51 protein-coding genes and 1 pseudogene (2 of these 52 only partly in view) are annotated in these 57,277 nt (G+C 70.9%); 24 read left to right on the top strand and 28 right to left on the bottom strand.

Going from position 1 to position 57,277, the window contains the following annotated elements; translation table 11 throughout:
- A protein-coding gene (locus V5E28_RS08125; RefSeq protein WP_336205785.1) for an LCP family protein crosses the window boundary here: on the bottom strand, positions 1–966 show its 5' portion. 450 nt of this gene lie to the left of the window's left edge; only the first 966 of its 1,416 coding nucleotides appear in the window; its start codon is at positions 964–966; its stop codon lies beyond the left edge, outside the window.
- 276 nt (positions 967–1,242) lie between these two features.
- On the opposite strand from V5E28_RS08125, the gene V5E28_RS08130 reads away from it, so the two are divergent.
- From V5E28_RS08130 to V5E28_RS08145, 4 genes are all read left to right on the top strand, one after another.
- Positions 1,243–1,959, top strand: coding sequence for a hypothetical protein (locus V5E28_RS08130; protein ID WP_336205786.1), 717 nt, complete (start codon positions 1,243–1,245; stop codon positions 1,957–1,959).
- A 60-nt stretch (positions 1,960–2,019) separates the two neighbouring features.
- Positions 2,020–3,183: a thiolase family protein gene (locus V5E28_RS08135; RefSeq protein ID WP_336205873.1), complete on the top strand. Its 1,164-nt coding sequence runs from the start codon at positions 2,020–2,022 to the stop codon at positions 3,181–3,183.
- Positions 3,180–5,273, top strand: coding sequence for a 3-hydroxyacyl-CoA dehydrogenase NAD-binding domain-containing protein (locus V5E28_RS08140; protein ID WP_336205787.1), 2,094 nt, complete (start codon positions 3,180–3,182; stop codon positions 5,271–5,273). Before V5E28_RS08135 ends, V5E28_RS08140 begins: the two co-directional genes overlap by 4 nt.
- A gap of 92 nt (positions 5,274–5,365) precedes the next feature.
- Positions 5,366–5,761, top strand: coding sequence for an SSI family serine proteinase inhibitor (locus V5E28_RS08145; protein WP_336205788.1), 396 nt, complete (start codon positions 5,366–5,368; stop codon positions 5,759–5,761).
- A 33-nt stretch (positions 5,762–5,794) separates the two neighbouring features.
- Here the strand turns inward: V5E28_RS08145 and V5E28_RS08150 are convergent, their stop codons facing one another.
- Both V5E28_RS08150 and dxs read right to left on the bottom strand, forming a co-directional pair.
- Positions 5,795–7,270, bottom strand: a complete 1,476-nt coding sequence (locus V5E28_RS08150) for an amino acid permease (RefSeq protein WP_336205789.1) — start codon at positions 7,268–7,270, stop codon at positions 5,795–5,797.
- 43 nt (positions 7,271–7,313) lie between these two features.
- Positions 7,314–9,194, bottom strand: coding sequence for a 1-deoxy-D-xylulose-5-phosphate synthase (dxs, locus tag V5E28_RS08155; RefSeq protein ID WP_336205874.1), 1,881 nt, complete (start codon positions 9,192–9,194; stop codon positions 7,314–7,316).
- Between the two features lie 147 nt (positions 9,195–9,341).
- Here dxs and V5E28_RS08160 point away from each other — a divergent pair, with 147 nt between their 5' ends.
- Positions 9,342–10,178: a neutral zinc metallopeptidase gene (locus V5E28_RS08160; RefSeq protein WP_336205790.1), complete on the top strand. Its 837-nt coding sequence runs from the start codon at positions 9,342–9,344 to the stop codon at positions 10,176–10,178.
- 177 nt (positions 10,179–10,355) lie between these two features.
- Positions 10,356–11,093, top strand: coding sequence for a neutral zinc metallopeptidase (locus V5E28_RS08165; RefSeq protein ID WP_336205791.1), 738 nt, complete (start codon positions 10,356–10,358; stop codon positions 11,091–11,093).
- A 6-nt stretch (positions 11,094–11,099) separates the two neighbouring features.
- On the opposite strand, the gene V5E28_RS08170 is transcribed toward V5E28_RS08165, so the two are convergent.
- The 4 genes from V5E28_RS08170 to V5E28_RS08185 form a co-directional block, all read right to left on the bottom strand.
- Entirely contained in the window at positions 11,100–12,305 is a 1,206-nt protein-coding gene (locus tag V5E28_RS08170) for an ROK family transcriptional regulator (RefSeq protein WP_336205792.1), read from the bottom strand.
- A 35-nt stretch (positions 12,306–12,340) separates the two neighbouring features.
- Positions 12,341–13,603, bottom strand: a complete 1,263-nt coding sequence (locus V5E28_RS08175; RefSeq protein WP_336205793.1) for a sugar ABC transporter permease — start codon at positions 13,601–13,603, stop codon at positions 12,341–12,343.
- Positions 13,600–14,355 (bottom strand): ATP-binding cassette domain-containing protein, encoded by a 756-nt coding sequence (locus tag V5E28_RS08180; RefSeq protein WP_336205794.1) that lies wholly within the window; start codon positions 14,353–14,355, stop codon positions 13,600–13,602. The genes V5E28_RS08175 and V5E28_RS08180 overlap by 4 nt, the downstream gene beginning before the upstream one ends.
- Before the next feature lie 64 nt (positions 14,356–14,419).
- Positions 14,420–15,532 (bottom strand): sugar ABC transporter substrate-binding protein, encoded by a 1,113-nt coding sequence (locus V5E28_RS08185; protein WP_336205795.1) that lies wholly within the window; start codon positions 15,530–15,532, stop codon positions 14,420–14,422.
- 342 nt (positions 15,533–15,874) lie between these two features.
- On the opposite strand from V5E28_RS08185, the gene V5E28_RS08190 reads away from it, so the two are divergent.
- Entirely contained in the window at positions 15,875–16,252 is a 378-nt protein-coding gene (locus tag V5E28_RS08190) for a hypothetical protein (protein WP_336205796.1), read from the top strand.
- 481 nt (positions 16,253–16,733) lie between these two features.
- On the opposite strand, the gene V5E28_RS08195 is transcribed toward V5E28_RS08190, so the two are convergent.
- Positions 16,734–17,423, bottom strand: coding sequence for a DUF899 domain-containing protein (locus V5E28_RS08195; RefSeq protein WP_336205797.1), 690 nt, complete (start codon positions 17,421–17,423; stop codon positions 16,734–16,736).
- A gap of 744 nt (positions 17,424–18,167) precedes the next feature.
- On the opposite strand from V5E28_RS08195, the gene V5E28_RS08200 reads away from it, so the two are divergent.
- The 4 genes and pseudogenes from V5E28_RS08200 to V5E28_RS49475 all read left to right on the top strand — a co-directional run.
- Positions 18,168–18,566: a DUF6069 family protein gene (locus V5E28_RS08200; RefSeq protein ID WP_336205798.1), complete on the top strand. Its 399-nt coding sequence runs from the start codon at positions 18,168–18,170 to the stop codon at positions 18,564–18,566.
- 19 nt (positions 18,567–18,585) lie between these two features.
- Positions 18,586–18,942 carry a YciI family protein gene (locus tag V5E28_RS08205; RefSeq protein ID WP_336205799.1) on the top strand — a complete coding sequence of 119 codons (357 nt, stop codon included), beginning with the start codon at positions 18,586–18,588 and terminating at the stop codon, positions 18,940–18,942.
- Positions 18,943–18,948: 6 nt separating this feature from the next.
- Positions 18,949–20,649: a sigma-70 family RNA polymerase sigma factor gene (locus tag V5E28_RS08210; protein ID WP_336205800.1), complete on the top strand. Its 1,701-nt coding sequence runs from the start codon at positions 18,949–18,951 to the stop codon at positions 20,647–20,649.
- A gap of 303 nt (positions 20,650–20,952) precedes the next feature.
- Positions 20,953–21,162, top strand: a pseudogene (locus V5E28_RS49475) (hypothetical protein); the annotation flags it as partial.
- A gap of 161 nt (positions 21,163–21,323) precedes the next feature.
- On the opposite strand, the gene V5E28_RS08215 reads toward V5E28_RS49475, so the two are convergent.
- Positions 21,324–22,022 carry a response regulator transcription factor gene (locus tag V5E28_RS08215; RefSeq protein ID WP_336205801.1) on the bottom strand — a complete coding sequence of 233 codons (699 nt, stop codon included), beginning with the start codon at positions 22,020–22,022 and terminating at the stop codon, positions 21,324–21,326.
- Positions 22,019–23,221, bottom strand: coding sequence for a sensor histidine kinase (locus V5E28_RS08220; RefSeq protein ID WP_336205802.1), 1,203 nt, complete (start codon positions 23,219–23,221; stop codon positions 22,019–22,021). The genes V5E28_RS08215 and V5E28_RS08220 overlap by 4 nt, the downstream gene beginning before the upstream one ends.
- A 322-nt stretch (positions 23,222–23,543) precedes the next feature.
- Here V5E28_RS08220 and V5E28_RS08225 point away from each other — a divergent pair, with 322 nt between their 5' ends.
- On the top strand, positions 23,544–24,254 hold the full coding sequence (locus V5E28_RS08225; RefSeq protein WP_336205803.1) for a hypothetical protein: 711 nt from the start codon (positions 23,544–23,546) through the stop codon (positions 24,252–24,254).
- A gap of 356 nt (positions 24,255–24,610) precedes the next feature.
- Entirely contained in the window at positions 24,611–25,780 is a 1,170-nt protein-coding gene (locus tag V5E28_RS08230; protein WP_336205804.1) for a DUF5685 family protein, read from the top strand.
- Between the two features lie 13 nt (positions 25,781–25,793).
- On the opposite strand, the gene V5E28_RS08235 is transcribed toward V5E28_RS08230, so the two are convergent.
- Positions 25,794–26,483: a sulfite exporter TauE/SafE family protein gene (locus V5E28_RS08235; RefSeq protein ID WP_336205805.1), complete on the bottom strand. Its 690-nt coding sequence runs from the start codon at positions 26,481–26,483 to the stop codon at positions 25,794–25,796.
- Positions 26,484–26,558: 75 nt separating this feature from the next.
- On the opposite strand from V5E28_RS08235, the gene V5E28_RS08240 reads away from it, so the two are divergent.
- Entirely contained in the window at positions 26,559–27,362 is an 804-nt protein-coding gene (locus V5E28_RS08240; RefSeq protein WP_336205806.1) for a neutral zinc metallopeptidase, read from the top strand.
- A gap of 195 nt (positions 27,363–27,557) precedes the next feature.
- Here the strand turns inward: V5E28_RS08240 and acnA are convergent, their stop codons facing one another.
- The gene (gene acnA, locus V5E28_RS08245) at positions 27,558–30,332 is read right to left on the bottom strand and encodes an aconitate hydratase AcnA (RefSeq protein WP_442945790.1); all 2,775 of its coding nucleotides are present in this window, start codon (positions 30,330–30,332) and stop codon (positions 27,558–27,560) included.
- Between the two features lie 135 nt (positions 30,333–30,467).
- Positions 30,468–31,196: a metal-dependent hydrolase gene (locus V5E28_RS08250; protein WP_336205808.1), complete on the bottom strand. Its 729-nt coding sequence runs from the start codon at positions 31,194–31,196 to the stop codon at positions 30,468–30,470.
- A gap of 243 nt (positions 31,197–31,439) precedes the next feature.
- On the opposite strand from V5E28_RS08250, the gene V5E28_RS08255 reads away from it, so the two are divergent.
- Together V5E28_RS08255 and V5E28_RS08260 are read left to right on the top strand one after the other, a co-directional pair.
- Positions 31,440–32,144 carry a PadR family transcriptional regulator gene (locus V5E28_RS08255; RefSeq protein ID WP_336205809.1) on the top strand — a complete coding sequence of 235 codons (705 nt, stop codon included), beginning with the start codon at positions 31,440–31,442 and terminating at the stop codon, positions 32,142–32,144.
- A 56-nt stretch (positions 32,145–32,200) separates the two neighbouring features.
- Complete coding sequence (locus V5E28_RS08260) at positions 32,201–32,704, top strand: DUF1707 SHOCT-like domain-containing protein (RefSeq protein WP_336205810.1); 504 nt, start codon at positions 32,201–32,203, stop codon at positions 32,702–32,704.
- 31 nt (positions 32,705–32,735) lie between these two features.
- Here the strand turns inward: V5E28_RS08260 and V5E28_RS08265 are convergent, their stop codons facing one another.
- From V5E28_RS08265 to V5E28_RS08285, 5 genes are all read right to left on the bottom strand, one after another.
- Positions 32,736–32,858, bottom strand: a complete 123-nt coding sequence (locus V5E28_RS08265; protein WP_336205811.1) for a hypothetical protein — start codon at positions 32,856–32,858, stop codon at positions 32,736–32,738.
- Positions 32,859–33,092: 234 nt separating this feature from the next.
- Positions 33,093–34,493 carry a sugar porter family MFS transporter gene (locus tag V5E28_RS08270; protein ID WP_336205812.1) on the bottom strand — a complete coding sequence of 467 codons (1,401 nt, stop codon included), beginning with the start codon at positions 34,491–34,493 and terminating at the stop codon, positions 33,093–33,095.
- Between the two features lie 179 nt (positions 34,494–34,672).
- Positions 34,673–37,132, bottom strand: coding sequence for a polynucleotide kinase-phosphatase (locus tag V5E28_RS08275; protein ID WP_336205813.1), 2,460 nt, complete (start codon positions 37,130–37,132; stop codon positions 34,673–34,675).
- Positions 37,125–38,648, bottom strand: coding sequence for a 3' terminal RNA ribose 2'-O-methyltransferase Hen1 (locus V5E28_RS08280; protein ID WP_336205814.1), 1,524 nt, complete (start codon positions 38,646–38,648; stop codon positions 37,125–37,127). The genes V5E28_RS08275 and V5E28_RS08280 overlap by 8 nt, the downstream gene beginning before the upstream one ends.
- A gap of 48 nt (positions 38,649–38,696) precedes the next feature.
- Positions 38,697–39,611, bottom strand: a complete 915-nt coding sequence (locus V5E28_RS08285) for an LLM class F420-dependent oxidoreductase (protein WP_336205815.1) — start codon at positions 39,609–39,611, stop codon at positions 38,697–38,699.
- Between the two features lie 120 nt (positions 39,612–39,731).
- Here V5E28_RS08285 and V5E28_RS08290 point away from each other — a divergent pair, with 120 nt between their 5' ends.
- The 4 genes from V5E28_RS08290 to V5E28_RS08305 are packed head-to-tail and all read left to right on the top strand — an operon-like array spanning position 39,732 to position 43,604.
- On the top strand, positions 39,732–40,748 hold the full coding sequence (locus V5E28_RS08290) for a hypothetical protein (protein ID WP_336205816.1): 1,017 nt from the start codon (positions 39,732–39,734) through the stop codon (positions 40,746–40,748).
- A gap of 53 nt (positions 40,749–40,801) precedes the next feature.
- A complete protein-coding gene (locus V5E28_RS08295; RefSeq protein WP_336205817.1) occupies positions 40,802–41,917 on the top strand; it encodes a sensor histidine kinase in 1,116 nt (371 codons plus the stop codon).
- On the top strand, positions 41,914–43,008 hold the full coding sequence (locus V5E28_RS08300; protein ID WP_336205819.1) for a sensor histidine kinase: 1,095 nt from the start codon (positions 41,914–41,916) through the stop codon (positions 43,006–43,008). Before V5E28_RS08295 ends, V5E28_RS08300 begins: the two co-directional genes overlap by 4 nt.
- A complete protein-coding gene (locus V5E28_RS08305) occupies positions 43,005–43,604 on the top strand; it encodes a response regulator transcription factor (RefSeq protein ID WP_336205820.1) in 600 nt (199 codons plus the stop codon). The genes V5E28_RS08300 and V5E28_RS08305 overlap by 4 nt, the downstream gene beginning before the upstream one ends.
- On the opposite strand, the gene V5E28_RS08310 is transcribed toward V5E28_RS08305, so the two are convergent.
- Positions 43,601–44,851: a class I SAM-dependent RNA methyltransferase gene (locus tag V5E28_RS08310; RefSeq protein ID WP_336205821.1), complete on the bottom strand. Its 1,251-nt coding sequence runs from the start codon at positions 44,849–44,851 to the stop codon at positions 43,601–43,603. The genes V5E28_RS08305 and V5E28_RS08310 overlap by 4 nt on opposite strands.
- 63 nt (positions 44,852–44,914) lie before the next feature.
- Between V5E28_RS08310 and V5E28_RS08315 the strand changes: the two genes are divergently transcribed.
- Positions 44,915–46,552, top strand: coding sequence for an alpha/beta hydrolase (locus V5E28_RS08315; protein WP_336205822.1), 1,638 nt, complete (start codon positions 44,915–44,917; stop codon positions 46,550–46,552).
- Here the strand turns inward: V5E28_RS08315 and V5E28_RS08320 are convergent.
- On the bottom strand, positions 46,539–48,578 hold the full coding sequence (locus V5E28_RS08320) for an APC family permease (RefSeq protein ID WP_336205823.1): 2,040 nt from the start codon (positions 48,576–48,578) through the stop codon (positions 46,539–46,541). The two genes, V5E28_RS08315 and V5E28_RS08320, sit on opposite strands and share 14 nt — an antisense overlap.
- Before the next feature lie 103 nt (positions 48,579–48,681).
- Between V5E28_RS08320 and V5E28_RS08325 the strand changes: the two genes are divergently transcribed.
- Together V5E28_RS08325 and V5E28_RS08330 are read left to right on the top strand one after the other, a co-directional pair.
- A complete protein-coding gene (locus tag V5E28_RS08325; protein WP_336205824.1) occupies positions 48,682–49,347 on the top strand; it encodes a potassium channel family protein in 666 nt (221 codons plus the stop codon).
- Positions 49,347–50,006 carry a potassium channel family protein gene (locus tag V5E28_RS08330; protein WP_336205825.1) on the top strand — a complete coding sequence of 220 codons (660 nt, stop codon included), beginning with the start codon at positions 49,347–49,349 and terminating at the stop codon, positions 50,004–50,006. The genes V5E28_RS08325 and V5E28_RS08330 overlap by 1 nt, the downstream gene beginning before the upstream one ends.
- A gap of 52 nt (positions 50,007–50,058) precedes the next feature.
- Here V5E28_RS08330 and V5E28_RS08335 read toward each other — a convergent pair whose 3' ends face one another.
- The 7 genes from V5E28_RS08335 to valS all read right to left on the bottom strand — a co-directional run bounded on the left by V5E28_RS08335 (position 50,059) and on the right by valS (position 56,590).
- Positions 50,059–50,730: a DUF3159 domain-containing protein gene (locus V5E28_RS08335; RefSeq protein WP_336205826.1), complete on the bottom strand. Its 672-nt coding sequence runs from the start codon at positions 50,728–50,730 to the stop codon at positions 50,059–50,061.
- A 4-nt stretch (positions 50,731–50,734) separates the two neighbouring features.
- On the bottom strand, positions 50,735–51,121 hold the full coding sequence (locus V5E28_RS08340) for an OB-fold nucleic acid binding domain-containing protein (protein WP_336205827.1): 387 nt from the start codon (positions 51,119–51,121) through the stop codon (positions 50,735–50,737).
- Positions 51,122–51,150: 29 nt separating this feature from the next.
- A complete protein-coding gene (locus V5E28_RS08345) occupies positions 51,151–51,792 on the bottom strand; it encodes a DUF3710 domain-containing protein (RefSeq protein ID WP_336205828.1) in 642 nt (213 codons plus the stop codon).
- Between the two features lie 11 nt (positions 51,793–51,803).
- Positions 51,804–52,244 carry a dUTP diphosphatase gene (dut, locus tag V5E28_RS08350; protein WP_336205829.1) on the bottom strand — a complete coding sequence of 147 codons (441 nt, stop codon included), beginning with the start codon at positions 52,242–52,244 and terminating at the stop codon, positions 51,804–51,806.
- Positions 52,241–52,795, bottom strand: coding sequence for a PaaI family thioesterase (locus V5E28_RS08355; protein WP_336205830.1), 555 nt, complete (start codon positions 52,793–52,795; stop codon positions 52,241–52,243). Before V5E28_RS08355 ends, dut begins: the two co-directional genes overlap by 4 nt.
- 11 nt (positions 52,796–52,806) lie before the next feature.
- Positions 52,807–53,988 (bottom strand): AI-2E family transporter, encoded by a 1,182-nt coding sequence (locus tag V5E28_RS08360; RefSeq protein WP_336205831.1) that lies wholly within the window; start codon positions 53,986–53,988, stop codon positions 52,807–52,809.
- A 94-nt stretch (positions 53,989–54,082) separates the two neighbouring features.
- Positions 54,083–56,590 carry a valine--tRNA ligase gene (gene valS, locus V5E28_RS08365; protein ID WP_336205832.1) on the bottom strand — a complete coding sequence of 836 codons (2,508 nt, stop codon included), beginning with the start codon at positions 56,588–56,590 and terminating at the stop codon, positions 54,083–54,085.
- A 79-nt stretch (positions 56,591–56,669) separates the two neighbouring features.
- Here valS and V5E28_RS08370 point away from each other — a divergent pair, with 79 nt between their 5' ends.
- The gene (locus tag V5E28_RS08370) at positions 56,670–56,954 is read left to right on the top strand and encodes a DUF4235 domain-containing protein (RefSeq protein WP_336205833.1); all 285 of its coding nucleotides are present in this window, start codon (positions 56,670–56,672) and stop codon (positions 56,952–56,954) included.
- Here the strand turns inward: V5E28_RS08370 and V5E28_RS08375 are convergent.
- On the bottom strand, positions 56,887–57,277 hold the final stretch of the coding sequence (locus tag V5E28_RS08375; RefSeq protein ID WP_336205834.1) for an alpha,alpha-trehalose-phosphate synthase (UDP-forming). Its footprint extends 1,043 nt past the window's final position; the window shows 391 of its 1,434 coding nt (coding positions 1,044–1,434); its start codon lies beyond the right edge, outside the window; it ends in the stop codon at positions 56,887–56,889. The genes V5E28_RS08370 and V5E28_RS08375 overlap by 68 nt on opposite strands.

Here is a 57,277-nt window from a genome sequence, read left to right on the forward strand (position 1 = left end):
CGCGGCGGAGGGGCCGGCGGTGACGGTGACCTCGACGTCGTCGCGGACCCGGGCGAAGAAGTCGCTCGCCGCCGGCTGCCTGAACTGGACCCGGTTCTTGTCGGCCGGGTAGGGCTCGGTGGGGACGGTGATGCCCTTGAGCTCCTTGGCGGTCAGGCCGCTGACGCTGTCGGCGATCTCCAGCATCCGGAGGAGCGTGAGCTCCGGGTCGGCGGTAACGGCCCCGGCGGCGGCCCGCAGGAACCCGTCGAGCTTCCCGGGGTCGGTGAGCAGGCCGCCGTCGGTGACCTTCTCCAGCACCTTGGTGAGGAAGACCTGCTGGCGCTCGATGCGGCCGAGGTCGCTGCCGTCGCCGAGCGCGTAGCGGGTGCGGACGTAGCCGAGCGCCTGCTCGCCGGAGACGACGTGCTTGCCCGGGCCGAGCACGAACTTGGCCTTGGGGTCGTTGACGGCCTTCGGCAGGCAGATCTGGATGCCGCCGATCGCGTCGACGATGCCCTTGAAGCCGGTGAAGTCGACCTTCACGTAGTGGTTGATGTGGATGTCGGTGATCGCTTCCAGCGTCTTGATCGTGCACGTGACGCCGCCGTCGTTGAAGGCGGAGTTGATCTGGCCCAGCCCGGCGGGCTTGGTGCCGCCGCCCGGCAGCGCGCAGGAGGGGATCATGACCATGGAGTCGCGCGGAAAGCTGATCATCGTCGCCTTGTCCCGGTCAGGGGAGATGTGCAGCAGCATGATCGTGTCGGTGCGCTCGCCCAGCCCCTGCGACAGCGCGCCGTACTTCTTGTTGTCGCCCTCGCGGGAATCGGACCCGATGAGCAGGACGTTGAGGGCGCCGGTCTCGGGCGGGCGGTCCTCGCCGAGGTCGCCGGGCGCCTCGCGCCTGATGTTGCCGTCCAGGCTGCGGGCGTAGCCGTAGGCGGACAGCGTGACCACCACCAGCACGGCGGTCACGATCACGCTCACCCAGCCGAGCGGGGTCAGCCGCCGTGCCGGCGGGCGGCGCCTGCTCGACCGGTGGCCGGCCTCGGCTGCCGGAGCGCCACGAGAATCCTGAACGTCGATACCCCGGTATCCGCCCACGCAGTGCCCTTCACGCAAATGATCAGGTCGCGCAGCATACTCAGAAATCGGCCACTCCATAAAATGGTGGCCGATGCCATGGCATGGCGGATCTAGGGCTCCATCCAAACTCGGCGAATCCGGGGCGTCACAGACCGTGGTGACGCCATCATGACAGTCATGATCTCATCCCCTCCCGGCGCGCAGGAGGTGACCGGGCTGCGGGCGCGGGCCAGGGCCGCGCGGCGGACCGCCTGCCTCGCGCTGACCTGCTCGGTCGCGCTGCTCTGCGCCGCCCAACTGCTCGCCGAGCGGGCGCGGACCGCCCAGGAGACGCTGCCGCTCGCGGTGCTGGCTCTGGCGGTCTTCCTCGGCGCGCTGCCCACGCTGGCGATCACCCAGGCGCTCTGGGGCGCGCGGGCGCGCGCCGCCCGCCGTCGGGAGCAGGAGCTGTACGCGGCCCCGCCCGCCTCGCCGCCGCGCGTGCTGAGCAGGCTGGCGATGGCCGGCGGGTGGGTGGTGCTCGTGCTGCTCGGCGCCGCGCTGCCGCGCCTGTTCGGCGACTCCGGTCAGCACGCCGTCGCGGCAGTGCTGACCAGCGGTGTCGAGATGCTGGCGCTGACCGGTTCGGTGGCGGTGGTGTGCCTGTCCCTCTGGTGGGCAAGGGACTCGGCGGGGATGCCGGCGCGTGCCAGCCGATCGGGAGGGTCACCTGGCGATCCATGGGATCCCGGCCCGGGCGCGCGCCGGCGAGGGGGCGCGGTGCTCTGGACGGGCGCGGTTGTGGCCGTCGCCGCCCTGCTGGGAGCCCGCGCCCACCTCTGGACTCCGGCCACGGCCGTGGTCTACGCACTGCTCGCCGCGACCTTCGTCTGCGGGCTGGTTACTGACGAGTAGCATGTGCACGGAAGCCATCCAGCAACGAGGAGCGAATCCGTGCCTTCCTCTCGTGACGTCGTGTTCGTCGACGGCGTGCGCACGCCTTTCGGCAGGTCAGGGCCGAAGGGACTCTACGCGGAGACCCGCGCCGACGACCTGGTCGTCCGCGTCATCCGCGAGCTCATCCGGCGTAACCCCAACCTTCCGCCCGAGCGCGTGGACGAGGTCGCGATCGCCGCGACCACCCAGATCGGCGACCAGGGCCTCACCATCGGCCGCTCGGCCGCGGTGCTGGCCGGGCTGCCCAAGTCCGTGCCCGGCTACGCGATCGACCGCATGTGCGCCGGCGCGATGACCGCGGTCACCACCGTCGCCGGCGGCATCGCGTTCGGCGCCTACGACGTGGCCATCGCGGGCGGCGTCGAGCACATGGGCCGCCATCCCATGGGCGAGGGCGTCGACCCCAACCCGCGGTTCCTGTCGGAGAAGCTGGTCGACCCGAGCGCCCTCGTCATGGGCATGACGGCGGAGAACCTGCACGACCGCTATCCGTCGATCACCAAGGAGCGCGCGGACGCCTACGCGGCACTGTCGCAGGAGAAGGTGGCCAAGGCCTACGCCGACGGCAAGATCCAGCCCGACCTGGTGCCGACGGCGATCAGGACGGCCGAGAAGGGCTGGGGCCTCGCGGTCCAGGACGAGGCCCCGCGTCCCGGCACCACGGTGGAGACGCTGGGCGGCCTGAAGACCCCGTTCCGGCCGCACGGCAACGTCACCGCGGGCAACTCCTCCGGCATCAACGACGGCGCCACCGGCTGCCTCGTCGCCGCCGCCGACGTGGCCGGCGAGCTCGGCCTGACGCCGAAGATGCGGCTCGTCTCCTACGCGTTCGCGGGCGTGGATCCCGAGGTCATGGGCGTCGGCCCGATCCCGTCAACCGAGCGGGCGCTGCGCCTGGCCGGGCTGTCCATCTCCGACATCGGCCTGTTCGAGATCAACGAGGCGTTCGCGGTGCAGGTGCTGGCCTTCCTGGAGCACTTCGGCATCGCCGACGACGACCCGCGGGTCAACCCCTACGGCGGCGCGATCGCCTTCGGCCACCCGCTGGCCTCCTCGGGCGTGCGGCTGATGACGCAGCTGGCCCGGCAGTTCGGCGAGCGCCCCGACGTGCGCTACGGCATCACCACCATGTGCGTCGGCATGGGCATGGGCGGCACCGTGATCTGGGAGAACCTGGCATGAGCAACCTCGACACCTGGCGCTCGCTGCTGACCGAGCGCGGCACCGACGAAGTGGTCACCAAGGCCCTGGTCCGCGACGTGGAGCTGCCGGGCGGCGCGGGCACGATGGCGCTCATCACGCTCGACAACGGTTTCGACCACACCAAGCCCAACACCTTCGGCCCGCACGGCCTGTTCGCGCTGAACGGCGCCCTGTCGGAGATCGCCGAGCGCACCGACCTGGCGGCGGTCGGCGTCACCGGCAAGCCGTTCATCTTCGGCGTCGGCGCCGACCTGGGCGGCGCGGCGAGCCTGGCCTCGCGCGAGGAGGCGCTGGCGATCGGCGCGCTGGGCCATCACGTGTTCCGCCGGCTGGGCGAGCTCCCGGTGCCGTCGTTCGCGTTCGTCAACGGCGCGGCCATGGGCGGCGGCCTGGAGATCGCGCTGCACTGCGCCTACCGCACGATCTCCTCGGGCGTCCCGGCGGTCGCGCTGCCCGAGTGCTTCCTCGGCCTGGTGCCGGGCTGGGGCGGCACCCAGCTCCTGCCGCGCCTGGTCGGCCCGGCGAACGCAATCAAGATCGCCATCGAGAACCCGCTTTCCCAGAACCGCATGCTGAGGGGCACCCAGGCCTTCGAGCTGGGCGTCGCCGACGCGATGTTCGAGCCGGCCGACTTCCTGGAGGAGTCGCTGCGCTGGGCCGCCCGCGTGCTGAAGGGCGAGCAGGCGGTCTCCCGCCCCGACCACACCGCCGCCGACTGGGACAAGGCGGTCAACGACGCGCGCTTCCTGGTGGACATGAAGCTGCACGGCGCCTCCCCCGCCCCCTACCGGGCGCTCGACCTCATCGCGCTGGCCCGTACGGCCTCCCGCGACGAGGGCTTCGCCGCCGAGGACGAGGCGCTCGCCGACCTGCTGATGGGCGACGAGCTGCGGGCCGGGCTCTACTCCTTCGACCTGGTGCAGCGCAGGGCCAAGCGTCCGGCGGGCGCGCCCGACAGGTCGCTGGCCCGCAAGGTGACCAAGGTCGGCGTCGTCGGTGCGGGCCTGATGGCCTCGCAGATGGCGCTGCTGTTCGCGCGCCGCCTGGAGGTCCCGGTCGTGCTGACCGACCTCGACCAGGCCAGGCTCGACAAGGGCGTCGGGTACGCCCACGCCGAGATCGGCAAGCTGCTGGCCAGGGGACGCGTCTCCGCGGACCAGGCCAATCGGCTCAAGGCGCTGGTCACCGGCTCGCTGACCAAGGACGCGTTCGCCGACGCCGACTTCGTGATCGAGGCCGTGTTCGAGGACATGGCGGTCAAGAAGCAGGTGTTCAGCGAGGTGGAGGCGGTGGTGACGGACACCTGCGTGCTGGCCACCAACACCTCCTCGCTCTCGCTGACCGAGATGGGCTCGCAGCTCGCGCACCCGGAGCGGCTGGTCGGCTTCCACTTCTTCAACCCGGTCGCGGTGATGCCGCTGCTGGAGATCGTCAAGGGCGCCGCGACGGACGACGCCACGCTGGCCACCGCGTTCGCCGTGGGCAGGACGCTGAAGAAGTCGTCGGTGCTGGTCAAGGACGCTCCCGCGTTCGTGGTCAACCGGCTGCTGACCCGCTTCATGGGCGAGGTGATCACCGCCGCGGACGAGGGCACGCCGCTGGAGGTGGCCGAGCACTCGCTGGACGAGCTCGGGCTGCCGATGACGCCCTTCGCGCTGCTGCAGCTCGTCGGCCCGGCCGTCGGCCTGCACGTGGCCGAGACGCTGCACGAGGCATTCCCCGGCAGGTTCGGCGTCTCAGGCAACCTCGCCAAGCTGGTCGCCTCCGGCAAGCCGGGCGTGTACCTGCCGGACTTCTCCCTCGACCCGGAGGCCGTGGCGCTCTTCGCGGGCGGCTCCTCGGCCTCCACGGCCGAGCAGGTGCGCCGGCGGGTGCTGGAGGCGCTGGCCGAGGAGATCCACCTCATGCTCGACGAGGGCGTCGTCGCGGCGGCGCAGGACATCGACCTGTGCATGATCCTCGGTGCCGGATGGCCGTTCCACCTCGGCGGGATCACCCCCTACCTGGACAGGGGCGGCTACTCGGGGTCACGCTTCCTGCCGCCGGGGGTGGCCTCGCTCCCGGCTTGACCTGCTCTTGAGGAGGCCCGCCTGGCGGGCCTCCTCAAGCGCCGTCACTCTCCGTCGTAGCGTGTGATGCCGTGCCACGGAGGGAGATGGTCATGATGAAGGTGGTCGCCGCGATCACGCTGTGCGGAGCCTTTCTGGTGACGGCTGCCGCGTCACCGGCGCTCGCCGAACGCGCGCCCAGGTCGACCCTGAGGATCGTGGTCGCGACGAAGGACGGTCCGACGAAGGCGGCCACGCTCATCTGTGGCCGCGACGCCCGCCAGGGAGGCGACCACCCGTCCCCGCGCGCGGCCTGCCGCCTGCTGCGTCAGGTCGACGGCGATCCGGCCAGGCTCAACGTGGTGCCCGACCCGGTGTGCACCCGGGAGCTGCGCCCGCACGCGGTGGTCGTGGCGGGCATGTGGCGGGGCAGGCCGGTCTCCTTCGGCCACGTCTACGGCAACGCCTGCCTGGTGAACGCCGCGGGCGGGGCGGTTTTCGCCCTCTGAGGGGGGTGGGCGCGCGTACGTGCCCACCCCCTGTCACGGCTTGACCGAGGTGGACCGGTAGCCGGCGATCGTGCTGTGGCGGTAGCCGTAGAAGAAGTACAGCACCGCGCCGATGAGCATCCAGATCACGAACCTCAGCCACGTCTCGACCGGCAGGTTGAGCATCAGGTAGAGGCAGGCCAGGACCGACACGACGGGCAGCACGGGCACCAGCGGCGCCTTGAACGCCCGGTGCAGGTCGGGGCGGGTGCGGCGGAGGATGATCACGCCGGCCGAGACCACCACGAACGCGAAGAGCGTGCCGATGTTCACCAGCTCGGCCAGGGCGCTCAGCGAGATGAGCCCGGCCAGCGCGGCCGAGACCGCGCCGACGATCGCGGTGAGGACGACCGGCGTGCCCGTCCTCTGGTTGACCTTGGCCAGCGGGCGCGGCAGGAGCCCGTCGCGGCACATGGCGAACAGCACCCGGGTCTGCCCGAGCATGAGGATCATCACCACGGTCGTCAGGCCGGCGATCGCGCCGATGCTGATCAGGGCGGCCGCCCAGTTCTGGCCGACCGAGGTGAACGCGTCGGCGAGCGGGGCGCTCGAACTCAGCTCGGTGTACTTCTGCATGCCGACCACGACCAGCGAGACCGCGACGTACAGGATCGTGCAGATCACCAGGGAGCCGATGATGCCGCGGGGCATGTCGCGCTGCGGCTCGATGGTCTCCTCCGCCGCGGTGGCGACGATGTCGAAGCCGATGAAGGCGAAGAACACGATCGCGGCGGCGGAGAAGATGCCCAGCACGCCGAACGCCACCGGGGTGATGCCGAACAGCACCTGGATGAGCGGCGCCGTGAGCCCCTCGTCCGACGGCAGGGGGGTCGACGGGGGGATGAACGGGGCGTAGTTGGCCGCGTTGATGAAGAACAGCCCCGCCACGATGACCAGCAGGATGACCGTGACCTTGATCGCGACGATGACCAGGTTGACCCGGGAGGAGATCTTGATGCCCGCGATCAGGATCGCGGTGAGGATCAGCACGATGATCATCGCGGGCAGGTTCACCACGGGGTCGTCGCCCGCCATCCACGCGGGCAGGTTGATGCCGATCGAGTTCAGCAGCGAGGCGAAGTAGCCGGACCAGCCGACCGCGACCACGGCGGCGGCCAGTGCCATCTCCAGCATCAGGTCCCAGCCGATGATCCAGGCGGGGAACTCGCCCAGCGTGGCGAAGGCGAAGGTGTAGGCGGAGCCCGCCACCGGGATGGTGGAGGCGAACTCCGCGTAGCACAGCGCCGCCAGCCCGCAGACGATCGCGGCCACGACGAAGGAGAGCGCCACGGCGGGACCGGCCAGCTCCTTGGCCACCTGCCCGGTGAGCACGAAGATGCCGGTGCCCACGATCACGCCGATGCCGAAGACGGTCAGGTCGACCGCCGTCAGGCGTTTGCGCAGCTGGTGCTCGGGGGCCTCGGTGTCGTGCATCGACTGCTCGACACTCTTGGTGCGAAAGATGTCCACCCTTTACGGCATGCCCGCGTCAGGGGTGATCATGCACCGTTTCCTACGGCCGGCTCACCACCTGGGAACTGCGCCTGGCGACCGCCTCGGTGATCTGGCGGGACAGGCCCTGGCCGGTGAGCCCGATCCGGCCGAGGATCACGGCGCGCTTGGCGTGGTCGAGGAACTCCTGCGGGATGCCGTAGGAGCGCACGGGCACGTCCACGTCGGCGTCGCGGAGCAGCCGGGAGACCGCGTCGCCGACCGCGCCGACCCGCCCGTTGTCCTCGACGACGGCGACCAGCTTGTGCGTCCTGGCGGCGTCGGCCAGCGCCTCGTCGAGCGGCTTGACCCAGCGGGGGTCGACCACCGTCGTCGAGATGCCCTGGGCGTCGAGCAGGACGGCGGCCTCCATGCAGACCTGCGCCATCGGGCCCACGCCGACCAGGAGCACGTCGGGCTCCTCGGTGCCGGGCTCCCGCAGCACGTCCATCTCGCCCAGCCTGCCGACCGCCTCGACGGCCTCGGCGACCGGGCCCTTGGGGAAGCGCAGCACGGTCGGCCCGTCGGAGACGGCCACCGCCTCGCCGAGCAGCTCGGTCAGGCGGTCCCCGTCACGCGGCACGGCGACCCTCAGGCCGGGCACCAGCTGCAGGATCGACAGGTCCCACATGCCGTTGTGGCTGGCGCCGTCGTCGCCGGTGACGCCCGCCCGGTCGAGCACCACGGTGACGGGCAGCCGGTGCAGCGCCACGTCCATGAGGAGCTGGTCGAAGGCGCGGTTGAGGAAGGTGGCGTAGACCGCCACGACCGGGTGCATGCCGCCGAGCGCCAGGCCGGCGGCGCTGGTCAGCGCGTGCTGCTCGGCGATGCCGACGTCGTAGATGCGCTCGGGGTAGGCCTCGGCGAAGGCGTTGAGCCCGGTCGGGTGGAGCATCGCCGCGGTGATCGCGACCAGGTCCTCGCGCTCCTTGCCGAGGCGGACGAGCTCCTCGCTGAACACGTTGGTCCAGATGCGGCCCTTGGGCTTCTCGGCGCCGGTGGCGCGGTCGAAGGCGCCGGGCGAGTGGAACTGGTCCTCGTCGTGGTTCTCGGCCGGGCTGTAGCCGCGGCCCTTCTGCGTGAGGGCGTGCACGATGACCGGGCCGCGGAAGTCGCGCGCCTTGCGCAGCGCCGCCTCCATGGCCTGCTCGTCGTGGCCGTCGATCGGGCCGACGTACTTCATGCCGAGGTCCTCGAACATGGCCTGCGGGGCGATGACGTCCTTGACACCCTTCTTGAGGCCGTGCAGGGCGTCGTAGAGGACGGGAACGTTCCCTAGCTTGCCCTTGACGTACTCGAGCATGTCCTCGTAGCGGCGGTCGACCCGCAGCGACGACAGGTGCGAGGCGAGGCCGCCGATCGTCGGCGAGTAGGAGCGGCCGTTGTCGTTGACCACGATGACGATCCGCAGGTCCTTGGCCGCGGCGATGTTGTTGAGCGCCTCCCAGGCCATGCCGCCGGTCAGCGCGCCGTCGCCGATCACCGCGACGACCGTGCGGTCGGTCTCGCCGCGCAGCTTGAAGGCCTTGGCCAGGCCGTCGGCGTAGGACAGCGCGGTCGAGGCGTGGGAGTTCTCCACCAGGTCGTGCTCGGACTCGGCCTGGCTCGGGTAGCCCGACAGGCCGCCCTCCTGCTTGAGCGCCTCGAAGCCCGCGGCCCGGCCGGTGAGCAGTTTGTGGACATACGCCTGGTGACCGGTGTCCCACACGACGGGGTCGCGCGGCGAGTCGAAGACGCGGTGCACCGCGATGGTCAGCTCGACCACGCCGAGGTTGGGCCCGAGGTGTCCCCCGAACCTGGCGCACGAGTCGACGAGCAGGTCGCGGACCTCACCCGCCAGCCGCGGCAGCTCCTCGACAGCGAGCCGTTTGACGTCTTGCGGTCCCTTTACCGAGCCCAGCAACCCGCTCACGGATCCGGCTCCCCTCTGCTCTTGTTCGCCGACGGGTCGAGTCTAGTTCGCGGACGCCACACTGACCCCATCGAGTGAAATCCGCCCACATTTGTCAGATCTTGACCTAGTCTCTACTTCACTATGAACACTCTCCCCATGAAGAAACTGACGTCTCTCCTGGCAGCCGGCGTGGTGCTCTCGCTGGCGGGTGTGGGAACGGCAGCGGCAGAGGCGAAGCCCGCCAAAGCCGAGCAGCAGGTCCAGTCGCAGGCACAGCAGCAGGTCGCTCCCCCGCGCGGCAAGGCGGCGGCGACGGCCAACCCGCTGTACAGGACCGGGCGGCTGGCGAACGCCAACTGCACGCCGGGAAGCCTGCCCAAGGGCAGCACGTCCGCGTACAAGCGCTTCCTCACGCGGGTGACCTACTGCCTGAACAAGTCCTGGGCCTCCCAGTTCCGCAAGGCCGGGCTCTCCTTCAGCAAGCCCAGGCTGCGGATCATCACCAAGAAGGTCAACACCCCCTGCGGTCGCTGGAGCTCGGGCGCCGACGGCGTCTACTGCTCCGCCAACCGGACGATGTACATGCTGATCACCAAGACCAACCTGCGTAACCCGTTCCCGCTGGGCATCACCCGCCTGATGGCCCACGAGTACGGCCACCACGTGCAGCAGGTGTCCGGCATCTGGAACTACTACTGGGGCGCCAGGGCCCGCGCGAGCCGGTCCACCCAGCTCCTGCTCTCGCGCCGGTCCGAGCTGCAGGCCGAGTGCTTCTCCGCGGTCTTCATGAACACGGTGCGCGACACCCTTCCGGTGACCTCGGAGGAGTGGAACTACACCGTGGACTGGTTCCGCAAGAACGGCCACAAGGCGTGGGCGCAGAACGACCACGGCAAGGGCCCCACGCAGGCCTTCTGGATGAGCCGCGGCTTCAACTCCGGCTCGGTCGGCTCCTGCAACACCTGGGCCGCCTCCTCCCGTCACGTCGCCTAGAACCTGTCCGCCCGTACCCGTCCGCTGAGCGCGGCCGCGCCACCCCGGCGCGGCCGCGTCCTGCTTCCCGGCTGCGACACCTGTCCGCATCGAAGCCAAGATTGCCCAAACAAACGACCATAAATTGGTCTAAGATCCGCGATCGTGCGTATTCCCCTTATAGCAGCGTCTATCTGCATGGTTGCGGGTCTGGCTCTATCTGGTACGGCTAGCGCCGAGACGAAGTCCGCGACCACGGGGCTGCCCGCCGTACTGACCAAGAACAAGATCTACCGGTCGGGCACCCCCTCCCCCCAGACGTGCGCGATACCCGAGATCCGCGCCGGCAGCGTCGCGTCCGTGAAGGTGTTCCACCGGGCGATGGCCAGATGCGCCAACCGCTTCTGGGCCACCCGGTTCAGGGCCGCCGGCCTGCGCTACAGCCCGCCGAAGCTCGCGATCACGACGGGCAGCGGCTCGGTCTGCGGCAGGATCACCACGAACGGCGCCCAGTACTGCCCCGTGCAGCGCACCATCGCCATCCGCATCATGAAGCGGGACCTGCGCGACCCGTTCAAGATGAACATCGCGCACTCCGTCGCCCACGAGTGGGGCCACCACGTGCAGGAGCTCACCGGCATCCTGGACGCGCAGAACACCCTCTACTGGCGCTCGGGCGGCAGCGCGCGCACCACGCTGAGCCACCGCCTGGAGATGCAGGCCGAATGCTTCGCCGGCGTCTTCTACCGGGCCACGCTCGACTCGGTCGACCCCGGGATCACCTGGGACCAGTGGATCGACGCGGTCCACCAGGCGGGCGAGAGCAAGATCCACGGCAAGCCGCGCAACCTCGCCTACTGGCAGGACCGCGGCTTCGACGGCGCCTCGGCCCGCTACTGCAACACCTGGACCGCCCCCAGGGGCAGGGTCGCCTAGCGGCGCCTACGTGCCGGCTCTGGCCAGCACCTCGAGCGGATCGGCGAGCACATGGGCGAAGGCCAGCTCGGCCGCGCCCACGAGCGTCGCGTCGTCGGCCAGAGCCGAGGTGCGCAGCCGCAGCTTCTCCCGCTGGGGCGCCATGGCGTGCATCGTCAGGCGGCTGCGCACCTGGGCCGCCGAGCCGAGGTAGATGTCCCTCAGGATGCCCCCGAAGATCACCATCTCCGGGTTGAAGATGTTGACCAGGTTGGCGACGCCCAGGCCGAGCCAGTCGCCGACCCTCTTGAGCGCCTTCTGCGCCACGATGTCACCCCGGTCGGCGGCCTCGACCACGGCCCGCACCGCGTCCCGGCCGTGCTGGTCGGCGCGGAACCCGCCCGCGGCCTCCAGCAGCGCCCGCTCCCCCACCTCGGCCTCCAGGCAGCCGTGCGAACCGCAGCCGCAGGCCCTGCCGCCCGGGTTGACCACCATGTGGCCCACCTCGCCGCCGTAGCCGTCGTGGCCGCCGAGCAGGTGGCCGCCCGCGATGATGCCGCCGCCGATGCCGACGTCGCCGTGCAGGTAGATGAGATCCTTGACGCCCGCGCCCACCCCCCGGCTGTGCTCGGCCAGCGCGGCCAGGTTGGCGTCGTTGCCCACGCTCACCGGCAGGCCGAGGCCGAGCCTGCGGCCCAGCTCCTCGCCGAACGGCTCGTCCTCCGTCAGCAGGTTGGGGCCGAACCTGATCACGCCGTCGCCCTTGCGCACCCCGCCGGAGACGGCCGCCGCGGCGCCCACGCAGACGGTGTCGTCCCTCGTCTTGCGGCGCATCTGCCGGGCGAACCCGGCCAGCGCGCCGGCCAGCTCGCCCAGCTGGAACGGGCCGCGCTGGCGCGCCATCTCCCGGCGGTCCAGGATGACGCCGCCCAGCCCGACCCGGGCCACCGCGAGCCGGTCCGGCCCCACGTCGAACGCGAAGACGTACACCCGCGACGACTCCGGGCGCACCACGAGTGAGGGCCGCCCGGCGCGGCCGGTCTCGCGCGGCAGCTCCTCGCGCACCAGCCCGGCCGCGGTGAGGTCCGAGGTGAGCGCCATGATGGTGCTGCGGTTCAGGCCCATCCTCGAGGTGAGCTCGGCGCGGGAGATCGGCCCGCCCAGGTGGACATGGCGCAACAGCGCGCCGAGGTTGTGGCGCCTGATGTCCTCCTGTGAGGGGCCGGCACGCATCGTCTGGTGTTCCTTATACGGGTGGAAGTCGCTGATCACCTTAGACCAGCGGCGGCCGCCCGTTTGCGCGCCAGCGCGTCCACACCCGCGGCGAGCAGCAGCACGCTCCCGGTGACCAGATACTTCACGCTCGCGCCGTACCCCATCAGGCCCATGCCGTTCTCGATCACCGCCACGACGGCGCCGCCGAGGATGGCGTCGAGCACCCGTCCCTTGCCGCCGAACAGGCTCGTGCCGCCGATGACGGCCGCGCCGACCGCGTACAGCAGCACCGAGCTGCCGCCCGTGTTCGGGTCGACCGAGCTCGCCCTGGACGCCGCGATGATGCCGCCGACCGCCGCCATCGAGGAGCAGATGACGAACGCGCTGACCTTGATCCTGTCGACGGCGATGCCGGCCCTGCGGGCCGCCTCGGCGTTGCCGCCGACCGCGTAGATGTGGCGCCCGAACGCGGTACGGCGCAGCACGAACGTCCACACCACGAGCAGCGCCAGGATCACCGGGATCACGATCGGCACCCCGGTCAGCGAGGTGATCAGGGCGTTGCGGCTGCGCTCCAGGTTGAGCACGTACACCGCGAGGCCGGCGATGACCGCCAGCGTGCCCACCCGGGCCGCGATCAGCGACATCGGGTCGGCGACCAGCCCGCGCTTGGCCCGGCCCCTGGCCCGCAGGAGCTGCACCGCCGCGTAGATCGCCACGCCCCCCGCGTACAGCGCCCAGCCGAGCCACGGCGGCAGGTTCCTGGTCGCGATCGCGACGACCACGTTGTCCCTGATCGAGATGTTCGTGCCCTCGTCCACCAGCAGCAGGACCAGCCCCTGGAAGGCGAGGAAGGCCGCCAGCGTGACCACGAACGACGGGATGCCGACCTTGGCCACCAGCGCGCCGAGCACGGTGCCGATGAGCACGCCGGTGAGTATCGCGGCCAGCACGCAGACGTACCACGGCAGGCCCATGTTGGTGAGCGTCACCGCGAGCACCGCGGCGCACACGCCGCTGGCGAACCCGGCGGACAGGTCGATCTCGCCGAGCAGCAGCACGAACACCAGGCCCATCGCGATCACCGTGACCGCGGCGCCCTGCGTGAAGAGGTTGGCGAAGTTGATCGCGGTGAGGAACGAGGGCCGGGCGATGGCGAAGACCGTGCAGAGCACGACCAGGCCGAGCACGGCGGGCAGCGCGCCCATGTCGCCACCGCGCACCCGCTCGACGTAGGCGCGCACGCTGCGCCCGATCGACGGCGCCTGCGTCGCGGCGACGATCGCCTCGCCGGGAAGTTCTTTGACCTTGTTCATTGCACGATCCCCAGGTCTCCGCTACGGCCGGATGTGATCAGTTCGACGACCTGCGCGTGAGTCACGTCGGCCGTCCTGACCTGGGCGGCCATTCTTCCGAGGTAGAGCGCCGCGATCCGGTCGGAGACGGCGAAAACGTCGTTCATGTTGTGCGAGATGAGCACCACGGCGAGGCCCTTGTCGGCCAGCCTGCGCACCAGTTCGAGCACCTGGGCGGTCTGGGCGACGCCGAGCGCGGCGGTCGGCTCGTCGAGGATGACGACCTTGCTGTTCCACAGCACGGCCTTGGCGATGGCGACCGTCTGCCGCTGCCCGCCGGACAGGCTGGAGACCTGCTGCCTGATCGACTTCACGGTCCGCACGGACAGGCCGCTGAGCGTCTGCTCGGCCATCTCCTCCATCGAGGCCTCGTCGAGCACCAGGCCCCTGCGGCGTTCCCGGCCGAGGAACATGTTCTGGACGATGTCCAGGTTGTCGCAGAGCGCCAGGTCCTGGTAGACGATCTCGATGCCGAGCACGCCCGCGTCGCGGGGGCCGTGCACCTGGACCGGACGCCCGTCGAAGAGCATCTCGCCCGAATCGATGGGATAAATACCGCCGACGCACTTGACCAGCGTCGACTTGCCGGCGCCGTTGTCGCCGACCAGCGCGGTCACCTCGCCCGCGTACGCGGAGAAGGCGACGTCGTGCAGGACCTGCACGGGGCCGAAGCTCTTGTCGATCCCGCGCACTTCGAGCAGGGGGGTCGTCATGGGTCTCCCTCGGGACGGATACGGCCCGCGCCCGGAGCGCGGACCGCACCCTGTGCCGGTTGTTCTACTGGATTCCTGCTTCCGTGCACTTGTCGGCGAAGTCGCCGGTGCACAGCTCTTCCTTGGTGACGTAACCGTCCGCGACCACGTCCTTGACGTTGTCGAAGTAGATGGCCTGCGGGTCCAGCAGCTCCGCCGGGACGTCCTGACCCGTCTCGGAGTCCTTGACGCTGCCACTGGCGGCGGGCTTCTCACCCTTGGCCAGCGCGACCGCGAGCTTGGCGGCGGCGTCGGCCTCCTTCTTGACCGCCTTGTAGACGGTCATGCACTGGTCGCCCGCCAGGATGTTCTGCAGGCCCTGCACCGTGGCGTCCTGCCCGGTGACCGGCACCTTGCCGTTGAGGTTGTTCTTCTTCAGCACGGTGATGGCGGCGTTGCCGAGGCCGTCGTTGGCGGCCAGCACGCCGGCGATCTTCGGCTCGCTGGTGAGCATCTGCTCGAAGAGCGTGCCCGCCTGGGTGTTGTCCCAGTCGGGAACGGACTGCTCCGGCCCCTTGACGTAGGAGCCGTCGTCGAACTTGGGCTTGAGCACGCCGTCGTAGCCGGCCTTGAACAGCGTCGCGTTGTTGTCCGTCGGCGAGCCGTTGAGGTAGGCGACGATCGGCTTTTCGGCCTTCTTGTCGCCCAGGCACTTGCTCAGGCCCTCACCCTGCAGGGTGCCGACCTTGGTGTTGTCGAAGCTGACGTAGTAGGCGGCGCCGCCGCCCAGCGTGAGCCGGTCGTAGTCGATGGTGGCCACGCCCTGGGACTTGGCCTTGTCGATGACGGTCTTGCCGGTGCCGCTGTCCAGGTTGACGATCATCAGCACGGTCGCGCCGTTGGTGATCATCTGGTCGGCGATGGTCTGGAACGCGGTCTTGTCGTTCTGCGCGTTCTGGATGTCGGACTCCACACCCGCGGCCTTGAAGGCCTCTTCCAGGAACTTGCGGTCCGCCGTCTCCCAGCGGGCCGACGACTTGCTGTCGGGCAGGATGACGCCGATCTTGCCGACCTTCTGGGAAGCGGCAGGGGCCGAGGAGGTCGTGGTGGTGGTCTGGCCGCCGTCGCCCCCGCAGGCGGTTAGACCAAGAGCGAGCGCGGCCGCCGAGGCGGTCAGGCTGAGGATCCCCTTGCGCATATGCAGGGTCCTTTCTTCCGGAGGGGCCCGGATGAATGTTGTTTGCGGCAACGTATTCCGGTACCGCCTGCTTTGGAAGACCCTCCGCAGGGGGAGTTTGTTGTTCCGGGTAACAATCCAGAAACGCCCCCTCAACCTCCCCGACACCATGGCTGATGAGGCTGTGAGCGTTAGATGGCCCCTGAGCGCGACAGATGGCCCATTTGGGAGCGGTAGTTGGCCCACGTGTCCGCCAGGCAAGGAAGCCCCCGCCGCACCCCGCCGTGCAGGGCCTTGGAGGGTCGTTTCCCAGGAAGCCCATCGGGACACCTGTTGCCACCGAAACCCCGGTAGCGTCAGGCCATGCCCGCCTTTGCGATCGCAGGCCTGATCCTGCTCGCCATACTCGCCGTCGGCCAGATCGCCCTTGCCGCCGGAGCACCCCTGGGCCGCTTCGCCTGGGGCGGCCAGCACGACGTGCTGCCTCGAAACCTGCGGATCGGGAGCGTGGTCGCGGTCCCGATCTACGCTGTGTTCGCGCTGTTCCTGCTGAGCAAAGCCGGCCTGGTGTCGATCATCGGCGAGCCGCTGTTGACGATCGGCATGTGGGTGATCGTGGTTTACCTGGTGCTGAATTCCGTGCTGAACCTGTTGTCGCGCAGCAAGTTCGAGCGCTTGGTGATGACGCCGGTCGCGCTGGTGATGGGGGCGGTGTTCCTGGCGGTGACGTTGACCGCGTAGCAGCGGGCACGCCGGCGCGGTGTCGACGTTCGAGCCACTCCGCAACGTGCGACATCGTTCGGGCGGCTCCGATTGCCTTCGCCGACCGGTCGCCCGCCTGGGCAGCGCTTGTTCAGATTCATGAGTGGTTGGTTGGTGGCTGATGCCCAGGATCGGAAGGGCTCGTGCGGGTTCGGCGCCGGTTGCCCTGGTGGTCTTGGCGGTGTTGGTCGCGCCGAGGGATTTCAGGGTGCCAAGGCGAGGTTTCTGAAGGCGGCCATGGCACGGGGAGCGGTCCCGGCATGGCCCGGCGACGCCGCCTCCATCGCCGCCCTGACGGCCGCCTGTCACCCGCTCGATCAATACCATCGCCGGCGGGATCGGCCGCCTGCACGACGCCCAGACCACAGACCCCGACCGCAAGCTCGGCACCCTGCGCCCGCACGACGCCCGTCACACCTTCGTGTTCGAGACCTGTCCCCGCCCTGACGTGCGTTAGCCCCTAGGCGGTGTCCGGGCCGTACAGCGCGGCGATGTCCTTGGCGGAGGCCCACCGGCTATAGGTGGGCGACTGCGGCCAGCCGTCGGGCGAGTCCTGCCACTCCTCCTGCCGCCCGTACGGCAGCAGGTCGATCAGCGGGAAGGTGTGGCTGAGCTGCTCGGTGCCCCGGCCGTCGGTGTGCCAGGTGCGATAGACGGTGTCGCCATCGCGCAGGAACACGTTGACGGCGAAGCCTCCGCCGGTCGGTGCGCCGACGTCGGTGCCGAACGGGCTGTTCGCGGTGGAATACCAGGCCATCTTGTTCCCGACCCGCCGCTTGTAGGCGAGTGCCTCGTCGATCGGGCCCTGGGTGACGATGACGAACCGGGCATCGTAGTCGTCCAGGAACTCCAGCCGGGTGAACTGCGAGGTGAACCCCGTGCAGCCCGGGCACTGCCACTCCTTGCCCGGGAACCACATGTGGTTGTAGACGATCAGCTGCCTCCTGCCTTCGAAGACGTCCGCCAGCCGGGCCGGTCCGGCCTCGCCCTCGAGGGTGTAGTCCGGCATCCTCACCATGGGCAGGCGGCGGCGCTGGGCGGCGATGGCGTCGAGTTCCCGGGTCGCGGCCTTCTCCCGGGCACGCAGTGCTTCGAGCTGGCGCTGCCAGGTGTCGGCGTCGACGACGGGCGGTAGTGCGTTTGTGCTCATGGTCCCTCACTGATCATGTGCGCAGCTTGCGGTGTGCAGGTGTAGACCTGGCCCGGTCGTCGAACTCATCGGTGGCCGGCCAATCCGTTCGATAAGACCACGGGACGAGAGCGCGGGCCTGACCCCGACACGAGGACGGCGTACGGGTGGTGCCGCTGCCGGGGTGACGCTGCAGTTCGTCGCCGATCGGACCGGCGGCTGTCTCCGGGTGTTGCACGCCGTGGACCAGGCCGCCCACGACCTGTACGCCGCCCGGCAGATCTACGACGACGGGGACCGCCCCCAGCGGCGATCAGGCGCTACACCGAGGCGAAGCTCGCGCCGCGGCGGGCCGACCGGGAGCATCCTGTCAAGCTCCCCGCGAAACACCTGCGCGACAAGCCCATCGGGCACGACCACCCGCCGCCCGCACGACACCGCCAGCAGGTGGGCCGGCGATCACCGCGCCCACCACTCGAGGCTCCACCATCCGGGCTGCACAACGGGCGGTACGCGAGACCGCGTCGGAGATGCGGGCCAAGCACGACGACCTGCCCACCGGCCGGCTGCTGCTGGTGTCGGCATCAGGATCCAGCGAGGCCGCGATCGTCAGGGCGCTCGCTACGAGTAGACCTTGTCGCCTCGGACGCGGTCGGGGAGAGTACGTCTTCTGACTTTCTGCGGGGGTGTCGAATGGCGTCGAGCCCGTTCGTAGCCAAGGTGAGAGGCCGGCAACGGGCCGGTCGCCACTCACCGGAGGCCACAATGTCCGTCACCACCACCGCCGCTCCCGCGCAGCCACTGGTCACCGGCGGCCTGAACGCCGCGGCCGTCGCCGCCGCGGCGACCGCGACCGTCGCCGCGGCGGGTGAGTTCGCCGGGATCAGCCTCGTTGTCGGCGGCACGCCGATCCCGGTGTTCGGGTTCGCCGTGCTGACCTTCATCTTCTCCGTGGTGGGCCTGGTGCTGGCCCTGGTGCTGGCCCGCTCGGCCCGCCGTCCGCGCACGGCTTTCGTCCGCACCACGATCGCGCTCACCGCGTTGTCACTGGTACCGGATGTGCTCGCGGACGCGTCCGCGACCACGAAGGTGCTGCTGATGCTGACGCATGTGGTCGCCGCCGCGATCGTGATCCCGGCCGTCGCCCGCCGTCTGTCCGCCTGATCCTTCGAAGGAGTTCGCCATGAAGAAGTACCTGCTCGCCGTCCAGTTCGACGAAAGCGCGCCGGTGCTGTCCGAAGAGGACATGCAGGAGCAGATGGCCCGGACGGCCAAGGTCACCGCCGAGATGCAGTCCGCCGGTTCGTGGGTGTTCGTCGGCGGCCTGCTGCCCTCGCCCGCCACCACGGTGGTCCGTCCCGGCAACGGCGTGACCACGATGACCGACGGCCCGTTCGCCGAGACGAAGGAGCAGCTCGGCGGGTTCTGGGTGATCCTGTGCGACGACCTCGACCAGGCGCTGTCCTGGGCCGAGAAGTGCGCGCTGGCCTGCGGGTCCCCGATCGAAGTGCGCCCGTTCGAAGACGCGCAGTGGAAATGAGCACGGATGGATCTGGACAGCGTCTATCGGGCGGAGTACGGCCGGTGCGTGGCCACGCTGACGCGCCTCCTCGGTGACATCGGGCTCGCCGAGGAGGCCGTGCAGGACGCCTTCGCGGTGGCCGTCCAGAAGTGGGACGAGGCGCCGCCCAATCCCGGCGCGTGGATCGTGACCACCGCCCGCAACCGGGCGATCGACCGCCTGCGCCGGGAATCCACCCGCGAGGCCCGCCACGCGCAGGCGCTGCTCCTGCACCAACCCGACGAGCCAGAGGAGGTGGGACCGGTGCGCGACGACCAGCTCCGCATGATCTTCACCTGCTGCCACCCGGCCCTGTCGCCGCTCGCGCAGACCGCGCTCACCCTGCGCCTGCTCGGCGGGCTGGAGGTCGCGGAGATCGCGCGGGCCTACCTGGTGCCGGAGGCGACCGTCTCCCAGCGGATCGTCCGCGCGAAGAAGAAGATCCGCGACGCCGGCATCCCCTACCGGGTGCCCGGCGCCGCCGAACTCCCCGATCGGCTGACATCGGTACTCACCGTGCTCTACCTGGTCTTCAACGAGGGATACACCTCGACTTCCGGGGAGCTGCTGCGGACGGACCTGTGCCTGGAGGCGGTTCGCCTGGCGAGGGCGCTCGCCGAGCTGATGCCCGACGAGCCGGAGGTGATCGGGCTGCTGGCGCTGCTCCTGCTCACCGAGGCCCGGCGGCCGGCGCGGGTGGGGCCTTCGGGTGAGCTGGTGGTGCTCGCGGAGCAGGACCGGTCGTTGTGGAACCGGGAGCTGATCGCCGAGGGGCACGAGCTGGTGCGGCGGTGTCTGCGCCGTGCTCAGCCGGGGCCGTACCAGTTGCAGGCCGCGATCAACGCCGTGCACACGGACGGGCCGGCGACCGACTGGGCGCAGGTGCTGGCGCTCTACGACCAACTGTTGCAGCACGCCCCGACCCCGATCGTCGCGCTCAACCGCGCGGTCGCCGTCGCCGAGGTGCACGGGCCGGCGCCGGCGCTGGCCACCATCGATGAGCTGGATCTGCCGGGCTACCACCTGCTGCCCGCCACCCGCGCGGACCTGCTCACCCGCCTCGGCCGTACCGCCGATGCCGTCGCCGCCTACGACGAGGCGATCACCCTGGCCACCAACGACACCGAACGAACCTTCCTGCGGACGCGACGGGCGCGCCTGGGGCGGGAGGCCCGAGATGAGATGACAAGGAGCGTGCACACCGTGGACCGGGAGAACGTGAGCGCCACCCTGACTGTCGCCGTGCCCGCCGCGAGAGTGTTCGCGGTGCTGGCGGACCCGACGACCCATTCTGCGATCGACGGCACCGTCACCGGCCGGGTTCAGGAAGCTGTCGACCGGGCGCCGCTGACCGAGGTGGGGCAGATTTTCCGGATGAACATGTATCACCCCGACCATCCACACGGTGACTACCAGGTGGCCAACAAGGTCCAGGTGCTCGACCCGCCGCGCGCCATCGGCTGGCTGACGGGGGAGGAGAAGGGCGACGGTCGCCTGGAGTTCGGCGGCTGGATCTGGCGTTACGACCTGGCGCCGCTAGGTCCGTCCGCGACTGAGGTCACGCTCACCTACGACTGGTCGGCGGTGCCGCAGCGCATCCGGGAGTACCTCCAGTTCCCGCCGTTCGGCCCTGAGCATCTCACCGACTCGCTGCACCACCTGGCCGAGCTTGTCTCCGGTAGGTGATGTAGACGACCATCAGTACGACATCCTGCCCCCCGTAGGGGGAAGAGAGGCCGGATGATCAACCATTCCGGTCCATGCGGTACGAGACCGCCGCCCGATCCAGTGAGGTCCTCGCCCTGGACACCGAGGACCTGGACCGCCGCGACCGGCGCACCAAGGTCACCCGCAGAGGATCAGCGGCCGACGTCTACCCCGACTCCGGCCGGGCCCGCGTGTCCTACCGCCGCGCCGAAGAGACCTTCAACGATCTGACCGAGCCGCCGGCCCACCCCGACCTCACCGCCCCCCGGCTGGACCCCGCACGACCTACGGCACTCCGCCCTCACCCACGCCGCCGAGAACGGCGCCAACACCGGCACCCTGCTCGCCTTCTCCGGCGACGCCTCCGTCGCGTCCCTGGCCCGATACACCCGCGTCTCCCCCGACGCCCTCACCCGACGCCCTCACCCGATGCCCTCATCCGACGCCCTCGCCCGACGGCAAGCCCGCCGCGCCCCACGCCGGCGCCGCTGATCCTTCATCCGCATCCGAACCCTGGATGGCGGTAACTCCGTCAGCACCAGCCGCTGACGGCACTGGCCGCCCGGTTGCTGCTCAGGGTCTACACCGTCATGATCGGCGATTTACGGGTAATAGATCATCAGGACGGGTGACCGGTGCCGCCCGACTCGAGATCACAATGAGGGCGGGTTGGCGACGAGGCCGCCTTCGTAGGCTGCGATGACGAGCTGGGCTCGGTCCCGGGCGTGCAGTTTGGCCAGGAGGCGGCCGATGTGGGTCTTGACCGTGCCGACGGTGAGGTGAAGGTGCTCCGCGATCTCGGAGTTGGACATTCCCTTGCCGATGAGGGCGAGCACGTCGTGCTCGCGCTGGGTGATGTTGTCGAGGTCTCGCCGGGCCGGGGCGGAATGGGGGCGTCGCAGGAAGTCGGTGATGAGCCGACGGGTGACGGTGGGCGCGAGCAGTGCCTCGCCGGAGGCGACGACCCGGATGGCGGCCAGGAGCTCGGTCGCCGTCGCGCTCTTGACGAGGAATCCGCTGGCGCCGGCCCTGAGCGACGCGTACACGTATTCGTCCTGATCGAACGTGGTGAGGATCAGTACGTGGATGCCGACACCGGCCGGATCGGCGCATATACGCCTGGTCGCCTCGATGCCGTCCATGTCCGGCATCCGCACGTCCATGAGGACGACGTCCGGTCGCTGCCGGCGGGCCAGGAGCACGGCTTCGGCTCCGGTGCCCGCCTCGCCCACGGTGACCATCCCCGGTGTGGTGTCGATGAGGACTTTGAAGCTGTCGCGGACCAGGACCTGGTCCTCTGCGAGCAGGACCCGGATGGGCGGCGGATCGTGCGGGGCGGCATCGGTGATCATGTAAGGGTGCCGTCCGGGTCGTAGGGCAGTCGAGCCGCCACGCGAAAGCCTCCTGCGAGCCTGGATCCCGCGCTGAACGTGCCTCCGTACATCTTGGCCCGTTCGCGCATGCCGATCAGGCCGTGTCCGCCGTGACCCGCACGCGGCGGCCGGCCGTGGCGCGGGCCGTCGTCGACGACCTCGATCATGGCCGCCCGCCCGTCGATGTCCACGGAGACCGAGCAACGGGTGGGCCCCGCGTGAGTGATGACGTTGGTCAGGGCCTGTTGCACGATCCGGTACACCGACACGGCGACCGCGGGAGGGAGCGCGGCCCCCTCGCGGACGGTCAGGTCCACCTCGACCCCGGCCGAGCGGGCGCCGGCAGCCAGCTCGGGCAGGTCCGCCAGGCCTGGCACAGGCAGATCGGCCTGATGCGGATCGCCGTCGGACCGCAGGAGGCCGAGCACCCGGTGGATCTCGGCGAGCGTGCTTCGGCTGGTCTGCTCGATGACGGCCAGCGCGGCGCGCACCTCCTGCGGGCGAGCGTCGGCGACATGGTTGGCCACGGTGGCCTTGACGGCGATCAGGCTCATGCTGTGGCCGATCACATCATGCAGTTCGCGGGCTATGTGCCTGCGCTCGTCGGCCACCGCGGTCTCGGCGAGGTGATGGACGAGGCGAGCGGTCGTGTCCCGCTTCCAGCGCACGGCCGTCCCGACGGTCCAGCCGACGGCCAGGAGCACACAGATCGCCCCGATCTCGATCGGCCAGTAGGGAGGCAGCTCACTGGGCGTAGCCGCGGGCGCGAGGCCGGGGAACACCTGGGCGTAGAAGACCAGAACCGCGGCCGCCGCCGCGAACGCGCACGCCGCCAAGCCCGCGACCGACCATCCGACCGAGGTGGCGGTCGCGGCCACCAGGTACAGCGCGAGCACGGTCGGCACGAACGACAGCCAGATCACGCCCGCCGCGACGGCACCTGCCACGGTCGCCAGCACGCCCGCGGCACACGACAGCCCGAGCATGGCCCGCGGCCAGAGCCGCCGGACCGCGACCGGAAAGCCCACGACCGCCGCCACCGGCCAAGCAGACCAGGTCGGCCACCACGACGACGGCCCCGGCGGGTCGACGATGGCGTATCCGACGATCAGCGCCACGACGACCGCCGCCGCCGCGTCGGCAGCGCCCCTTCCGCCGAGTCGCCGAGCCCACTTCATGACGGGACGCTATCGCCTCACCAGATCCCCCGGCATCTGCCCACGGTAGGACATCCGCATCCGCCTGGGGTCGTACCCCCGGCTCGCGCGGGCCGCGCCAAGATGCGACCCCAGCCAGACGCGCCCCCGTCGCACCGCGCAGCACCATGCTGATGCGCCCGGCATACCGAGCTGAGACGCGCCGACACCGACAAGATGGGCCGAACGCATGGATGTTGAGCTTCGCGGGCGAATCACCCGATGGCGACGGGCGGACGCGGACCGGCGTGCCGCGAACGCCGCGGCCAACCTGGGCCGGCAACCCCCGTTTCCGGGACGATGGGTGAACGGCGTCGCGCTGATCTGCGGCCCCGCCCTGCTCATGACCGGGATTCTCCTGCGCTCCCAGTTCCACTTCTTCTTCCCTGACCAGCTCGCCGCCTACACCCGGCACCCCGGCCTCATCACCGCCGCCTACGCCTGCTTCGCCTGCGGCAACATCCTGCTGTGGCCGGCGGTCACGACGCTGGCGCAACGGATCGCCGCCACCAGCCCGCTATGGGGACTGTGGGGCGGCTGCCTGGTGATCGTCGGCCTGTTCACCCGGACCTTCCAGTTCGGCACCGATCACCTGGCCTTTCACCTGACCGACAGCCTCGGCCTGCAGTCGATGATCACCGGTATCGACGCCTACTACCTGGCATGGCGCGACACGTCCTGGCATCCGTTCAGGACGCTCTCCGGAACCGTCTTCTTCGGCTGGGTCGTGCTGGCCATCGGCGCCTACCGCTCCGGCGCCCTGGGACTGGGCCGCTCGATCGCGCTCGGCCTGATGACGCTGCTCGCGCTCGGGACGCTCAAAGGCACCCAGATCCCGCAGTCCATCATCGCCGCAGGCGGACTCTGCGCCGCCTTCATCCCCCTGGGCATCGCCCTGCTGCGCAGCGGCCCACCTCCGAGCAGACGCGCCATGCTCTGGCTCGTCGTCCTCATCGGATGGCTCGCCCTCGGCGCGGCCTTCGGCTCCACCTTGGCACCGTTCACGCGGGGCTGAGGACGACCCGGAACCCACAACCTCCGCACGTCATCGAAGCGCCGCTGAGATCGTCAGGCGAGGTCGAGCACCGCCCTGCCGTGCAGGCGGCGCTCGACGAGGGCGCTCAGCCGTGCGGGAACTTCCACGCGCACGTCGACAGGCGCGGGCAACGATCCGCGCTCGTCTCTCGCCCCAAGGCGAGCAGCGCTTCACGACAGGGCGTGTGGCAGGACTTCGTAATGTGTGGCGGGCACGGGCGGATCGGGGTTGAGGCCGTCCAGCCGCAGGCGCGGGGCCCTGCCGGACTCGTATGCGCGCGCCCTCCGGCCCCCCGGTGCTACGGTTGGCTCGGTAATACGCACATAAGGGGACGTATGTTCGGCATTGTCCGCCCGTGTCGGCACGTCATGTGCGCCGGGCTCTACGCGGACTGGATGGGCCACCTGTGCGGGCTCTGTCTGGCGCTCCGCGACGAGCACGGACACCTGTCCCGCCTGGTGACCAACTACGACGGCCTGATCGTGTCCGTTCTCACCGAGGCCCAGTCCCCCGCGTCCGCGCCGCGCCGGCGGGCCGGCGCGTGCGCGCTGCGCGGCTTCAAGGGCGCTGACGTGGTGCAGGCCGAAGGGGTACGGCTGGCGGCCTCGGTGTCGCTGCTCCTGGCGGCAGGCAAGGTGCGCGACCACGTGGCCGACGGGGACGGCGTGTACGCCCGCCGCCCGGTGGCCGCCGGCGCCACCCGCCTGGCGGGCCGCTGGTCCTCGGCCGGCACCGCCATGGCCGGCACGCTGGGGTTCGACCCCACTCCGCTGACGACCGCGGCCGACCGCCAGGCCCTCCTGGAACGCGCCCAGGGCAGCGCCGCGGCGCCCGGACTGCGGGAGTTGACGAGGCCCACCGAGGACGCCGTGGCCGCCGCGTTCGCGCACACCGCGGTGCTCGCGGGCAGGCCGCACAACCAGGAGGCACTGGAGGCGGCGGGGCGCGGGTTCGGGAGGCTGGCACACCTGATCGACGCGGTGGAGGACCTGGCCGACGACCGGGCGTCCGGGGCGTACAACCCGCTGGCGGCCACCGGCACCGGCCTGGACGAGGCGCGCCGCCACTGCGACGCCGCGCACGCCGAATTACGCGCCGCCGTGGACGGGCTGGACCTGCCGCGCCCCGGCCTGACGCGCGCCCTGCTCGTGCGGGAGACCGGCACCGCCGTCTCCAGGGCCTTCGCGACCGCCGGGACGCACGGCGCCGGCCACCCGCCCGGCCACGCACCCGGTCACGCGCCCGGCGATCCCGGCGCGCCGCCGGAGGGACGGCCGCCGAAGCGGGATCCCGGCGGGCTGCTGTCATTCGCGTGCGCCGCGCTGACCTGCTGCACGTGCGGCCTGTACCGGCCCGAGTGGGACGAGGACCGCGCCGGGTCGTGCTGCCAGCGCTTCGACTGCTCCGGCTGCGACTGCTGCGGCAACTGCTCCAACTGCGGTTCCTGCTGCTCGGGCGAGGGCGGCTGTTGCTGCGACGGCTGCGGCTGCGACTGCAACTGCTGACCACGGCGGGGAGTCACGTCAGCAGGGTCTGGGCGATGAGCACGGTGGCCGACACCGAGGCGACGGCCAGGATCGCGACGCGGAGCTTGCCCTGGTCGAGATGGCGGCGCAGCGGCCCGGACACCAGGAAACCGATGACCATCGGCACCACGAGCACGGCCCCGGTGGTCAGCGCCCTGCCCGGCAGGTGGTCCACGAGGGCCAGGATGCCGAGCGACTGGGCCGCGCTGAGGAAGAAGAACATCGCCAGCGTCGCCCTGATCTGCGGCCCCTTGGCCGTCTGGTACACCAGCGCGATCGGCGGCCCGCCGATCCCGGTCGCGGTGCCGGTCACGCCCGAGACGAAACCCGCCGCGGTGACCGTCGCCCCGTTGCGGGGCACGCTGAGCGCCCGGGCGGTGAGCCCCACGGCGGCCAGCACCATGACGCCCACGAAGACGCTCAGCGTCTGGACCGACAGGTAGACGACGATGACCGCGCCGACGGCGCTGCCCGGCAGCCGTCCCAGGACCGCGAAGCCGAGACCGCGCCAGTCCACCCTCCGCCATTCGGCGGCCAGTGTGAACAGCGGCAGCGTCATGTTGACCACCTGGATCGCGCCCGGCATGATCCCCGGGTCCAGCAGCGTGAGCACCGGCGCGGCGATCAGGCCGAGCCCGAAGCCCACGCTTCCCTGGACCACCGCCCCCAGGAAAACCGCCACACTGCCAACAATCAGGATAAATGCCACGTCAGTCACGGGGGAGAGTCAATCATCCGTGCCCTAGGCTGCCTGATCGTGGCTCACCTTCTGCCCGCAGCCAACCGGGCCGCCGACAGGGTCGCCGCCGGCTCCGTACGGGTCGCGGTCCTGGTGACGGCATGCGCCGTCGCCCTCTCCCCCGGTGTCGCGCGGGCCGCGCCGCACCCGGGCCCGCTGGCGCAGACCGGCAGGCTGGCGGCCACGGCGTGCCCGGAGCCGCCGATCAGCCAGGGCGGCATCCCGCGGACGCGGGAGTACCTCATGGCCATGGTGAAGTGTCTGGATAAATCGTGGTCTGCGCACTTCGCCCGTGCCGGGCTGGCCTTCCGCGAGCCCTCCGTGCGCTACTACGACCAGCCCGAGCGGCGCGTGTGCGGGCTCGACTGGCCACAGGAGGCCGACGCCTTCTACTGCACCGAGCGGGCCACGGTGGTGTTCCCCCTGACAGGCCTCTGGATCGAGGACCGTACGGACCTGTATCCCCTCAAGGTGGCCGCCCACGAGTACGGCCACCACCTGCAGAGCCTGACCGGCGTCAGGAAGCACTACGAGACCCGCCTCCGTGCCGAGCCGGCGCGCCGGGCCGAGCTGGGGCGCCGCTACGAACTGCAGGCCGACTGCCTGTCAGGGGTGTTCCTGGGCTCCGTGTGGCGCTCGCTGGCCCGTACGGACCGCGACCGGGAGGCACTGCTGGACGCCACCCGCGCCGGCGGCGACGAGGGCGACCGGCGCAGCCACGGCAAGGGCGGCAACCGGGCCCACTGGCTCAAGCGCGGCCTCCAGGCCCAGGCGCCACGTGCGTGCGACACCTGGTCGGCTCCCGCCTCCCGCGTGGCCTGACCGCCTCCGAAGCCTGGACGCATGGAAGAGCCGCCCGGTGATGGGTGCGTCACCGGGCGGCTCTCCTCGGATCGGGTGGTCCCCCGATGCGGGCGCGTGAAGATCACGCCCCTGCCGGCCGCCCGGAGGCGGCCGTCCCCCGCGGCCCGTGCCCCGGCTCATGACCGGGACGCGGGCGCGGGACGTGCGGTAGGGCTACTTGACGAGCAGCGAGCGCAGCACGTACTGCATGATGCCGCCGTGCCGGTAGTAGTCGGCCTCGCCCGGGGTGTCGATGCGGAGCACCGCGTCGAACTCGACGTCCCCGGCCTTGACGTGCACCGTCCTCGGGACGCCGCCCTCGTTGAGCGCCTCGACGCCGGTGATCTCGAACGCCTCCTCGCCCGTCAGCCCGAGCGACTCGGCCGTGGCCCCCTCGGGGAACTGCAGCGGCAGCACGCCCATGCCGATCAGGTTGGAACGGTGGATGCGCTCGTAGGATTCGGCGATGACGGCGCGGACGCCGAGCAGCGCGGTGCCCTTGGCAGCCCAGTCGCGCGAGGAGCCGGAGCCGTACTCCTTGCCGGCCAGCACGACCAGCGGCGTGCCCGCGGCGGCGTAGTTGACCGAGGCGTCGTAGATGAACGACACGGGGGCGTCGGGCTGGGTGAAGTCGCGGGTGTAGCCGCCTTCGGTGCCGGGCGCGATCTGGTTGCGCAGGCGGATGTTGGCGAACGTGCCGCGGATCATCACCTCGTGGTTGCCGCGCCGGGAGCCGTAGGAGTTGAAGTCCTTGACCTCGACGCCGTGCTCGCGCAGGTATTCGGCGGCAGGGGTGCCGACCTTGATGGAGCCCGCGGGCGAGATGTGGTCGGTGGTGACCGAGTCGCCGACCTTGACCAGCACCCGGGCGCCGGAGATGTCGGTGACGGGCTCCGGCTCCGGCGGCATGCCCTCGAAGTAGGGGGCCTTGCGGACATAGGTGGAGTCGGGGTCCCACTCGAAGGTGTCACCGGTCGGGATCGGCAGCGAGCGCCAGTGGTCGTCGCCCTTGAACACGTCGGCGTAGTCACGCTCGAACATGTCGCGGCCGATGGAGGAGTTGACCACCTCGGAGATCTCCTCCGGCGCGGGCCAGAGGTCCCTGAGGAAGACCGGCTCGCCGTCGCTCCCGGTCCCGAGGGGCTCGTTCTCGAAGTCGATGTCCATGGTCCCGGCCAGCGCGTAGGCGACCACGAGCGGCGGGGAGGCCAGGTAGTTCATCTTGACGTCGGGGTTGATGCGGCCCTCGAAGTTGCGGTTGCCCGACAGCACGGCGGTGATCGCCAGGTCGTTGGCCTGGACCGCCTCGGAGATCTCCGGGAGCAGCGGGCCCGAGTTGCCGATGCAGGTGGTGCAGCCGTAGCCGACGAGGTTGAAGCCGATCTTGTCGAGGTACGGCTGGAGGCCGGAGCGCTCGAAGTAACCCGTGACGACCTGCGAGCCCGGCGCCAGCGAGGTCTTGACCCATGGCTTGCGGTTGAGGCCCTTGTCGACGGCGTTGCGCGCCAGGAGCGCCGCGCCGAGCATGACGTACGGGTTGGAGGTGTTGGTGCACGAGGTGATCGCGGCGATGGAGACGATGCCGTGGTCGATCTCGAAGGAGGTGCCGTCGGCCAGCGTGACCGGCACCTTCTTGTGCGGGCGCGCGCCGTTGAGCGCGGCGGCGTGCGGCTTGTCGCCGTTGCCGTCGTGGCTGATCGCCGGGGAGTCGGAGGCGGGGAAGGACTCTTCGGACGCCTCGTCGGTCGGGCCCATGACGGCCGGGGCGTAGTCCTTGACCGCGGCGCGCCAGGCGCTCTTGGCGTCGGAGAGCGCGATGCGGTCCTGCGGGCGCTTGGGGCCGGCGATGGACGGCACGACGGTGCCGAGGTCGAGCTCGATGTACTCGGAGAACACCGGCTCGGGCGCGGACGGGTCGAGCCAGAGGCCCTGGGCCTTGGCGTAGGCCTCGACGAGCGCGGTCTGCTCCTCGGAGCGGCCGGTCAGGCGCAGGTAGTCGATGGTCTGGCCGTCGATCGGGAAGATCGCGCAGGTGGAGCCGAACTCGGGGCTCATGTTGCCGATCGTGGCCCGGTCGGCCAGCGGCACGGACGAGACGCCCTCGCCGTAGAACTCGACGAACTTGCCCACCACGCCGTGCTTGCGCAGGATCTCGGTGATCGTCAGCACCAGGTCGGTGGCGGTGGCCCCGGCGGGCAGCTTGCCGCTGAGCTTGAAGCCGACGACGCGCGGGATCAGCATGGAGATCGGCTGGCCGAGCATCGCGGCCTCGGCCTCGATGCCGCCGACGCCCCAGCCGAGCACGCCGATGCCGTTCTCCATCGTGGTGTGGGAGTCGGTGCCGACGCAGGTGTCGGGGTAGGCCTTGCCGTCGCGGGTCATCACGACCCGGGCCAGGTGCTCGATGTTGACCTGGTGGACGATGCCGGTGCCGGGCGGGACGACCTTGAACTCGTCGAAGGCGGTCTGGCCCCAGCGCAGGAACTGGTAGCGCTCGTGGTTGCGCTCATACTCGCGCTCGACGTTGCGCTGGAAGGCGTCGGGGTGGCCGAAGAAGTCGACGATGACCGAGTGGTCGATGACCATCTCGGCCGGGGCCAGCGGGTTGATGCGGGCCGGGTCGCCGCCCAGGTCGCGGACGGCCTCGCGCATGGTGGCGAGGTCGACCACGCAGGGGACGCCGGTGAAGTCCTGCATGATGACGCGAGCGGGGGTGAACTGGATCTCCACGCTGGGCGCCGCCTCGGGGTCCCAGCCGCCGACCGCGCGGATGTGGTCGGCGGTGATGTTGGCGCCGTCCTCGGTGCGGAGGAGGTTCTCCAGCAGGATTTTCAGGCTGTACGGGAGGCGGGTAGCACCCTCGACGGCGTCCAGCCGGAAAATCTCATATGCCGCGTCGCCGACGCGTAGCGTGTCACGGCTGCCGAAGCTGTTCGCGGACACGGTGATTCGCCTCCTCCATAGACAGTTGCTAGTTGAATCCTGCCGCACCACGGAAGCGATCAGCACGTTAGGTGACCCTAAGTCCAGGCCGCGGCGGATGTCTCGATATCAAGATATCTCGGAAAGTATCTCGACATCAAGTTAAACCGGCGCCAGCCTCCAGAACAGCAGGCCGACGATGGCGATGGACAGCACCGGGGCGAGGATCTTCTGCTCGAACTTCTTGCCCGTCTTGATGCCGATCTTCCACGGCAGCAGGAACTTGACGGACAGCGGCCAGAGCACCGGACAGCCCCGCTCGGTCAGGCAGTCGCCCACCACGTGCATGAGGCACCCGATCCCCACGGCCAGCCCCAGCCAGGCATAGCCCACGGCCAGCGAGAGGAAGACGGCGTAGAGCCCGGCGGTCAGCCCGATGTTGACCAGCGCCGAGCCGAGCTTCTTGCCCGGGATGCCGATGCCGATCGCGCGCAGGGCCAGCCCGATGAGCAGCACGACCATGATGTCGCGCCCGATCGGATAGGTGTTGGCCAGCCAGTGCGCCCCGAATCCGAGCCCCACGGCGAAGGCCAGCGAGTGCGTGGCGCCCCGGTGCCCGCCGCTCACCCAGCACACGGCCTTGCTCAGCATCCAGGTGACGGGCCCGAACGTCTGCGCGATCGTGGCGCTCGGATGGTCCAGGTCGGGCAGCATCGCGGCGCCGGCGCAGATGATCGCGCCCGCGATGAGCTCGGCCGGGCTCAGGGCGGTGGCCATGATCCCGGTCTCGATGAAGCGGGAGGAGTCGTTCAGTAACGGCAGTGCGGCCAGCGGCGGCGCCAGGCCCAGCCAGGCGATGGCCCCCGTGAGCGCGTGAGTGTGGCCCATCATGATCGGGACCCTACGCCAAACGTCCCGCAAACGCAGACGAGGTCGCCTCCGCGGCGACAGCACCCCCCAGCCCTGCCGACGCGGAACGACCTCGTCTGCTCTGAATAACGACCCCCCTCCGGATCCTGTTCCCCGAATCCAGAAGTTTTTGGTGATCTGTCTCACTTGCCGGATTTGGTTGTCAACGACATGCCAACGATATATCTTTGAAGAGTCGAGAACAGTCTGAAGGAGGAGCACACCATGACATCCGCACAGGCGGCAGGGGGCCCCTGGGCCCGCCCGCACGACCTCAAGAAGGCGGCCCGGGACGCGATCAGGGCCCTGTCCGACGCCTTCGAGCAAGGCCACCAGCACCACCGCGGCGGCCCACACGAGCACCGGCACCGGGGCAGGCGAGGGCCCGGCCAGTTCCCGTTCGACTTCGGGCGCGGTCCTTGGGGACCGGGACCGTTCGGCGGGCACCGCGGCTGGGGCGGCAGGCCCCGCAAGGCCAAGCGGGGCGACGTGCGCGCCGCGATCCTGGCGCTGCTCGCCGAGGAGCCCCGCAACGGCTACCAGATCATCCAGGAGATCGCCGAGCGCAGCGAGGGCGGCTGGAAGCCCAGCCCCGGCGCCGTCTACCCCGCGTTGCAGCAGCTCACCGACGAGGGCCTGGTCGTCGCCGACGAGAGCGAGGGCCGCAAGTCCTTCCGCCTGACCGACGCCGGCCGCGCCTACATCGAGGCGCACGCCGACGAGGTCAGCGCCCCCTGGGACGAGATGCGGCCCGACATCGACGACAACACCGCGGACCTGTGGGACATCGCCCGCCAGTCGGCGTTCGCCATGATGCAGGTTCTGCAGACCGGAAGTGACGCACAGATCCGCGAAGCGCGTAAGACTCTGGTTGAGACCCGGCGCAGGCTCTACCAGATCCTGGCCGACGGCGACCCGGGCGAGGAGTGACCACGATGACCGGCGGTGCCCCGGTGAGCCGGTTAGGAGAGAGCGAGGCAACCGGCATGGACCGAGACGATCTCCGCATCGGCGACGCCGAGCGCGAGCAGACCATGGCCTCCCTGCGCGAGCACTTCGCCCAGGGCCGCCTCACCCACGAGGAGCTCGACCAGCGCCTGGACCAGGCGCTGGCGGCTCGCACCGGCCGTGACCTCGCCCAGGTGACGGCGGACCTGCCCGGCCAGCAGCGCGGCTACCGCGAGCCCGCCCAGCACCACGACCTGGACTGGCGGGAGGCGATGCGTGCCCACCGGCGGCAGATGAGGGCGGCGCACCATGAGGGCTGGGACCGGCGCGGGCCCCGGCCCGGCCCCCCGTGGCACGCCCCCCGGTCCGGGCCTCCTTGGCGCGGCCACCGCGGCCCCGGCCCGATCGTGCCGATCCTGTTCGCCTTCCTGATCATCGGCCTGATGGTCGGCGGGCTGGGCGTTCTCAAGGTGCTGTTCTTCGTCTGGATCGGGGCGATGATCCTCGGCTTCGCCACCCGGCGCTTCCGCTGCCGGCGCTGATGCCCCCGTCCGGCGCGGCGAGCCGGCTCGTTCAGCTCAGCTCGCCGCGCCCGGCCGGCGGGCGCACGTGGTCCCGGAGCCGGGCGAGCTCGCCGGCGATGGACGCGACCGTCCAGTGGGCGTTGAGGCCGCTCGGGTTCGGCAGGACCCACACACCGGCCCCGCCCACCAGGTCGGGCTGCGGCCCGATCTTCGCCTTGGGCCGGGCGAAGGCCGTACGGTAGGCCGAGATCCCCAGACGGCCAGCGCCTTCGGCCGCGCCTCGGCGACCCGCGCGGCCAGCCGCACCGCCCCTTCGGCCAGTTCCTCACGCGACAGCTCCGCCGCCTTGGCGCTGGGCCGAGGGGCCGAGGACGTCGTCGAGCACGCCTCGCAGGGTAGCCGACGCTCAGCCCATCTCTTCGAGCTTGCGCCCCTTGGTCTCCTTGACCCACTTGCTCACGAAGATGAACGACAGCAGGGCGAACAGGGCGTACATGGCGTAGGTGAGCGGCAGGTTCCACTCCGACAGCGCCGGGAAGGTCACCGTGATCACCCAGTTCGCTATCCACTGCGCGGCCGCGGCGACGCCCAGGGCGGCGGCGCGGATCCGGTTCGGGAATATCTCGCCCAGCAGCACCCAGACGACCACGCCCCACGACAGCGCGAAGAACAGCACGAACAGGTTGGCGGCGATCAGCGCGATCGTGCCCTGCGCGCCGGGCAGCGAGACCTCCCCGTCGATGGTCCTGGCGAAGCTGAACGCCCAGGCGGCGGTGCCCAGCGAGATCGCCATCCCGGCGGAGCCGATGAGCAGCAGCGGCTTGCGGCCGATCTTGTCGACCAGGGAGATGGCGATGAAGGTGCCGATGATGTTGATGACCGAGCTGGAGAAGCTGATCAGCAGCGAGTCGCTCTGGGTGATGCCCACCGACTGCCACAGCACCGACGAGTAGTAGAAGATCACGTTGATGCCGACGAACTGCTGGAAGACCGACAGGACGATGCCGATCCAGACGATCGGCAGCAGTCCGAACGCCGGGCCGCGCAGGTCCTTCATCGTCGGCCGGGTCTCGGACTTGAGCACCTGCTGGATCTCCAGCACGCGCGCGTCGAGGTCCACGTCGTCGCCCTCGACCTCGGCCAGCACCTCACGGGCCCGTTCCGGCCGGCCGGACATGATCAGATAACGCGGCGACTCGGGGATGGTCGAGGCGAACAGCAGGTAGAGCAGGGCCGGCACGACGCAGGCGCCCAGCATCCACTGCCACGCCTCAAGGCCCCACAGCGGGTTGTTGACGTTCCCGCCCGCCAGCCTGGCGATCACGTAGTTGACCAGCTGGGAGACGGCGATGCCGAGCACGATCGCGAGCTGCTGGAACGACCCGAGCCTGCCACGGTAGGCCGGCGGCGCCACCTCGGCGATGTAGGTCGGGCCGAGCACCGACGCCATCCCGATCGCCACGCCCGCCAGAACTCGCCACGCGGCCAGGTCCCAGATGGCGAACGGGAGCATCTGCCCGATCGAGCTGACCGCGAACAGCACCGCGGCGGCCTGCATCGTCCTGGTGCGCCCCCACCGGTCGGCGAGGTTGCCGCCTATCCAGGCGCCGACGGCCGAGCCGAGCAGCGCGATGGCCACCACCACGCCGATCTCCACAGGACCGGCCTTGAAGTGGTTCTGGATGCCGACGACGGCGCCGTTGATGACGGAGCTGTCGTAGCCGAACAGAAAACCGCCAACGGCCGCCGCCGCCGTGATGAAGACGACGTGGCCCAGGTGCTCCTGATGAGCGTGCGGAGTAGCCATATGGGTCCCTTCCCCCGGGTAAGGGACATACCCCAACTACTCTCTGTTGATCAGGGATTACCCAATCTTCAACCAGAAGACACCGGCCACGACCGCCGCCACCAGCAGCGCCACCCCGTAACCGAGCAGGGCCCGGCCCAGGCGGCGGCGCAGACAGCCGGGGCGGTGCCGGTCGGCGGTCACAGCCGCGGGTCCACGGGCTCGGACTCCAGCGCGAGCACCCCGAACACCGGCTCGTGCACCCGCCAGCCCGCCTCGCCCTCGGCCAGCCGCGCCAGCGCCTCCAGCCCGAGCGCGTGCTCGCGCAGCGCCAGCGAGCGCTTCTTGCCGAGGAAGCGCCTGCGCAGCACGTCCAGCGACTCGGTGTAGTCGGGGCCGTAGATGATGCGCAGGTACTCCCTGCCCCTGACCTTGACGCCCGGCTGGACCCGCCCGCCGGTGTGCACGGCGGGCTTGACCACCATGCCCTCGCCTCCCCCGGCCGTCATGGCCTCCCACCACGCCACCGCCTCGGCCCGCGACCGCTCGGAGTCCAGGGAGACGAACACGTGCCTGGTCTGGGTGATCACGGGCGAGCCGAGCAGCGCCAGCGTCGACAGGTGCCAGGCGTGCGGCTCCAGCGCCGTGGCCCTGCCCTCGCACGCCAGGATCTGGAACGGCGCCAGCCGCACCCCCTCCAGACCGTCCACCGGCCAGCAGTAACGCGCGTACGCCTCACGGAACAGGGCGGCGTTGCCGGCCCGGCGGCCGGTGCGCTCCAGCAGGTCCCCCACGTCCAGGCCGCGCGCGGCGGCAGCCTCCAGTGCCGACACCGCCTCGGGCAGCGCGGCCCGCGCGGCCGCCCCGACGGAGGCGTACTGGGATTTGATCAGCTCGCCCGCCTTGGCCGACCACGGCAGCAGCTCGCAGTCGAGCACCACCCAGTCGGAGTCGAGCGCCTCCCACAGCGGCTCGCACGCCACGCGCAGCCGCTCGACCAGCGGCGTCAGATCGGTGAAGAACGGGCGGCCGGTGCGGGTGTAGACGGCGCCGGCGCCGCCGTCGGCGACGCCGAACCGCCTGGCCGCCGCCTCGGGGGTCCTGGCGAGTACGGCCACCGCCCGCGAGCCCATGTGCTTCTCCTCGCACACCACCTCGGTCACGCCGGCGGCGGCGAACTCCTCGAACGCCTCGTGCGGATGCTCCAGGTAGCCGTCGAGCGCGGACGTCTCGGGCGGCGCCATGGTCGGCGGCAGGTACACCAGCCAGCGCGGGTCCACCGCGAACCGGCTCATGATCTCCAGGGCGGCGGCCGCGTTCTCCTCGCGCACCTTGATCCGCCCGCCGAACCGGGTCTCGATGTGGCGGGTGCCCCGCACGTCGTTGATGTCCAGCATGGCCGGATCGCGAGCCGGTCCGCCGAGTGGCTTGACCGACTCGTACCAGACCTGCTCGGCCGGCACCTGGACGAGCTCCCGCTCGGGGTAGCGCAGCGCGGTCAGGCTGCCGCCGAAGACGCAGCCGGTGTCGAGGCAGATCGTGTTGTTGACCCACTCGGGCTCGGTGGTGGGCGTGTGGCCGTAGACGACCATGGCCTGGCCCCGGTACTCCTCGGCCCACGGGTAGCGGACCGGCAGGCCGTACTCGTCGGTCTCGCCGGTGGTGTCGCCGTAGAGCGCGAACGCGCGGACCCTGCCGGAGGCGCGCCCGTGGTAGGACTCCTTGAGCCCGGCGTGCGCGACGACGAGCCTGCCACCGTCGAGCACGTAGTGGCTGATCAGGCCGTCCATGAAGGCGCGGGCCCGCTCGACGAACTCCGGCGGCTCGGCGGCGAGCTGGTCGAGCGACTCGCGCAGGCCGTGCGCCACCGTGACCTTGCGGCCGTTCAGCGCGCGGGCCAGCTTGGCCTCGTGGTTGCCCGCCACGCAGATCGCCGTGCCGGCCTCGACCATGCTCATGACCAGGCGCAGCACGCCGGGCGAGTCGGGGCCGCGGTCGACGAGATCGCCGACGAACACGGCCGTGCGGCCCTCGGGATGTCTGGTTCCCTCCCAGCCGAGCCGGGCGAGCAGCGACTCCAGCTCCGAGCGGCAGCCGTGGATGTCGCCGATGATGTCGAACGGGCCGGTGAGCTCGCGCTTGTCGGTCCACGCCTTCTCGTAGGAGATCTCCGCCTGCTCGATCTCCTCGACGCCGCGCAGCACGTGGACCTTCCTGAAGCCGTCGCGGGAGATCTTGCCGAGCGAGCGGCGCAGCTCCTTGCGCTGGCGGATCACCACGCGGGCGCCGAAGTCGCGGTCGGGGCGGCCGGCGTTGCGCTCGACCGCCACCTCCTCGGGCACGTCGAGCACGATGGCCTCGGCCAGCACGTTGTGCTGCTTCGCCAGGTCGATGAGGCTCCTGCGGGCGGCGTACTGCACGTTGGTGGCGTCGACCACGGTGAACAGGCCCCTGGACAGGCGAACGCCGACGATGTGGTGGAGCAGGTCGAACGCCGCCGGGGTGGCCGTCTGGTCGTTCTCGTCGTCGGAGATCAGGCCGCGGCAGAAGTCCGAGGAGATCACCTGCGTCCGCTTGAAGTGCCTGGCGGCGAACGTCGACTTGCCGCTGCCGGAGACACCGACCAGCACCACGAGGGAGAGCTCGGGAACGCTAATCACGGGCGAACACTCCCATCTGGGTGGGCGGCCCGACTTCCGGGTCGTCCTCTCCCACGGGCCTGACGGTGACTCGGTAGCCGTACTGGGCGGCCACCCTGGCGGCCCAGGCCTCGAACTCGGCGCGGGTCCACTCGAAGCGGTGGTCGGGGTGGCGCAGCCCGGTCAGGAAGTCGTAGCGCACGTTGTACTCGATGTTCGGGGTGGTCACCAGCACGTGGGCGGGCCTGGCGTGACCGAACACGACCCGCTCCAGCGCCGCCAGCCGGGGCGGGTCGACGTGCTCGACGACCTCCATGAGCACCGCCGCGTCGTAGCCGGACAGGCGCTTGTCGGTGTAGGTGAGCGCGCCCTGGAAGAGGGTGAGCCTGGCCCGCTTGGCGTCGGCCATCCGCTCCAGCTTGAGCTTGCGCGCGGCGATGGTGAGCGCCATCGACGAGACGTCCATCCCGGCCACGCGGGCGAACCTCGGCCTGGCCAGCAGCGCGCCGACCAGCTCGCCCTGCCCGCAGCCCAGGTCGATCACGCTGGTCGCGCCGAGCTCTTCGAGGGTCTCCAGCACGGCCGCCCGCCGCTGGAGGTTGAGCGGCTTGCGCTTGGGCGCCTCCGGAGCGGGCTCCTCGCCCTGGATCTCGCCCTGGATCTCGCCCTGGTCCTCGCCCTGGTCCTCGCCCTGGTCCTCGCCCTGGGCCTCGGCCTCGGCCGCGGCGGCCTCGTCGGCGGCCGTCTCGTCCGCGGGGGCGTCCTCGGACACCGCGGGCTCCAGCCGCTCCTCGGTCTCGTCGCCGAGCTCGGCCAGCCTGGCGAGCGCGGCCCGGGCCATCGCCCAGCGGCGGCCGAGGTAGCGCCGGGTGATCAGGCCGCGCTCCGGATGGTCGCGCAGCCAGCCCCCGCCGGCCCGGATCAGCTTGTCGACCTCGTCGGAGGCGATCCAGTAGTGCTTGCCGTCGTCGAGCACGGGCAGCAGCACGTAGAGGTGGTTGAGCGCGTCGGCCAGCCGCACGGTGCCGCTGAGCGCGAGCCGGACATAACGCGAGGCGCCCCACTCGGGAAAACCCTCGTCGAGCGGCACGGGCTGCGCGGCGACCTGCCAGCCGAGCGGCGCGAACAGCCGCTCGGCCAGCTCCGGCCCGCCCCTGCAGGGCAGCGCGGGCAGCCGGATCTCCAGCGGCAGCGGCGTGTCGGCGAGCTCCTGCCTGGACCTGCACCGCCCGGCCCGCGCGGTGCGGAACACGTCGGCCAGGGCCACCGCCAACAGCGAGGAGGCGGCGTAGGGCCGGTCGTTGACGTACTGCGAGAGGCTGAAGTCGGGCGAGCCCTTGCCTCGCGACCTGGCCAGCGCGACGGGGTCGATGTCCAGCAGCAGCGCCGCGGTGCAGCGCCGCTCGCCGGCCTCGGGATAGAACACGGTGGCCTTGCCGAACGACTGCCCGAACCGCTGCACCTTGTCAGGGTGTTTGTGCAGCAGGAAGCCCAGGTCGGTGGCAGGGCGGGCGGTCGTGGAGATCGTCAAGAGCACGCCCCAAGTCTGCCGTAGCCCGACAAAGGCGCGCCATCGGATAAGTCACTACACGTGCGGCAGCACCTCGGCGGCGATCAGTTCCAGATGGTCGAGGTCCGCCAGGTCCATCACCTGGAGGTAGACGCGCTCCGCGCCGAGCGCGGCGAACCGGCCGATCTTCGCCAGCACCTCGTCGGGCGTGCCGGCCAGCCCTGCCTCGCGAAGGCTCGCCAAATCCTGGCCGATGGCGGCGGCGCGCCGGTCGAGCTCCGCCCGGTCACGGCCGACGCAGACGGTCTGCGCCGCCGACAGCACGACGGTTCGGCCGTTCTCCTTGGCCGCCTCGCGCACCCGGCCGAAGGCGGCACCGGTGTCGGCGAGCCCGTGGAACGGCACGTTGTACTCGTCGGCGAAGGCCGCGGCGAGCCGGGGCGTGCGCTTGGCTCCGACGCCGCCGACGATGATCGGCGGCCCCGGCCGCTGGACCGGCTTGGGCAGCGCGGGCGAGTCGACGAGCCGGTAGTACCGGCCGTCGTAGGAGAACGACTTCTCCGCCGTCCAGAGCCCCTTGACGATCTCGACCTGCTCCTCGAGCCGGCCGAACCGCTCGCCCGGAGGCGGGAAGGGGATGCCGTAGGCGGCGTGCTCGCCGTCGTACCAACCGGCGCCGATGCCCAGCTCGACCCGGCCGCCGCTCATCTGGTCGACCTGGGCGACGCTGATCGCCAGGGGGCCCGGCAGCCGGAAGGTGGCCGGGGTCACCAGGGTGCCCAGCCTGATCGTGGAGGTCTCGCGGGCCAGCCCCGCCAGGGTGATCCAGGCGTCGGTGGAGCCGGGGCCCGGGTCCCCCGCGCCGATGCGCTGATAGTGGTCCGACCGGAAGAACGCGTCGAAGCCCAGACGCTCGGCGGCCTGGGCGACGGCGAGCAGGTCGTCGTAGGTGGCGCCCTGCTGGGGTTCGGTGAAGATCCGCAACTTCATGACCCCCATTATCGGCACAGAACGGACGGCATCCGGAGAATGCCCCCGCGACACCGCGAACGCTTGCTAACGTCCACCGTCAAGCACTCTCTGTAGCCGTTCGATCACTCGGGGTGGGCTATGACGGCATCACGGCGCAAGAGGCATCCGGGCACGCTCCCGCGCCCTTTCGCGGTCCTGTTCGCGCTGGCCCTGGCCGCGGCCACCGCGGTGGCGGTCTCGCTGCTGCCCGCGCGGGCGACGCTCCAGCTCGCGGGCCCCAGCCCGGCGCCGTCGCGGGCCGCGCCGGCCACACCGGCCAAGGCGCCCCCGGCGCAGCCGTCGACGTACGTCGCCTTCGTCGACACCGCGGCCGAGCCGGGCTTCGACCTGCCCGCCGACGCGCACCGCACCGGCGTGCGCTGGTACGCACTCGGCCATCTGGTGGCGGGGCCCGACGGCTGCACGTCACGGTGGGCCGGGCGGCTCGACTTCGGCCACGACCCGGTGGCCAACAGGATCGGCCGCCTGCGGGCCCGGGGCGCGGACGCCGGCCTGGTCTTCGGCGGCCCCGACGGCGGGGACCCGGCCGCCACCTGCACCCGGCCGGGCGCCCTTGCCGCCGCCTACCGCCGGGCCGTCGGGGCCTTCGACGCCGTCTACGTCGACTTCGACCTGCGTACCGAGAGCGACGATCACGAGGCCATGACGCTGCGGCGGGCGCGGGCCGTCAGGGCGATGCAGCAGCAGCGGCGGCTGCGGGTCGGCTTCACGCTGCCGCTGCGACCGTACGGGCTCTCCAAGCGTGACATCGACACGCTGCGGATCACCCGCGAGGCGGGAGCCGACATCGGCACGGTCAACCTGCTGGCCGCCATCGAGCCGCACAGCGCCCCCGAGGGCAGGATGAGCCGGGTCGCGGTGGCGCTGCACGCGGCCCGGACCCAGCTCGCGCGGGCACACGGCCTGGCGGACCCCGATCTGGCCTGGCGGCGGCTCGCGCTGACCTGCGTACTGGAGGATCCGGACGACCTGAGCGAGACCGACGCCCGCAAGCTGGCCGACTTCGCGGACCGCTACGGGATGGCGTGGCTCTCCGCGCGCGGGGCGGCTCCCGAGCCCGGCGTTGCGCGAATCCTGCGGCGCACCTCCGCCTGAACTATAGGCTTTGCTGGAGAAAGGCGGCTTTTGATCGGTTAGGGGATGCCTGAGTGGCCACGAGGCCGGAGACGGCGAAGAAGATCCTTCTCCACTGGATGGACGCCACGATCGCCCTCCTGGGGTTCGTCTTCGCGGCGCACATCGTCTCCATGGCCGCGGAGGAGCGGATCTCCGTGCCGGTCGCGCTCTTCGCCCTGGCCTGCATGACGGGCGTCCTGGTGCTCTACTGCCTCATCCTGAGGGACGCCTACGACGACCGGCCGCTGCCCGCGGTGAAACTGGCCGTGGGCGCGCTGCTCGCGGCGGGCGCGGTGCTGCTGCCGACGCTCCACCTCACCGACGTCGGCATGTGGGAGAACATCGCCTACATCTGGCTGGCGTCGGCGGTGCTGTACCTCCCGCTCTGGGCCACCGTCTGCTTAGGGGCCGGCCTCCTGACGGCGCTCACCGTCTTCCTCACGGCGGTGACCACGAGCCCGTGGCAGACCGTGCTGGTGGGCCAGCTCATCAGTGCCCCGCTGGTGCCCGCCGCGACCTGGATCTGGTGCTGGATGTGGCGGACCATCAGGGACGCGCACGACAGCCAGGAGGCCAAGGCCAGGTTGGCGGTGTCGGAGGAACGGCTGCGGTTCGCCCGCGACCTGCACGACCTGCTCGGCCACAGCCTCTCGGTCATCACCCTCAAGAGTGAGCTGGCCGCCAAGATGGCCACCAAGGACGCCGCCAGGGCAGCGTCCGAGATGTCCGAGGTACGCCGCCTGGCCGGGGAGTCGCTGATCGAGGTGCAGCTGGCCGTGGACGGATACCGCTCGCTCGACCTGGACGTGGAGCTGGCGGGCGTGCGCGCCGCGCTGGAGGCGGCGGGCGCACGCTGCACGATCGACGCCAGGGCCCACGACCTGTCGCCCGCGGCCCGCACGCTGCTCGCGTGGGTGGTCCGGGAGGGCGCGACCAACGTGCTCAAACACAGCCGGGCCACCCGGTGCTCGATCACGATCGGCGGCGGAGTGCTGGAGATGCGCAACGACGGGGTGGACTCCCCGGCGGCCGGCTCCGGCAGCGGCCTGCGCGGACTCGCCGAACGCATGGTCACCGCGGGCGGCTCGTTCACCGCCGAGTCCACGCCCACCGGGGAGTTCCTGCTGACGGCCAAGGTGCCGGCATGAGGCGCGCGACCAGGCTGGACAAGGTCCGGTGGCTCATCATCGGCTCCTCCGACCTGGCGCTCCTGCTCGGCCTGTTCGGCGTCTACGACCTCTACCTCCGCTGGCAGATGGGAGTCCCCGGCGCGGTGGTCGCCGTCGCCGCCGCGCTCGTCGTGATCGTCGTCGTGATGGCGTCGCGCTCGATCAGGATCGCCGTCAGGGGCGGCCCCCGGCCCACCGTGACGCTGGCGGTCACCGGGGTGATGGTCCTGCTGCTGACCGTGATCCCGGTCATCTGGATCAACCCGGTGTGGCTGGCGATGACGGCGCCGTTCGTACGCAGACGGACCCTGTCGCTGCTGACCCTCGCCTCGATCGCGGTGGTCACCACCTACGTCGCCCTGGCCGACGGTTTCGACTCGCTGGTGCTGGTGCTGGTGCTGCAGGTCCTGTTCACCACGATCCTCGTCGGCGGCGTCCTGGCGAACCTGTGGCTGTGGCGGATCGCCAGGGAGGCGCACGAGGGGCAGGAGGCCAATGCCAGGCTGGCCGTGGCCGAGGAGCGGCTGCGCTTCGCCCGCGACCTCAACGACCTGCTCGGGCAGAGCCTGGCGGACATCGCGGCCCGGACCGCGGGCGCCGAGCAGAGCCTCAGCGGCGCCCCGGAGGCGGCGGCGCGCGAGATGTTCGAGGTGCGCGACCTGACCAGGCGGGCGCTGCGCGAGGTACGCGCCACCGTGCAGAGTTACCGGGCGCTGGACCTCGGCGAGGTGCTCGCCAGCGTGCGCGCCGTGCTGGAGGCCGCCGACGTGCGCTGCACGGTGGACGCCGACGCGGGCGAGCTGCCGGCCGAGACCCGGACGCTGCTCGCCACCGTGATCCGTGAGGGAGCGACGAACGTGCTCAAGCACAGCCATGCCGGGCACTGCACGATAACGATCAGGAAGGGGATCCTGGAGATGTCCAACGACGGCGTCGACGGCCCGGTGGGCGAGCACGCGCCGAACGGCCTGGGCGGCCTCGCGCAGCGCGTCAGCACCGCCGGAGGCGCGCTCTCGGCGGCGCCCACACCCGAGGGCGCCTACCTGCTCAGGGTCGTGGTGCCGGCATGACGACCCGCGTGCTGCTGGCCGACGACGAGCACCTGATCCGCGGCGCGATCGCCGCGCTGCTCGACCTGGAGGACGGGATCGAGGTCGTCGCCCAGGTCGGCAGGGGCGACGAGGTCATGGCGGCCGTCGCCGAGCACCGGCCGGACGTGGCCGTGCTGGACATCGAGATGCCCGGCATGGACGGGCTGAGCGCCGCCGAGCAGATCAGCTCGAAGTGCAAGATCGTGATCCTGACCAGCCTGGGCCGGCCCGGCTATCTGCGCAGGGCGATGGCGGCGGGCGTCAGCGGGTTCCTCGGCAAGGACGCCTCGGCCGAGGAGCTTGCCATGGCGATCCGGAAGGTGCAGTCCGGCGGCCGCTATCTGGACGCCGAGCTGGCCGCCGCCGCCATGGCGGCAGGCGACAGCCCGCTCACCGACCGGGAGCGTGACGCGCTGCGGCTGGCGGGCGACGGCCACACCATCTCCAGGATCGCGGCCGAGCTGCACCTCACCGAGGGAACCGTGCGCAACTATCTGTCGAGCGCGATGACCAAGCTGAACGCGCAGAACCGGCTGGAGGCCATCCGCACCGCCCAGCGCATGGGCTGGCTCTAGCTCCGGGTGAGCAGCGCCACGCACTCCACGTGGTGGGTCATCGGGAAGGCGTCGAAGGCCCGCAGATCCGTCAGCGGGTAGCCGCGCTCGGCCAGCCAGGCCAGGTCGCGGGCGAGGGGGGCCGGATCGCAGGAGACGTAGACGATGCGCAGCGGCTCCAGCGAGGCGATCCGCTCGACCACGTCGCGGCCGAGCCCCGCCCTGGGCGGGTCGACCACCACGAGGTCGGCCCGCTCGATCTGGAAGCGGTCCAGCGCCTCCTCCACCCGGCCCCGCTCCACCCGGGCCTGCGGCAGCTCGCGCAGGTTGGCGCGCGCGTCACGCACGGCCGCCGCCTCTGACTCCAGCCCGAACACCGCGCCCTCCGGCCCCACACCCTCGGCCAGCCCGGCGGCGAACAGGCCGACACCGCAGTAGAGGTCGAGGGCCCACTCCCCCGGCTCCGGCGCGGCGTAGGCCAGGACCGCGCCCAGGAGGGTCTCGGCGGCGCCGGGATGCACCTGCCAGAAGCCGCTGCCCGCCACCCGGAACTCGCGCTCGCCGACCCGCTCGTGCAGCACGCCGGAGCCGCGACGCGGGACGGTGCGGCCCTTGCCCTGGTCGAGCAGGATGGAGGCGGGCGCGTCCAGCTCGGGCACCGTCACGCTGCGCCGAGGCCGCGGCGCGACCACGACGGCCCTGTCACCGTCGGAGGAAGCGATCACCTCGACCACGGCTGCTCCCGGCCACTCGTGGTCCTCGGCTCCGACGGCCTCCACCTCGGGGTGCGCGATCAGGCAGGCGTCGACCGGCTGGATCTCGTGCGAGCGATGCTTGCGCAGGCCGAGCCGGCCGTCGGGCAGCGCGGCGAACTGGACGCGGGTGCGCCAGCCGAGCCCGTCCTTGGCGCCCGGCACCTCCTCGACGACGACCTCCCGCTCGATCCGGGCCAGCCTGCGCAGCTGCTCGGCGACGACGTCGGCCTTGAGCCGGCGCTGCGCCTCAAGGGTGGCGTGCTGCCAGTCGCAGCCGCCGCACATGCCGGGGCCCGCGTACGGGCAGGGCGGGACCACGCGGTCGGGGGACGGCTCGAGGATCTCCACGGCGTCGGCCCGCAGGAACCGGGTCGTCTCCTCGGTGACCGCGGCTATGACGCGCTCCCCCGGCAACGCGTGCCGGACGAAGACCACGCGCCCTTCGTGGCGTGCCACGCACCAGCCGCCGTGGGCGACCGGACCTACTGTCAGCTCGAGAGATGCCTGTTCCACACGGATACCCTATGCCCTGACCTGACCGCTACCTTCCGGCGCGATCCACTACTGTAAGTGATCGTGGACAGCGATCGGGTGGTATGGAGGCGGCTCGGTTTCGGCGGGACGCTGCTGGCCACGCTGTTCTTCTGCGCCTCGCTGACGCCCTCCCTGCTGCCACGCACGTGGCTCTATCAGGGTGTGATGGGCGGGATCACGGCGATACTCGGCTACGCGGTGGGCGCCGGGGCCGGCGCGGCCTGCCGGGCCGTCACCCGCCGCCGGCCGCCGGAGCGGTGGCGGCGGCGGGCCTGGCAGATCATGCTCGCCGGCTGCGCGACGCTGGCCGCGGCGGCGCTGTGGTACAGCTACGACTGGCAGCGCGACCTGCGCCCGCTCATGGGCATGGACACCGCCATCACCTGGTTCCCGCCGGTCATCCTCGCCGTGGCCATCGCCTTCTTCACCGTCTTCCTGCTGGTCGCCAGGCTGATACGGCTGGGCGGCCGCAAGCTCATCGGCTGGCTGGATCTGTTCGTCCCGGTCTACCTGGGTCACGCCATCGGGGTGGTGGTCGTCGCCTCCCTCATCGCGGTGATCGCCGGCGACGTGCTGTTCTCCGGGTTCGTCAACACCGTGAGCGACGTGTCGTCGGTGGCCAACTCCAGCACCCATCCCGGCGTACGGCGCCCGACGTCGGCCACCCTGTCCGGCGGGCCGGGGTCACTGGTGAGCTGGGAGTCGCTCGGCAGGGAGGGGCGCACCTTCACCGGCACGGCCACCACGCCCGCCCGGCTGGCCGCCTTCTCCGGAGGCGGCGCCGTCCAGCCGATCAGGGTCTACGTCGGCCTGGAGGCCGCCTCGTCGCCGCGCGACCAGGCCGCGCTGGCGGTGCGCGAGCTGGAGCGCACCGGCGCGTTCGACCGGCCGGTGCTGGCCGTGCTGGGCACCACCGGCACCGGCTGGGTCGACCACGGCATCTCCGACACCCTGGAGTTCATGTACAACGGCGACTCGGCCATGGTCGCGGTGCAGTATTCCTACCTGCCGAGCTGGGTGTCGTTCCTGGTCGACAGGGACAAGGCCGCGGCGGCGGGCGCGGCGCTGTTCGAGGCGGTGCGCGCCAGATGGGAGTCGCTGCCCGCCGGCGACCGGCCCAAGCTGGTGGTCTCCGGCGAGAGCCTCGGTTCGTTCGAGCTGGAGAGCGCCTTCCGCGACCTGGACGATCTGGCGGCCAGGACCGACGGCGCGCTGTTCGTCGGCCCGCCGAACGCCAACCACATCTGGCACGCCCTCACGGCCGGCCGCGAGCAGGGCAGCCCGCTGTGGCGGCCCGTCTACGGGTCGGGCCGGACCGTGCGCTTCGCGCAGCGGCCCGCCGACCTGTCGCTGCCCCCCGCCCCGTGGCCGCATCCGCGCGTGGTCTACCTGCAGAACGCCTCCGACCCGGTCGTCTGGTGGTCGCCCGCGCTCGTCTACGACAGGCCCGGCTGGCTCGAACCCCCGCGCGGGCCCGGCGTCAACCCGCAGATGAACTGGTTCCCGCTCGTGACGTTCTGGCAGGTCCTGGTCGACATGATCGCGGGCCGGTCCGTCCCGCCCGGCCACGGCCACCGCTACGGCGGCAACATCGTGGACGGCTGGGCCGCCGTCGCCGCGCCGCCCGGCTGGACCGCTGCCGACACCTCAAGGCTGCGCCTGCTGATCAACGCTTCCTGACGTCCCCGTCCCCGTCGCCGTTGCGCGGGCGGCGCACCCCGCCGGGGGCGAGCGGCTCGACGCGGCCCCGCAGCCGGTCGGAGGAGTGGAGCTGCCACGGCACGCTGGTCACCATCACGCCCGGCTTGAACAGCAGGCGCGCCTTGAGCCGGAACGCGCTCTGGTTGTGCAGCAGGTGCTCCCACCAGTGCCCGACCACGTATTCGGGGATGAAGACGGTCACCACGTCCCGCGGCGAGCGGCGGCGCAGGGATTTGACGTAGTCGAGGATCGGCTGGGTGATCTCCCTGTAGGGCGAGTCCAGCATCTTCAGCGGCACCTGGATGCCCCGGCGCTCCCACTCCTCCTGCAGCTCGCGCGCCTCCTTGCCCTCCACGCCCACGGTGATCGCCTCAAGCGTGGACGGCCGGGTGGCCCGGGCGTAGGCCAGGGCCCGCATGGTGGGCTTGTGCAGCTTGGAGACCAGGACGATCGCGTGGTTGCGGGCGGGCAGCATCGACTCGTCGTACTCTTCGTCGATCTCCAGCTCGGCCGCGACATTGTCGTAGTGCCGCCTGATGGCCTTCATCATCAGGAACAGGATCGGCATCGCGATGCACACGATCCACGCGCCGACGAGGAACTTGGTGACCAGCACCACGAGGAGCACCAGCCCGGTCATGACCGCGCCGAAGAAGTTGATGGTGCGCGAGCGCTGCATCTGGTGGCGGAGCTTCAGGTCGGTCTCGGTCTTCAGGTGGCGGGTCCAGTGGATGACCATGCCGGTCTGGCTGAGCGTGAAGGAGACGAAGACGCCGACGATGTAGAGGTTCAGCAGGCGGCTGACATCCGCCTGAAAGCCCCACAGCAGCAGGCAGGCCGCGGCGGCCAGGATGATGATGCCGTTGGAGAAGGCCAGCCGGTCGCCGCGGGTGTGGAGCTGGCGGGGCAGGAAGCGGTCGTGGGCCAGGATGGAGGCGAGCACCGGGAAGCCGTTGAAGGCGGTGTTGGCGGCCAGGAACAGGATGAGCGCGGTGACGCCGGAGATGACCACGAACGGCACCGACCCGCTGCCGAAGACCGCGTCGGCCACCTGCGAGATGATCGGCTGCTGATGGTAGCCGGGGCCGACGGGGGTGCCGTCCGGCCTGAGCAGGTCGGTGGCCGCCACGGAGGGCTCCGCCACCTTCACCCCGGAGGCCAGCCCGAGCGCGATGATGCCGCCGAACATGGAGATCGCGATCAGGCCCATCATGAGCAGCGTGGTGGCGGCGTTGCGGCTCTTAGGCTTGCGGAAGGCGGGCACGCCGTTGCTGATGGCCTCGACGCCGGTCAGCGCGGCACAACCGGTGGAGAAGGCCCGCAGGATCAGGAAGGCGGCTGCGAAGGCGGCCAGGTTGGTCTGCTCGGGCACGATGTGGAAGTCGGCGCTGGGCGCCTGCAGCTGCTCGCCGAGGGCCAGCGTCCGGAAGCCGCCGATGGCGATCATCCCGAGCACCGCGAACATGAACGCGTAGGTCGGGATGGCGAAGGCGGCGCCCGACTCGCGCAGGCCGCGCAGGTTGACCACGGTGAGCAGGGTCACGATGCAGATGGCGACCGTGGGCTTGTGCTGGGCGACGAACGGGATGGTGGCGCCCACGTAGTCGACGCCGTTGGCGACCGACACCGCGACGGTCAGCACGTAGTCGACCATGAGGGCGCTGGCCACGGTGAGGCCGGCGTTCTGCCCGAGGTTGGTGGTGGCCACCTCGTAGTCGCCGCCACCGCTGGGGTAGGCGTGCACGTTCTGCCGGTAGGAGGCGACGACGGTGAGCATCACGATGATGACGGCGATCGCGATCCACGGGCTGTAGGCGTAGAAGGAGACGCCGGCCAGCGACAGGATGACGAGGATCTCCTGGGGCGCGTAGGCCACGGAGGAGAGCGCGTCGCTTGCGAAGACGGGCAGGGCGATGCGCTTGGGCAGCAGCTGCTCGTGCAGCTGAGCGCTGCGCAGCGCCCTGCCCACAAGCACGCGTTTCAGGAGATCGGTTGCCTTCGCCACGTAACGAGATGCTAGCCCCATGAGGTCAGCCAACAGACGGGGCGCTCCCGGCGAGGGCCATACTGGTGTCGAGCAATCGGCCGACCGCGAAGTGCGGGGGAGTATGCATATTGTGATCATGGGATGCGGGCGGGTCGGCTCGACCCTGGCCCACATCCTCGAGGACAACGGCCATTCGGTCGCGATCATCGATCGCGACCCCCAGGCGTTCCGCAGGCTGCGGGCCGGCTTCCGCGGCCGCCGGGTGACCGGCGTCGGATTCGACCGCGGCGTGCTCACCGACGCGGGCATCGAGTCCGCGGCCGCCTACGTGGCGGTCTCCAGCGGCGACAACTCCAACATCATCTCGGCCCGGGTGGCCCGCGAGACGTTCGGCGTGGACAACGTCGTGGCCCGCATCTACGACCCCCGGCGCGCCGAGGTCTACCAGCGGCTGGGCATCCCCACGGTGGCGACCGTGCGGTGGACCGCCGACCAGATCCTGCGCCGCATCCTGCCGGAGGGGGCCGAGCCGCTCTGGCGCGACCCGACCGGCACCGTGATCCTGGCCGAGGCCACCGTCAACCCCGCCTGGATCGGCACCCGGGTCGTGGACCTCGAAGCCCGCACGCGGGTTCGCGTCGCGTTCATCAACCGCATGGGCGAGGCGCTGGTCATCACGGGCAGCACCATGGTGCAGGAGGACGACGTGCTGCACGTGATCGCCGCCGAGAGCGACATGGACCGGATCAACAAGGTGCTGGCCGCGGCACCGGAAGAGGACGAGTGATGCGCGTCGCCATCGCCGGAGCCGGGGCGGTCGGCCGCTCCATCGCGGCCGAGCTCCTGGAGAACGGCCACGAGGTCCTGCTCATCGACGTCGATCCCAGGGCCATCAAGATAGACAGCGTGCCGAGGGCCGAGTGGCTGCTCGCCGACGCGTGCGAGATCGCCTCGCTGGACGAGGCGGGCCTCAACAACTGCCACGTGGTGGTCGCCTCCACGGGCGACGACAAGGTCAACCTCGTGGTGTCGCTGCTGGCCAAGACCGAGTACGGCGTGCCGCGCGTGGTCGCCCGCATCAACCATCCCAACAACGAGTGGCTGTTCAACGAGTCGTGGGGCGTGGACGTGGCCGTCTCGACCCCGCGCCTGCTGAGCGCGCTGGTCGAGGAGGCGGTGAGCGTCGGCGACCTGGTGCGGCTGATGACGTTCAGGCAGGGCCAGGCCAACCTGGTCGAGCTGACGCTCGCCGACGACGCGCCCGTGGTCGGCCAGCGCGCCGGCTCGGTGCCCTGGCCCACGGACTCGGCCCTGGTGGCGATCCTGCGCGAGGGCCGCGTGATGGTGCCGACCGCCGACGACCCGCTGGAGGCGGGCGACGAGCTGCTGTTCGTCGCCAACCAGGAGGTGGAGCAGGAGCTGGCGCACCTGCTCTCGCAGCACTGACCCGCCCAGGCGGGGGTCGAGCGATCTCGACGGAGATCGCTCGACCGCGCTGTCAGGCCGGCGCGACGGGTGGCTTGATCGGGGTGCGGCCCCGGCCGAGGAGCCAGAGCATGGCGGCCAGGGCGGCCACCTGGAGAGGCCAGCCCATGACGATCTTGGCCACGCCCAGCGCGGCCACCGCCTGGTCACCGCCGCCGAAGAGGTAGACCGGCCCCTGCACCGCGACCCGGACCGCGCAGGGCAGCATGAGCAGCCAGGTCAGGCGGGTGCAGAGCTTCACGATGCCCGGGTCCCTGTGCCAGGCCGTCGGGTCACCCGTGACCGAGCCGATCAGGAAGCCCACCACCGGCCAGCGGGCGACGATCGAAACCAGCATCGCCACCATGTAACCGGCGTTCCACAGGATGCCGGGCAGGAAGTAGTCCTTCGCGTCGCCGGTGCGGCTGGCGAAGAACGCCCCGATCGCGATGCCGATCAGGCTGTTGATGACGAACTGCGGCGTGGACCGCTGCACCAGCCGGAGCACCAGCAGCACCACCGACAGCGCGATGCTGATGATGAGCGACAGCCGCAGCTCTTCGGTGGTGATCCAGGTCAGCGTGAACGCGATCGTCGGCACCGCCGCCTCGACGATGCCGCGCGCGCCGCCGAACGCCTTGGCGAGCTGGGCTCGCACCGCCGCCTCGACGGTGTCGTGGGCGACCTCTCCGGCCTCAGCACTCACCTGATCAACTCCCTGGGCGCAGCTCGTACCGTGGATTGAACATCACCTTGCGCCCGTCCTGCATGCTGACGAGCCCCTCCGCCTTGACCGGGCGGCCGGGCTCGATCCCCGCGATCTTGCGGCGGCCGAGCCAGACCAGGTCGATCACATCCGACCCGTCGTAGAGCTCGGCCTCGAGCGCGGGGGCGCCACCACGCGGGCGCAGTGTCACCGTACGGAGCGTACCGGCCACGCAGAAGCGGCGACGGCCGCCACACGAGACGATCGGGGTGGCGCCGGCCTCGTCGGCGCCCTCTCGCAGCTCCTGCGCCTCGATCTCGGACTGGCTGGAGGCCAGCCTGCTGAAAAAGCCGCGCAATCCGCCACGTTTCGGAGGCTCTGCCGTACTCATGATGAATCAGCCTATGCGATTGGGGGGCGTCAGCGAGTCTCGCTGATCTCAGGTCCTCTTCTGAACGGGTTGACCGGCTTGTCCTCTTCCTCGACAGGCTGCTCGTTGGGCCGGCGCAGCGGGATGGACTCCTCGCGGGCCATCGGCTCGTCGCCGCGCACGACCACGATGTCCTTGACGAAGTCGAGGAACGCCTCGGCGACCCCGTCGTCCACCGCGGCCCTGCCGTTGACGACCGCGAGCAGGAACCAGCGCGGCCCGTCGATGCCGATGTAGCGGGCCGGCCTCGTGGCACCCTCGACCGTCACCTGGCCGGCCAGCTCGGTGCCGAAAACGCCGTCCCGCTCCTCCAGCGTCTGCGCCCCCGCCTTGATCTTGGTCTTGATGTCGTCCCAGAGCCCCGCCGTCTTGGGTGCGGCGAGCGCCTGGAGCTGCAGGGAGCTCTCCTCCCACAGCACGACGACACCGACGTGCTGGTCTCCCACGGAGGCCAACCGCACGTCGAAGTCCGGGTTGTGGGGCAGGCGCAGGCCGCCCAGGTCGATCCTCTCGTGGTCCGGGTGCGGCTCGTCGGCGTCCCACGGCCCCCACTCGCGGTTGGGGACGGCGAGGGCCTGCTCGGCCATCTGCTCCGCCTGCTCACGACGGCGACGTCGGAACACTTCGCTCACTCTCCCTGATATCAACGTCCTGTCGAACCGTGCCCACCGGCGCCGCGCGGGGAGGCCGGCAGGCTCTCCACCTCGCGGAAGGCGGCCCTCTCCACTCTCTGGAAGACGAGCTGGGCCAGCCTGTCGCCGCGACGCAGGCGGAACGGCTCCTTGGCATCGGTATTGATCATTGTGACCTTGATCTCGCCGCGGTAGCCGGCGTCGACCGTGCCCGGCGCGTTCACCAGCGTGACGCCGTGCCGCGCGGCCAGGCCGGACCGGGGATGCACGAGGGCCGCGTAGCCGTCGGGCAGCGCGATCGCCACTCCCGTCCGGATGACCGCACGCTCGCCGGGCAGCAGCTCGGCGTCCTCGGCCGCGTAGAGATCGGCGCCGGCGTCGCCCGGGTGGGCGTAGGAGGGCACCGGCAGCTCGGGATCGAGCCGCTGGATGAGGACCTCCAGGTCGCTCACGGGTTCACCTCGTAGTCCTGGTGCTCGGCGGCGATGGCGTCGAGGTCGCCGTGCTTGGCGAAGTGCTCCATGTTCACCTCGATGAACAGGGCTGCCGCCCGGACGGCGACCGGGCCGTCGGGGGCGCCGACGCGCCCCTCAGCCTCAAGGTACGCCTTCCGCCCGGCTATCCCGTTGCACCAGGCCCGAAGGTGGAGTGTCGTGCCGACGGGAACGGGGAGCAGGTAGTCGGTCTCCAGCCGTCCCGTGACATAAGGCTTGTGGAACAGCCAGACGGACATTCCGATGACCTCGTCCATGGCGGCGGCGAGCACGCCGCCGTGCGCCAGCCGGGGCGCGCCCTGGTGCGCCTCGCCCACGGTGAACTCCGCCTCGACGGTGTTGCCGTCAGGCGTGACCGCCGAGATGTGCAGACCGGTGGGGTGATCCGCGCCGCAGCCGAAGCAGCGGCTGTAGTGGGAGCCGAGCGCGGTGCCCGGCGGCGGGGCGTGGAGGTGCGCCTTCGGCCGCTCGGCGTCAGGCGGCGGGGTGGTCACGGAGGAACGGGTCACGGGTGATGAGGTTACTCCGTGTCAGCGCCCGCTCGGCCCGCAGCACCGGATTCGCGGTCGCCGGCGCCCGAGGGCTCCTCGCCGCCCGGTGGCCCGGCGGACACCCCCTCGTGCGGTGGTGGCGGTGGTGGTGGCAGGGCCGGTGGATCGGATCTCAGCTCGGGCAGCGCGCGGTAGATCACCGCGGCCACCGGCACGGCCACCACGGCCCCGGCGATGCCGGCCAGGATGCCTCCGACGGCCAGCACGAGGATGATGGCGAGCGGGTGGAACCGCAGCGCCCTGCCCACGATCAGCGGCTGCAGCACGTGGTTCTCCAACTGCTGCTCGACGATCAGGATGCCGATGAAGATCAGGGCGTAGACGATCCCCTTGGCGCCCAGCGTGACCAGGGTGGCGACCGTGCCGGCGAAGAAGATGCCGACGATCGGGATGAAGCTGGCGAAGAAGATCAGCACGGCGAGCGGCGCCCACAGGGGCACCCCCATGCCCGCCAGCACGATGCCCATGACGACGCCGTGCACGGCGGCGACGATGACGCTGCCCTGCACATAGTGGGACAGCGTGGCCCATGCCGCCCTGCCCGCCCGGTCCACCCGCGGCGACATCCGGCCGAAGCCCTTGAGGAACCAGGCCCAGATCCGGTCGCCGTCCTTGAGCAGGAAGAACGTCACGAACAGCATCAGCACGATGGACGCGAGCACCTCGAAGGCGACGGCTCCGGCGGTCAGGACCGTGCCGGTGATGGCCGTGCGCTGGGCGTCGATCAGCGTGACGACCTCGTTGACGTAGTCGGTGATCTGCGTCTGCTGCAGGTGCAGCGGGCCGGTGGTCAGCCACTCCTGCACGTCGGCGACGGTGGCCTGGACCTGCTTGACCAGGTTGGGGAACTCCTCCGTGGCGCGCGCGCCGACCAGCCAGCCGGTGCCGGAGAGCACGGCCAGGGCGGCGATCATGGTGATCCAGGTGGCCCAGATGGAGCGCATGCCCGCCCGGCGCAGGCTCCTGGTCAGCGGGAAGAGTAGCGCGGTCAGCAGCAGGGCGATCGCCAGGGGCAGCGCCACGAAGCTCAGCCTGGCGATGACCTGCACGAAGAAGTAGACGACCACGCCGACGAGGATCAGGCACAGGCACCATGCGGCCATCCTGGCCAGCACGGGAGGCACGAGTTTGGTTGGGCGGTCGCTCAGCACGGTTCCAGACTGGCACGTCCCCGCCCGGGATGCGCGCGGTTAAATGATCAGGCCGGGCGCGGCAGTTCCGCCGTGCCCGGCCCTGTCATGCCTCTCAGGCGAGCGACACCTCGACCGTCGTGGTGTCGCCGTGCTCCAGCACGAACTCCTCGACGTTGCCCGCTCCGCACAGGTCGTCCTGCGCCAGTCGGATGAGGTCCGCCTGCGGGGACGACACCGTGAGGCAGGAGATCTCGGCCCGCATCGACAGCTTGGCCTCGGACTTGGCCTTGCGGATCCGGCGCAGCACCTCGGCCGCCGCCTCGAGCACCGCCGGGTCGCCCGTCCCGTGCTCGGCGGAGGGCCAGCGGGCCTGGTGCACCGAGCCCGCGCGCCACCAGGACCACACCTCCTCGGTGACGAACGGCAGGAACGGCGCGAACAGCCGCAGCAGCACGTCGAGCGCCTGCCGCAGCGCCGCGTGCGCCGAGGCCGCCGCCGGGCCCGGCTCGTACGCCCTGGCCTTGACCAGCTCCAGATAGTCGTCGCAGAACGACCAGAAGAACCGCTCGATCGCCTCCAGGGCACGCGTGTGCTCGTAGGCGTCGAACGCCTCGCCGGCCTCGCGCACCACGACGGCCAGGGCCGCCAGCATCGACAGGTCGACCGGCTCGGTGACCTCGCCGCCCTCCTCGCCCATGCTCAGCACGAACTTGGACGCGTTGAGGATCTTGATCGCGAGCCGCCGCCCGATCTTGAGCTGACCGGCGTCGAAGGCGGTGTCGACGCCGTAGCGGCCACCGGCCGCCCAGTAGCGGACCGCGTCGGAGCCGTGCTGCTCCAGCAGGTCCATCGGGGTGACCACGTTGCCCTTGGACTTGGACATCTTCTTGCGGTCGGGGTCGAGGATCCACCCGGAGATGGCGACGTCGCTCCACGGCAGGCCGCCGGACTCCAGATGCGACCTGACCACGGTCGCGAACAGCCAGGTGCGGATGATCTCGTGGGACTGCGGCCGCAGGTCCGCCGGGAAGACCCGCCGGAACAGGTCGTCATCGGTCTCCCAGCGGCCCGCGATCTGCGGTGTCAGCGACGAGGTGGCCCAGGTGTCCATCACGTCCGGGTCCGCCATGAACCCGCCGGGCACGCCCCGACGGTCCTCGGTGTAGCCGGGCGGCGTGTCCGAGGAAGGGTCGATCGGCAGCAGTTCCTCCGGCGGCACGATCGGCTCGTCGTAGACCGGGCTGCCGGTCTCGTCCAGCGGATACCACACCGGGAACGGCACGCCGAAGAAGCGCTGCCTGGAGATCAGCCAGTCGCCCGCCAGCCCCTGCACCCAGTTGTCGTAGCGGACCCGCATGTGCGGCGGGTGCCACTCCAGCTCGCGGCCGCGCTCCAGCAGCCGCTCGCGCAGCGCCTCGTCGCGCCCGCCGTTGCGGATGTACCACTGCCGGGTGGTGACGATCTCCAGCGGCTTGTCGCCCCGCTCGTAGAACTTGACCGTGCGCTGGACCGGCCGCGGCTCGCCGTCCAGGTCGCCGGACTCGCGCAGCATCTCCACGATCCGCTCGCGGGCGCTGTGCACGGTCTTGCCGGCCAGCTCCTTGTACGGCTCCGGCTCGACGCCCTCCGGGGGCTCGGGCAGCAGCCGGCCGTCCCAGCCGATGACCGGGCGGGTGGCCAGGTCGAGCTCGCGCCACCAGGTCACGTCGGTGATGTCGCCGAAGGTGCAGATCATCGCGATGCCCGAGCCCTTGTCCGGCTCGGCCAGGCGGTGGGCCAGCACCGGCACCTCGACGCCGAACAGCGGCGTCAGCACCGAGGTGCCGAAAAGCTGCTGGTAGCGCTCGTCGTCCGGGTGGGCCACCAGCGCCACGCAGGCCGGGATGAGCTCGGGCCGGGTCGTCTCGATCCAGACCGGCCCCTTCTCGCCGTAGAAGGAGATCCGGTGGAAGGCGCCCGGCCACTCCCGGTCCTCCAGCTCGGCCTGGGCGACGGCGGTGCGGAACGAGACGTCCCACAGCGTCGGCGCCTCGGCGAGGTAGGCCTCGCCCCGCCGCAGGTTGCGCAGGAACGCCCGCTGCGACACCCGGCGCGAGTCGTCGCTGATCGTGGTGTAGAGCAGCGACCAGTCGACCGACAGGCCGACGCGCCGCCACACCTCCTCGAACGCCTGCTCGTCGATCTCCGTCAGCTTGTGGCACAGCTCCACGAAGTTGCGCCGCGAGACGGAGATCTCGCGTTTGCCGGGCTTGTCTGGTGGCACGAAGCCGGGGTCGTAGGGCAACGACGGGTCACAGCGGACGCCGTAGACGTTCTGCACGCGGCGCTCGGTGGGCAGGCCGTTGTCGTCCCAGCCGATCGGGTAGAACACCGACTTGCCGAGCATCCGCTGATAGCGGGCCATGATGTCGGTGTGTGTGAAGGAGAAGACGTGGCCGACGTGCAGGGAGCCGGAGACGGTGGGCGGCGGCGTGTCGATCGAGTAGATCTGCTCGCGCGTCCTGGACCGGTCGAACCGGTAGGTGCCCTGCTCTTCCCAACGGGCTACCCATACCTGCTCCAAGCCGTCGAGAGAGGGTTTCTCGGGCATGAGCGGATGGCGTAGTCGCTGTTGAGTCATGCCTCCTTATGGTACGGCTTGCCGGGCCCGGCAAGCAGTAGAGACTAGTGTTCGTTACATACGGGAAGGAGATGTTCTCATGGCGGATGACAAGCCTGACGTCGCCTGGCGAGTGATCGGCGGCCTGGTGGGGCTCGCGACCGCGTGGGGTGCGCGCAAGCTCCTCGGGTTCATCTGGGTGAAGGCGACCGGCAAGGAGCCGCCTGTCGATCCGGACTCACCCGAGGTCAACATGGGCGAGGCGATCGGTTACGCCGTGGTGATGGGCGTGGGCATGTCGGTGGCGCAGATCGTGGTCAACCGGACCGCCAAGAAGCGCTATGACTCGTGGCGGGCTCTGAAGCCGGTGTCTCCAAAGCAGTGAGAAACTCGCTGGCCCAGCGGTCCACGTCGTAGGTTGCGACCCGGCGGCGCATCGTGCGCATGCGCCGGGCCAGCTCGTGCGGCGTGGCCCGCATCGCCGTCATCATCTGGCGCTTGACGTCTTCCACGTCGTAGGGGTTGACCAGATACGACTGCCGCAGCTCGTCGGCCGCCCCGGCGAACTCGCTGAGCACCAGCGCCCCGTGCAGGTCGTGGTGGCAGGCGACGTACTCCTTGGCGACCAGGTTCATCCCGTCGCGCAGCGGCGTGACCACCATGACGTCCGCCGCCAGATAGAGCGCCGCGAGCTCCTGTTTGCCGTAG

It is taken from the genome of Nonomuraea sp. LPB2021202275-12-8, assembly GCF_037044575.1.
GTDB lineage: Bacteria > Actinomycetota > Actinomycetes > Streptosporangiales > Streptosporangiaceae > Nonomuraea.

What these genes read in the sequence shown, in the direction of transcription:
- V5E28_RS08325 (WP_336205824.1), top strand. Translation starts at nt 48,682, where the DNA reads ATGCATATTGTGATCATGGGATGCGGGCGGGTCGGCTCGACCCTGGCC.
- V5E28_RS08330 (WP_336205825.1), top strand. Translation starts at nt 49,347, where the DNA reads ATGCGCGTCGCCATCGCCGGAGCCGGGGCGGTCGGCCGCTCCATCGCG.
- V5E28_RS08305 (WP_336205820.1), top strand. Translation starts at nt 43,005, where the DNA reads ATGACGACCCGCGTGCTGCTGGCCGACGACGAGCACCTGATCCGCGGC.
- V5E28_RS08270 (WP_336205812.1), bottom strand. Translation starts at nt 34,493, where the DNA reads ATGGCTACTCCGCACGCTCATCAGGAGCACCTGGGCCACGTCGTCTTC.
- V5E28_RS08230 (WP_336205804.1), top strand. Translation starts at nt 24,611, where the DNA reads ATGTTCGGCATTGTCCGCCCGTGTCGGCACGTCATGTGCGCCGGGCTC.
- V5E28_RS08250 (WP_336205808.1), bottom strand. Translation starts at nt 31,196, where the DNA reads ATGATGGGCCACACTCACGCGCTCACGGGGGCCATCGCCTGGCTGGGC.
- V5E28_RS08285 (WP_336205815.1), bottom strand. Translation starts at nt 39,611, where the DNA reads ATGAAGTTGCGGATCTTCACCGAACCCCAGCAGGGCGCCACCTACGAC.
- valS (WP_336205832.1), bottom strand. Translation starts at nt 56,590, where the DNA reads ATGACTCAACAGCGACTACGCCATCCGCTCATGCCCGAGAAACCCTCT.
- V5E28_RS08210 (WP_336205800.1), top strand. Translation starts at nt 18,949, where the DNA reads ATGGATCTGGACAGCGTCTATCGGGCGGAGTACGGCCGGTGCGTGGCC.
- V5E28_RS08185 (WP_336205795.1), bottom strand. Translation starts at nt 15,532, where the DNA reads ATGCGCAAGGGGATCCTCAGCCTGACCGCCTCGGCGGCCGCGCTCGCT.
- V5E28_RS08205 (WP_336205799.1), top strand. Translation starts at nt 18,586, where the DNA reads ATGAAGAAGTACCTGCTCGCCGTCCAGTTCGACGAAAGCGCGCCGGTG.
- V5E28_RS08200 (WP_336205798.1), top strand. Translation starts at nt 18,168, where the DNA reads ATGTCCGTCACCACCACCGCCGCTCCCGCGCAGCCACTGGTCACCGGC.
- V5E28_RS08180 (WP_336205794.1), bottom strand. Translation starts at nt 14,355, where the DNA reads ATGACGACCCCCCTGCTCGAAGTGCGCGGGATCGACAAGAGCTTCGGC.
- V5E28_RS08340 (WP_336205827.1), bottom strand. Translation starts at nt 51,121, where the DNA reads ATGAGTACGGCAGAGCCTCCGAAACGTGGCGGATTGCGCGGCTTTTTC.
- V5E28_RS08160 (WP_336205790.1), top strand. Translation starts at nt 9,342, where the DNA reads ATGAAGAAACTGACGTCTCTCCTGGCAGCCGGCGTGGTGCTCTCGCTG.
- V5E28_RS08170 (WP_336205792.1), bottom strand. Translation starts at nt 12,305, where the DNA reads ATGCGTGCCGGCCCCTCACAGGAGGACATCAGGCGCCACAACCTCGGC.
- V5E28_RS08370 (WP_336205833.1), top strand. Translation starts at nt 56,670, where the DNA reads ATGGCGGATGACAAGCCTGACGTCGCCTGGCGAGTGATCGGCGGCCTG.
- V5E28_RS08165 (WP_336205791.1), top strand. Translation starts at nt 10,356, where the DNA reads ATGGTTGCGGGTCTGGCTCTATCTGGTACGGCTAGCGCCGAGACGAAG.
- V5E28_RS08300 (WP_336205819.1), top strand. Translation starts at nt 41,914, where the DNA reads ATGAGGCGCGCGACCAGGCTGGACAAGGTCCGGTGGCTCATCATCGGC.
- V5E28_RS08290 (WP_336205816.1), top strand. Translation starts at nt 39,732, where the DNA reads ATGACGGCATCACGGCGCAAGAGGCATCCGGGCACGCTCCCGCGCCCT.
- V5E28_RS08140 (WP_336205787.1), top strand. Translation starts at nt 3,180, where the DNA reads ATGAGCAACCTCGACACCTGGCGCTCGCTGCTGACCGAGCGCGGCACC.
- V5E28_RS08255 (WP_336205809.1), top strand. Translation starts at nt 31,440, where the DNA reads ATGACATCCGCACAGGCGGCAGGGGGCCCCTGGGCCCGCCCGCACGAC.
- V5E28_RS08215 (WP_336205801.1), bottom strand. Translation starts at nt 22,022, where the DNA reads ATGATCACCGATGCCGCCCCGCACGATCCGCCGCCCATCCGGGTCCTG.
- V5E28_RS08175 (WP_336205793.1), bottom strand. Translation starts at nt 13,603, where the DNA reads ATGAACAAGGTCAAAGAACTTCCCGGCGAGGCGATCGTCGCCGCGACG.
- V5E28_RS08195 (WP_336205797.1), bottom strand. Translation starts at nt 17,423, where the DNA reads ATGAGCACAAACGCACTACCGCCCGTCGTCGACGCCGACACCTGGCAG.
- V5E28_RS08260 (WP_336205810.1), top strand. Translation starts at nt 32,201, where the DNA reads ATGGACCGAGACGATCTCCGCATCGGCGACGCCGAGCGCGAGCAGACC.
- V5E28_RS08130 (WP_336205786.1), top strand. Translation starts at nt 1,243, where the DNA reads ATGATCTCATCCCCTCCCGGCGCGCAGGAGGTGACCGGGCTGCGGGCG.
- V5E28_RS08220 (WP_336205802.1), bottom strand. Translation starts at nt 23,221, where the DNA reads ATGAAGTGGGCTCGGCGACTCGGCGGAAGGGGCGCTGCCGACGCGGCG.
- V5E28_RS08145 (WP_336205788.1), top strand. Translation starts at nt 5,366, where the DNA reads ATGATGAAGGTGGTCGCCGCGATCACGCTGTGCGGAGCCTTTCTGGTG.
- V5E28_RS08190 (WP_336205796.1), top strand. Translation starts at nt 15,875, where the DNA reads ATGCCCGCCTTTGCGATCGCAGGCCTGATCCTGCTCGCCATACTCGCC.